This window comes from Pantanalinema sp. (assembly GCA_036704125.1).
Classification (GTDB): domain Bacteria; phylum Cyanobacteriota; class Sericytochromatia; order S15B-MN24; family UBA4093; genus JAGIBK01.
The window spans coordinates 1-55,559 of record DATNQI010000102.1 but is presented as its reverse complement, the minus strand read 5'-3'; the positions used below and the strand labels follow the sequence as shown (position 1 = coordinate 55,559).

Below are 55,559 nucleotides of genomic sequence, written 5' to 3'. Positions count from 1 at the left end.
GGCTACCAGGCCAAGACCGCCGCAAGCACCCACGAGGCCGTGAGCCTCTTCAAGCAGGAGGCGTTCGACGTCGTCGTGACCGACCTCAAGATGCCCGGGCTCGACGGCTTGCAGCTGCTCTCGCTGCTCAAGGAGCTCGACGCCGGCATCGAGGTGATCTTCCTGACAGGCCAAGGCACCATGGACGACGCCATTCTGGCCCTGCGCGGCGGGCGCGCCTTCGACTTCCTGCAGAAGCCCCTGCGGGACCTGCACAAGCTCAACGAGGTCATCGAGCAGGCCCTGGCGCGCCGCCGGCGCAAGGCACCGACCCTGCCGGCCCCGATCGTGCTCGAGGCGCTTACCGAGCGCGAGCGCGAGATCGTCACCTTGCTCGCCCGCGGGCTCGAAAACCGCGCGATCGCCGAGCGCCTCTGCCTCAGCGACAAGACCATCAAGAACCACCTCTCGCGCATCTACGACAAGCTGGAAGTGAACAACCGTACCCAGGCGGTCCTCCTCTGCCAGCAGCTCGGCGTGATCGGGTAAGCCCGCGCGCCGAGGCAGCCGGGACTTTCGTCCCTGGCCTTTTCCGATTGCGCTGCGCTAGACTTCCCTCGGACCGTCAGGAGCACCCCGAAGCTCCGGACATGGCAGGCGGGTAAGAGATGCCGAGCAACGATCCCAGCGCGTTCCACCTCCCGGCGACCGAGCCCGGCACGACTCCGGACCGCTTCCTGAACACGGTCTCGCACGGCCTGCGCTCGCCCCTCATGGCGATCAACGTCGCCGCCCAGCTGCTCTCGCTCGAGGCGACGGGCAGCCTCACCGATGCCCAGCGGCGCCACGTCGAGCGCATCCGCACCAGCTCGCTGGACATGCACGACCGGGTGAGCGACCTGCTCGAGCTCAGCCTCCACCACGCCCGGCGCGTCGTCCTTCACGTGAGGCCCCTCGACCTCGACGCCTGCGCCGCCGAGGCGATCGCGAGCATCCGGCCCCAGGCTTCGGCCCGGGGCGTCGAGGTGAGGCACGCCCCGAGCACCGGGCCCTCCGGGTGCATGGGGGACGCCGCCCGCATCACCCACCTGCTGCGCAACCTTCTGGCCAACGCGGTGCGCTTCACGCCGAGCGGCGGCCACGTGAGGGTCAGCACGGCCCCGGACGGGCCGTGGCTGCGCTGCCGGGTCGAGGACACCGGCTGCGGCATCGCGCCCGACGCGCTCGAGACCCTCTTCGAGCCCTTCTACCTGGGCAGGGAGGAATGCGGCGATCGCCTGGGGATCGGCCTCAACGTCTGCAAGGCCATTCTGGACCTTCACGGGGGCACCCTCTCGGTCGAGAGCCGGCTTGGGGCGGGCAGCGTCTTCAGCTTCACCCTCCCGCGCTCGTAGCCCTCACGACGAAAAGCCCGAAGGGACCGGCAGTACTGCCGGTCCCTTCGGGCTTTCGGGCCTTCCTCTAGAAGAGGCTGGCGACCGAGGTCTTGGCCCAGGCCATCAGGGGCTGCGCCCCCGGGACCAGGTACAGGAGGCTGGTGGCGCCGACGCCGGCCCACACGATCATCACGGCGCAGAAGACGCCCACGATCCGGACGGGCACCAGGCCGGTCATGTCGGACCAGTCCGCCCGGGGCTCCTTGAAGTACATCACCACGACCACCCGCAGGTAGTAGTAGACCGAGAGGATCGAGTTGATGATGCCGATCACGGCGAGCCAGGCGTAGCCCTGCTGGATGACGGCGCTGAACAGGAAGTACTTCCCGAAGAAGCCCGCCGTGGGCGGGATCCCGATCAGGCTCGCCATGCAGATGGCGATCACCAGCGAGAGGCCGGGGAACTTGGCGCCGAGGCCCGCGAGGTCCTCGATCTCGACCAGCTTCTCGCCCTGCTTGCTGACGAAGCCGATCGCCGCGAAGAGGGCGATATTCGTCAGGCAGTAGGCGACCAGGTAGTAGAGGATCGCGGCACCGGCGTAGGCGCCCTCCTGGTTCGACAGGGCGGTGAGGCCCATCATCATGTAGCCGGTGTGAGCGATGCTGGAGTAGGCCAGCATGCGCTTGATGTTGCCCTGGACGAAGGCCAGGATGTTGCCGGTGAACATGGTGACCACGGCCAGGGCCGCCACCACCTCCACCCACTCGGCCTTGACGGGCAGGAAGGCGACCGCCATGGTGCGGAGGATGAAGGCGAACGAGGCCGCCTTGACCGCGGTCGCCATGAAGCCGGTGATCGGCGCCGGAGCGCCCTCGTACACGTCGGGGGTCCAGGCGTGGAACGGAGCCGCCGCGACCTTGAAGCCGAAGCCGATGACGAGCATCGCGATGCCCGCGATGAAGAGCGGCAGCCTGGCGGGATCGGGGCTGGCCGCGAAGTCGCGCAGGGCGTCGAACTGGATCGAGCCCGCCGCACCGTAGGTCAAGGCGATGCCGTAGAGGATGATGCCCGAGGCGAAGGAGCCCAGCAGGAAGTACTTGAGCGACGACTCGTTGCTCTTCATGTCCATGCGGCGGGCGCCGACGAGGGCATAGATGGCGATCGACATGATCTCGATCGCGATGAAGACCGCGATCAGGTGGGTCGCCGCCGGCAGGATCAGCATCCCGCTCAGGCTGAGCATGAGCAGGGAGTAGACCTCGCTCTGGGCCATCTTCTCGCGAGGGAAGTAGGCCCACGCCGCCACCAGGGTGAGCGCGGCACAGCCGATCAGCAGCAGGGTGAAGAAGTGGCTGTAGGCGTCGAAGGTCACGACCCCGTGGAAGAGGACGCGCTTGAAGCCCGCCGGGCTCTGGACCAGGTCCACGCCCGAGACCATGGCGGCGAGCGCCAGGGCCGAGAGGGAAAGCCCGCCCAGCAGCGCGGGGGTCCGCAGGAAGGTGAGGCCCAGGCCCGTCACCATGACGATGATGATGGGCAGGATCGAGAGCCAGTGGATTTCCATGTTCATCATGCCTTAGTGCCCTCCGGCGTGGTGATCGCCTTCGGTCGCCGCAGGCTCCGCCGTGGCGGCCTTGACGGTCGCGTTGACGGGACCCAGCACGGCCTGGACCGAGGCGTCGATTCGCGAGAGCACCGGCTGGGGCACGAAGCCCGTGTAGACGATGACGAGCGCGATGGGAACGATGACGAGGGCCTCGCGCAGCGAGAGGTCCGCGAGCGGCTTGGCTTGCTTCGGCTCCTCGCCGAAGAAGGTCCGAGAGACCATCCACAGCATGTAGCAGGCGCCCCAGATGACCGAGGTGGTCGCGACCACGCCGATCACGTTGTGGCTGGCGTAGGTGCCCAGCAGGATCATGAACTCGCCGATGAAGCCGTTGAGGCCCGGCAGGCCGACCGAGGCCATCGTCACGAGGACGAAGACGGTGGTCAAGAAGGGCATCGCCTTGGCGATCCCGCCGAAGTCGGCGATCGAGGTGCCCTTGCGCTCGGCGAGCATGCCGACCAGCAGGAACAGGCCGCCGGTCGCCAGCGCGTGGGCCATGAACATGAACACCGCGCCGGTCCAGGCGTGCTGGTCCAGGGCGAAGACGCCGAGCAGGATCACCGCCATGTGCGAGACCGAGCTGTAGGCGAGCAGGCGCTTGATGTCGGTCTGGGCCAGCGCGATCCAGGCCGCGTAGATCAGACCGATGAGCGCGAGGCCCATCAGGTAGGGCTGGGCGCTCCTGGCGGCCTCGGGGAAGAGGGGCACCGCGAAGCGGATGAAGCCGTAGACGCCGATCTTGCCCATGATGCCGCTCACCAGGAAGGTGACCGGAGCGGGCGCCGCCACGTAGGTGTCGGGGGCCCAGGTGTGGAACGGGAAGAGGCCGCTCTTGATCGCGAAGGCGAGGGCGAAGGCCAGGAACGCCCAGACCATGGCAGACCCCGCCAGCGGGGTGGCCATCAGATCGGCGAGCTGGAAGCTCCAGGTGCCGGTCGTCGCCTGGTGCCGGACCGCGAGGTAGAGGATGGCCACGAACAGGAAAAGCGAACCGACTAAGGTGTAGACGACGAACTTGACCGTCGCCTTGACCCGGCCCTCACCGCCCCAGAGGCCGATGAGGAAGAACGCCGGGATGAGCATCAGCTCGAAGAAGACGTAGAAGAGGAACATGTCGAGCGCGGTGACCGCGCCGATCATGCCCGCCGAGAAGAGCAGCATCCAGGCATAGTAGCCCCTCACCCGGTCCTTGATCAGGTTCCAGGAGGCCAGCAGCGCCACCGGGGTGAGCACGGCCGTCAGGACGACCAGCACCAGGCTGATGCCGTCGATGCCGAGGTGGTAGGAGATGCCGGCGCTCGGCAGCCAGGGCGCGTTGACTTCGAACTGGTAGCCGGCCTTGGCCGGGTCGAAGGTGCCCAGGAGCGAGAGCGCCAGGGCCGCGTTAATGAGCGCGGCCACCATCGCGAATCCCTTGATCCCCTTTTCCGACGACGAAGGCATGAGCATGAGGCCCAGCGCCGCGACGACCGGCAGGAAGATCAGGATCGACAATACGTTCTGGTCCATTGATCAATCCTTAATGCAGCGTGTCGAACTTCAAGAGGTAGTACACGGCGATGAGGGCCGCCCCGACGAGCATCATCAGGGCGTAGGAGCGGATCAGGCCGTTCTGCAACGTCCGGACCGCGCCCGAGATCCCCGCGTAGAGCCGCGGCGTCTCGTTGACCGCCTTGTCGATGCCGTTCTCCTCGGCGCCCTTGTAGAGCAGCACCGACGCAATGAAGCGCAGGGGCTTGATGAGGACGGCCTCGATGAGCTCGTCGATGAAGTACTTGTTCTTGAGAACGTCCCACCAGGCGGTGCGGGTGGGCTCGGTGGCGGGGACGGCCTTGCCGTAGCGGGCATAGGCGACGCCGATGCCGATGGCGGCGACCAGGACCGAGAGGGCCATCATGCCGAGCTCGAAGCCGGCCGAGAAACCTTCGATCTCGGCATGCCCGACGACCGGCGCGAGCCACTCGCCGAACAGGTTGTGACCGCCCAGGACGTGGGGAACCCCGAGGAAGCCGACCACCACGGTGCCGATGCACAGCACCACCAGCGGCAGGGCCATGACCCAGGGGCTCTCGTGGGCATGCTCCACGCGGTGCTTGTCGCGGGGCGTTCCGAAGAACGCCAGGAACAGCATGCGGAACATGTAGTAGGCGGTGATCCCCGCGGTCAGCAGCAGCACGCCATAGATGACGTAGTGATGGTGGCCGAAGGCGTGCCAGAGGATCTCGTCCTTCGAGAAGAACCCGGCCAGGGGCGGGATGCCCGCGATGGCGAGCGTCGCGATGCCCATGGTCGCGAAGGTGATGGGCATCTTGGAACGAAGGCCGCCCATCTTCCAGAGGTCCTGCTCCTCGTGCATGGCGTGGATGACCGAGCCCGCGCCGAGGAACAGCAGTGCCTTGAAGAAGGCGTGGGTGAACACGTGGAACATGCCGGCGCCGTAGGCGCCGATGCCCACGCCGACGAACATGTAGCCGAGCTGCGAGACCGTCGAGTAGGCGAGCACGCGCTTGATGTCGGACTGGGTCAGGGCGATGGTGGCCGCGAACAGCGCCGTGAGGGCGCCGATCGAGGCCACGACCGTCTGGGCCAGCGGGCTCAGGCTGAAGATGAAGTTGCAGCGCGCGACCATGTAGACGCCCGCCGTGACCATCGTCGCGGCGTGGATCAGGGCCGAGACCGGGGTGGGGCCGGCCATCGCGTCAGCGAGCCACACGTGCAGGGGCACCTGGGCGCTCTTGCCCATGGCGCCGATGAACAGCAGCAGCGCCGCGGTGGTCGCCACCGTGACGGTCAGCGCCTCGCCCTTGGGCAGCGCCTCGAAGAAGGCCTTGAGGCCCACGAAGTCGAGGGTCGCCCCGCCGTGGTTCATGGTGTAGACGAACAGGAAGAAGATACCGAGCAGGAAGCCGAAGTCGCCCACGCGGTTGGTGATGAACGCCTTGTTGCCGGCGTTCGCCTTCTTGATGTCCGAGAACCAGAAGCCGATCAGGAGGTACGAGCAGACGCCCACGCCCTCCCAGCCCACGAACATGATCGGCAGGTTCTTGCCGAGCACCAGCACCAGCATCGAGAAGGTGAAGAGGTTCAGGTAGGTGAAGTAGCGCGAGAAGCCGCGGTCGTGGCTCATGTAGCCCACCGAGTACAGGTGGATGAGGGTCCCGATGAAGGTGACCGTCAGGATCATGACCGCCGAGAGCGGGTCGAGCATGAAGTCGATGCCCACGTCCAGCTGACCGGCCTGCATCCAGGTGGCCACGTGCTGGATCATGAGGCGGGACTCCTCGCCCATGCCCTTGAGCTCGAAGAAGAGCTTGAGGGCGACGAAGAAGGCCAAGAGCGGGGCGCCGACGGCGACCGCCGAGACGAGCCCCCTGGGGGCGCCGTGCTCGGACTTGGCGTAGAAGAGGGTCAACAGGCCGTTGAAGATCGCGCCGAGGAGCGGCAGCAGCGGCACCCAGAGTAGCAAGTTGGTGGTGTGTGATTCCATCGGGAAACCTCTACCGCTTCATGACGGAGAAGTCGTCGACGTTCAACGACTCCTTGTTCTTGAAGAGCAAAATGACGATCGCAAGCCCGATCGCGGCTTCGGCAGCGGCCACGGCCATGACGAGGAAGACGAAGACGTGGCCGTCGAGCTGGTTCATGAACCGGGCGAAGGCGACGAAGCTCAGGTTGACCGCGTTCAGCATCAGCTCGATCGACATGAAGACGATGAACAGGTTCTTGCGGCCGACCACGCCCGCGACGCCGGTGGCGAACATCAGGACGCTGGCGATCAGGAAGTGTTGCAGCGTAAGCATGGGGGCTCCTAAATCCGGCGTTTCGCCAAGAGCACGACGCCGACCATGGCGACCGTGAGCAGGATCGAGACCATCTCGAAGACGAAGACGTAGTTCTGGTAAAGGAACATGCCGACCAGCTCGATGGATCCGTAAGCCGGATCGTTGAGCGGGGGGAAGGCATCCTTCGGCAGCTTGTTGATGGCCGCCAGCACGAGCCCGACCACCGGCACCAGGCCCGCCACGGCCAGGCCCAGCTGCGGGAAGAAGGCCTCGTGGTAGTCGAGGTTCTCCTCGCGGACGTTGAGCAGCATGATGACGAAGACGATCAGCGCGACGATGGCCCCGGCGTAGACCAGGATCTGCAGGATCGCGATGAGCTGCGCCGACAAGAGGGCGTAGAGCCCCGAGAGGGCCATGAACGAGACGACCATCGAGAGGGCCGCGGGGAGGGGGTGGCGCCGGGTGATGGTGACGAAACCGCCGAGGACCATCACCGTGGCCAGGAGATAGAACAGGATGGTGGATAGCATGGAAGGGGGGGCTCCTACTTCGGTGCGGCTAGTCCGGCATGCCTTGCGGCTTGACGGCCATCAGCTCTTCTTTGGTGATGACGAAGTCCTTGCGATTGAAGTCGGTGAACGAGTAGATGCCCGAATCCATGCGGATGGCATCCACCGGGCACGCCTCGACGCACATCCCGCAGAAGACGCACTCCAGCAGGTCGATGTCGAAGCGCGCGGGGCGCTTCTCGACCGTGGGGTCCTCGGACTCCTCGGCCACGATGTGGATGCACTCGGCAGGGCATGCCGTGGCGCACATGTAGCACGCCACGCAGCGGACCGAGCCGTCCTCGCGCTTGGTCAGGCGGTGCTTGCCGCGGTAGCCCGCGGGGAACTGCTTCTGCTGCTCGGGGTACTCCACGATGGGGAGCTTCCGAGGGTTGAAGAGGCTCGACACCAGGTGCTTGAGCGTGAGACCCATGCCCTTGACGATGGCCAGGAGGTAGATCTCCTCCTTGATGTCCGACGTCGGGCGTTCGACCTTGAGCGACATTAGATCCCACCTCCAAGCTTGAAGTGATTCATCAGGAGAATCACCACGCCGGTGACGAAGATGTTGGCGAGCGCCAGGGGCAGGAGGGTCTTCCAGCCGAGGCTCATCAGCTGGTCATAGCGGAACCGGGGCACGGTCCAGCGGACCCAGACGAAGGTGCTGGCGATCAGGAACATCTTCACGAAGAACGAGGCGAACTGCGCGACCGCGGCGAAGGCCACCCCGCCCCAGACGGGAAGGGCGCTGATCGAGAGGGTCGCGACGAGGACTGCGGCGATGAGCACCGCCAGGGCGCTGACGAGCACGCCGAGGATCTTGCCCTCGTTGTCGCGCGCGTCGCCGAAGCGGCCCTTGTTGGCCTGGTAGAGCTTGAACAGGCCCACCGCCATCAGCGCCAGCACCGCGATGGTGCCGATCAGGCCGACGCGAATCATGGGCAGCGAAAGCTGCTGCAGCGCCTGGGTGCTGAAGAAGGGGACTTGCCACCCGCCGAAGAACAGCGTGGTCATGATGCTAGAGGCGACGACCATCGCCATGTACTCGGCGAAGAAGAACATACCGAACTTCATGGCGCTGTACTCGACGTGGAAGCCCGCGACGATCTCGGCCTCGGACTCGACCAGGTCGAAGGGGGTGCGGTTGGTCTCCGCGTACGAGGCGACCAGGAAGATGATGAAGGCGAGGGGCTGGATGAACACGCCCCAGTTGGGGATGCCGATCCAGGCCGGGCCGACGTGGAAGCCGAGGTCGAACAGGCCGAAGAAGCTCAGGGGACCGCCCTGCGCCAGGACGATCTTGTTCAGCTCCAGGGTCTGGTAGGCCATCAGGAGGCCGACGACCGAGAGGCCCATGGGGATCTCGTAGCTGATGATCTGCGCGCTGCCGCGCAGGGCGCCCAGCAGCGAGTACTTGTTGTTCGAGGCCCAGCCCGCCAGGATGATCCCGTAGACGCCGAGCGAGGCCACGCCGAAGAACCACAGCAAGCCGGCATTGATGGGCAGCAGCTGCATGGGGACCGAGACGTCGCCGAAGACGAGGGTGTCGGCGAAGGGCAGGACCGCTCCGGTGGAGAGGGCGACCGCCACCGAGATGGCGGGCGCCAGGTAGTAATAGAAGCGGTTGGCGTTGGTCGGGGTGAAGTTCTCCTTGGTGAAGAGCTTGATCGCGTCGGCCACGATGTAGACGAAGCCGGCCAGGCGGAAGCCGCCGATGTCGGCCCGGTTGGGGCCGGGGCGGTCCTGGATCCAGGCCGAGATCTTGCGCTCGAGCACGATCAGGACCGGAGCCATCACCAGGAGGACCAGGAGCAGGAACACCGCCTTGAGGGCGACGATGACGAAGTCGAGTAGCAGGTTCGAAGTCATGGTGAGTTGCGCCTACTTTCCAACCATCTCGGCGACGGGCAGCTGGTGCCCGGTCTCCGGGATGCCGTAGAAGGACATGCCGTTGAGCGCCTCGTAGGCCGCGCTCATGTCGGTCCAGATCTGCTCCACGTCGTCGTAGCCGAAGTCGGTGCCGAGCGCGCGCGCCAGCGAGGAGACGACCTCCCAGCTGGGGGCCGCGTCGCCCTGGGCGTCGTAAGCCTTCATGACCTTCTGGAGCACACCCTTGGCCTGCACGAAGGAGCCGAACTGCTCGGCGTGCGAGGCGATGGGCAGGGTGACTGACGCCATCTCGGCCCAGGGGGTGTGGTGCTTGGTCATGTAGACGGTGAAAGGAACGCTCTTGAAGAGCTGGGCCCACTCGGGACCGCCCTCGCCGACCAGGTCGTTGTCCATCGCGACCAGGACCTTGATCGAACCCGAGGCGACCGCGGCCTTGAGGGCCTCGGCGCTCTGATCGTAGCCCAGGAAGTCCAGGCCCTTGCGGTTGGGGGTCTTGTCGGCCTTGATCAGGAAGTCGTCGGCCTCGCCGTCGGGGGTGAGGGTCGCGCCGAACAGCTTCGAGGTCTTGAGGACCTCGGCGGCCAGGCGCTTGAGGACGAAGTTGGCCTCGAGGGTGGCGTGAGCCGAGCCCACCAGCGCGACCGAGTCGGCGCCGTGCTCGGCCACCGCGGCCTTGAGCTTGGCGATGACCGCGTCGAGCGCGATGCCGACGGGCACCTCCTCGCCGTCCACCAGGGCGGCGTAGAGGCGGTTGTCGTTGAGGGCCTTGTAGCTCAGGCGGCCCGCGTCGCACATCCAGTACTCGTTGACCTGGGCGTTGTGGCGGGGCTTGTAGCGGTAGGTCATGCCGGCGCGGTGGTCGATGTTGACCGAGCAGCCGTTGGAGCAGCCCACGCAGACCGACTTGGCGGTGTTGAGGAACCACACCCGCTGCTTGAAGCGGAAGTCCTTGGAGGTCAGGGCACCCACCGGGCACAGGTCCACGACGTTACCCGAGTAGGGGTTGTCGAGCTGCATGCCGGGGAAGGTCTCGATGCGGCTCTTGTCGCCGCGGCCCGCGATGACCAGCTCGCCGGTCTCGGTGACCGACTCGCAGAAGCGGACGCAGCGCGAGCACAGGATGCAGCGCTCCTGGTCGAGCACGACCAGGGGCCCCAGGTCGACGACCTTGTTCTTCTCGACCTTGGGGACCATGGAGCGGTTCTCGTACTGGCCGTACTCCATGTAGTAGTCCTGGAGCCGGCACTCGCCCGCCTGGTCGCAGATGGGGCAGTCGATGGGATGGTTGAGCAGCAGGAACTCCTGCACGCCCTTGCGCATCTTCTCGACGGCGGGGGTGTCGGTCTTGACGACCATCCCGTCCTTGACGAAGGTGTTGCAGGAGATCTGGGGGCCGCGGGCCCCCTCGATCTCGACCAGGCACATGCGGCAGTTGCCGTCGATGGGCAGGCCGGGGTGATAGCAGTAGTGGGGGATGGTGACCCCGACGTGTTCGGCGGCCTGGATCAGGTTGAGGCCATCCGGGACCTCGACCTGACGGCCGTTCAGCGTAATCGTCGCCATGATGCTCTCTTCCTAAACGGTGGCCACAGTGCCGACAGGCGACTGGGAGCGCTTGAACTTGGCCTCGAACTCGCCGCGGAACTTCTTGATGTAGGAGCGGGTCGGCATGGTGGCCGCCGCCGCGAGGGCGCAGATGGTCTTGCCCTCCATGTTGTCCGCGATGTCGAGAATGCTGTCGAGCTCTTCCTGGGTGCCCATGCCGGCGTTGATGCGCTGGACGATCTTGAAGAGCCAGTCGGTGCCCTCCCGGCACGGCGTGCACTGGCCGCAGGACTCGTGCGCGTAGAAGTGCAGGAGGTCCTCGAGCAGGTCCACCATGTCGGTCTGGTCGTCGATGACCATCATGCCGCCGGAGCCCGCCATGGAGCCGAGGGCCGCGATCGCCTCGGGGTCGAGGGTCACGCCCATGGCCTCGTCGGCGGTGAGGATCGGGCAGCTCGAGCCGCCGGGGATGACGGCCTTGAGGCCGCGGCCCTTCCAGACGCCGCCCAGGTGGTTCGCGAGGAAGTCCTTGAAGGGCAGGCCCATCTCGATCTCGTAGACGCCCGGCTTGTTGATGTGGCCCGAGACCGACATGAGGCGGGTGCCCTTGGCCTTCTCGGTGCCCATGCTGGCGTAGGTCGCCCCGCCGTGGGTGATGATCCAGGGCACGGTCGCGATGGTCTCGACGTTGTTGACCACCGTGGGGGACGCGAAGGCGCCGTGGGTCGCGGGGAAGGGGGGCTTCAGGCGGGGCTGGCCCTTCTTGCCCTCGAGGGACTCCAAGAGGGCGGTCTCCTCGCCGCAGATGTAGGCGCCGGCGCCGCGGTGGGTGTAGACGTCCAGCTTGTAGCCGGTGCCCATCACGTTGTCGCCCAGGTAGCCCTTCTCGTAGGCCTGCTTGATGGCGTCGTCGACGTTGAGGCGCTGCTGGTTGAACTCGCCGCGGATGTAGATGTAGGCGGTGTGCGCCCCGATGGCGAAGCTCGAGATGATGCAGCCCTCGATCAGCGAGTGCGGGTCGCGCTCGAGGATCTTGCGGTCCTTGAAGGTGCCGGGCTCGGACTCGTCCGAGTTGACGACCAGGTACTTGGGCTTGGGGTTGTCCTTGGGGATGAAGCTCCACTTCATTCCCGCGGGGAAGCCCGCGCCGCCGCGGCCGCGCAGCCCGGAGGTCTTGACCTCGTCGATCAGGGCGCTGGGCTCCATGGCGAGGGCCTTACGGGCCGCCTGGTAGCCGCCGTGCTGCTCGTAGACCGAGATGTCGCTGGCGTTGGGGATGTCGAAGTGACGGGAAACGACGGGTTGGAACGCCATTGACTAGCTCCTCCTGTTGCCGGCGGCGCAGAAGCTCGCAAGCTTGGTGCGGGTGCCCCAGGGCTGGCCCTTGAGCTCGTCGATCAGGGCGTCGAGCTTCTCGGGGGTCAGGTTCTCGACGAAGACGTCGTTGTCGACCTGCATCATGGGGCTGGTGTCGCACGAGCCGAGGCACTCGGCCGCGCGCACCGTGAACTTGCCGTCCGAGGTGGTCTCGCCGGGCAGGACCTCGAGCTTGTCGCAGAGCAGCTTGAGGGTCTCGCGGCCGCCCGTGAGGCAGCACGAGACCGACGTGCAGACCTCGAGCAGGTGCTCGCCGGGCTTCTTGGTCAGGTACATGGTGTAGAAGGTCGCCACGCCCAGCACGTGCGCGGGGGTCACGCCCACGCGCTCGGCGACGTACTTGAGGACCTCGGGCGGCAACCAGCCGTGCTGCTCCTGGGCGAGCCACAGGGTCGGCAGGGTGGCGGCCATCCGGTTCTCGGCGGGGAAGCGGGAGAGGATCTCCTCGAACTTCCGCTCGTTTTCTTCGGTGAACGCAAACATGTGATCTTCCTTATGGCGCGACTAGCGATCGAGCTCGCCGGCGATGATGTTGATGGAGCCGAGGGTGGCCATGGCATCCGCGATCATGGACCCCTCGATCATCTCGGGGAAGGCCGCGAAGTTCATGAAGCAGGGCGGACGCACCCGGACGCGGTAGGGGAAGCCCGAGCCGTCCGAGGTGATGTAGAAGCCCAGCTCGCCGTTGGCGGCCTCGATGGCGTCGTAGACCTCGCCCTCGGGCACCCGGACCCCCTCGAAGATCAGCTTGAAGTGGTTGATCAGGCCTTCGATGTTCTGGTAGGTGTCCGACTTGCCGGGCAGGGCGATCCGCTTGTCGTCCACGGTGATCGGGCCCTTGGGAAGGGTCTTGATCGCCTGGCGGATGATCCTGGCGCTCTGCTCGACCTCGTAGAAGCGCACGAGCACGCGGTCCCAGGTGTCGCCGGTGGTGCCGACGGGGACCTCGAAGTCGTACTGGTCGTAGCCCCAGTAGGGGGTGTCCCGGCGCAGGTCCCAGTCGACGCCCGAGGCGCGAAGGGTTGGGCCGGTGAAGCCGTAGGAGATCGCCATCTCGGGGCTGACGATGCAGACGTCCTTGGTGCGGTCGATGAAGATCTTGTTCTTGCGCACCAGCTTGCCGACCTGGTTGACGCCGTCCTCGCAGTCCTTCAGGACCGCGAGCACGTCCTCCTCGAAGCCGTGGTAGGCGTCGCGGTAGAGGCCGCCGATCCGGCCGTAGGAGTTGGTCAGGCGCGCGCCGCACAGCTTGTCCATGATGTCGTACACCTTCTCGCGCTGGTTGAAGGTGTACCAGAAGTTGGTCAGCGCCCCCATGTCGAGGATGTTGGTGCCGATCGCGATCAGGTGGTCGATGATGCGCATCAGCTCGCCGACGATGACCCGAAGCGCCGCGGCGCGCGGGGTGATCTCGATGTCGAGCATGCGCTCGGCCACCTTGCAGAAGGCGAAGTTGTTGAGCGCGGCCGAGCAGTAGTTCAGGCGGTCGGTGTAGGGGATGACCTGGTTCCAGGTGCGCTGCTCGACGGTCTTCTCGAAGCCGCGGTGCAGGTAGCCGATCTCGGCGACGGCCGCCTTGATGGTCTCACCGTCCAGGGCCACGAAGGTGCGCAGGGTGCCGTGCGCCGCCGGGTGCGAGGGACCGAGGTTGAGGAACATCAGCTCGGTGTGGAGCTCCTTGTAGAACTCCTGCTCGCTCTGGAGGTCGAGCGGGGTCTCGAGGATCTTGGAGGAGGGAATGGACATGTCTTCTTACCGTCCTGTCGTGAGACCCTTGGCTTCGAGACGCTTCTGCATCTCGTCCATGAGGGTATCGCTCTCGGTCAGCACCTGGCGCTTGCGGATCGGGTAGTCCTTGCGCAGCGGGTGCCCGACGAACTCGGCGTGGTTGAGGATGCGCTTGAGGTTGGGGTGGCCCTTGAACTTGAGGCCGTACTGGTCGAAGACCTCGCGCTCCATCCAGTTGGCGGCCTTCCACATGCCGCACAGGGTGTCGATCTCGGGGTCCTTGAGACCCGCGAAGACCTTGACCCGGACCCGGTGCTTGAACTTCAGCGAGAGGAAGTGGTAGGCGACCGCGAAGCGCTCGGGCTGGGGCTTGGGGTGGTTGAGGTAGTCCACCGCGCCGATGTCCACCAGCATGTTGTAGTCGAGCTCGGGATCGTCGCGCAGGAAGGCGGCGACGGCCACCAGGGCCTCCTTGCGGATGACGACGCAGTCGTCTGCGCGCCACGAGGAGACGGCGACGATCTCTTTCTTGAACTTCTCCTGGAGCTTGCTGAGGGTGATCGAGAGGGTCTGTTCCATCGTCTAAATCCCTTTCCTAGGGCTGCAGCAGGACCGGCTTGGGCCTGGCGATCGTCTCCTTGCTGACGACGCCCTCCTGGATCTTGATGATCGCATCGAGGACGGCCTCGGGACGCGGAGGGCAGCCCGCGACGTAAACGTCGACGGGGATCAGCTCGTCGATGCCCTGCACCGTGCAGTAGTTGTCGTAGAAGCCGCCCGAGCTGGCGCAGGCCCCCATCGAGATGACCCACTTGGGGTCGGGCATCTGGTCGTAGATCTGCTTGAGGACCGGAGCCTGCTTGTAGGTGATGGTGCCCGCGACGAGCAACAGGTCCGCCTGGCGGGGGCTGAAGCGAATGACCTCGGCGCCGAAGCGCGCGATGTCGAACACGGAGCTGACCGTCCCCATGAACTCGATCGCGCAGCACGCCGTGCCGAAGGTCATCGGCCACAGGCTGTACTTGCGCCCCCAGTTGAGAACCGCATCGAGGCGGGTGACGATGACGTCCTCGCCGAGCAGGGACTCTACTCCTCCCATTTGAGTGCTCCTCTCTTCAGGATGTAAACGAAGCCCGTGAACAGCACGGACAGGAAGATCAGCATCTCCACGAAGCCGAACAGGCCCAGCTTCTGGAAGTTGACCGCCCAGGGATAGAGGAAGACCGCTTCCACATCGAAGATGATGAAGAGGATGGCGATCAGGTAGAACTTGACCGAGAATCGCGAGCGGGGCGTGCCGATCACCGACTTGGGCGCGATGCCCGCCTCGTAGGTCTCGCCCTTGGCGACTGTCGTGACGCGCGCACGACCGAGCAGCGCGTGGATCGCGAGCATCGCAACCGGCACGATGATGGCCAGCGCGAGCACGACGGCGATCGCGAATGTAACGTTGAAGTCCAGCATAAGTTTCCAGTCCTTCGGGAGGCGGCAAAGTGTGCAGGCGCGTGAATCCATGGGGAGTCCACGCTTTGAGCTGCGGCCCATTCTAGCATAGATCCCAGATCGGCCCGACCAAGCAAGGTAAAAAGTTGGAAAAGTTATCCTTATGACTTTATTATGTCAATCACTGACCAAAGATAACCTTCCAACCCGATCTCGCGGGCGTACCCGAAAGCCCGATCACGTCCTTCGGGCCGGCATCGACCCCCTTGGCCTGGACCAGGACCAGGAAGCGATCGCCCATGGCCTCGCTCTGGTACAGCTTGCGGATCTCGAAGGCGGCGAAGTCGGCGCCGAGGGTCGTCTTGACGCCCTTGAGGATCTGTTTCTCGATCTCCCGGATGCCGAGGTGGGTGAGGAAGACCCCCTGCGGGACGACCCCCAGGGTCCTGAGCCCCGCCCCTTCGCCCGCGGCGATCAAGGAGGTGAAGTCGACGTCGCTGGTGAGGTCCTGCTCGCCCGGATGGGCGAGGGGATCCTCGCTCGCCATCTGCTTGAAGAAGCCGCGGATCGTCCCCTTCTTGCGGTGGGGGGCATAGACCCTCTCGGCCTCGCTGCCGTAGTCGACCGTGACGAGGAAGCCGCGCCCCAGCCAGGCGCCGAGCTCGTTCATCCAGTCCTGGGCATCGAGGTTGACCTCGGCCTGCTGGCCTTCTTGAAGCGTCACCCCCAGGCGCGAAAGGGTCTCGGCGAGGCGCGGGGTCGTCGGCTCGATCCCGACCTGACGCCAGCGCCCGTTCTTGCCGCGCATCACGCCGATCTCGGCGAAGCCCTGCGCAAGGCCGATCACGCGGTGGACGGGGAAGGCATCGAAGAGCTCGTTGCTGAAGACGATCCCGGTCCACTGGCCCGCGGGCGACAGGGCCTCCAGCGAGTCGACCCAGGTGAGCGCCTCTTTGTGAGGCGAGAGCAGCTCCTGCTGGCGCTCGCGCAGGGCGGGGCTGCGCTCGAGGATGGCGTAGCGGACGCGCTTCCAGCCGCCGCGCACGCCGGCGAGGGCCTCGAGGATCTGGTCGGCCAGCTGGCCGCTGCCCGCCCCCATCTCCAGCAGGCAGAGGTCATCGGGCCTGCCGAGGCGCTCCCACAGCTGCCGGAGCTGGCGCGCCAGGCACTGGCCGAACGCCGGGTGGATGGTGGGGCTGGTGTGGAAGTCGCCCCCCGCCCCGACCCTCATCTCTGGCCGGGTGTAGTAGCCCCCTTCCGGGTGGTAGAGCGCAAGCTCCATGAAGGTCCGGAAGGTCATGACCCCGTCCGCCGCAGCGGCTTCGAGGGCCGCCTCGAGGGCCTCTCGGCGCGTCATGGCCCTAGCGCAGCCAGCCGAGCGCGATGATCGTCTTCGCGTCGTCGATCTCGCCGCGCCTGATCATGGCGTGGACCTCGTCCACCGGCAAGGTGACGGTCTCGATGAACTCGTCGTCGTCGGGCTGGGCACCCGAGGCGCTCAGGCCGGTCGCCTTGTAGAGGGTGATGCGCTCGCTGCTGTAGCCGGGCGCCACGACGATCTCGGCCAGCTTCTCGATCTGGCCGGCCGAAAGCCCCGTCTCCTCGGCCAGCTCCCGGCGGCAGGTGGCCTCGGGCTCCTCGCCGAACTCGAGCTTGCCGGCGGGGATCTCGAGGGTGATCCGGTTGATCGGGTAGCGGAACTGCCGCACCAGCACCACCCGGCCGTCGTCGGTCAGGGGCACCACCGCGACCGCCCCCGGGTGCACCACGATCTCGCGGTTGGCGATCGCCCCGTCGGGCAGGGCAACGGTATCGACCCGGATGTTCAGGAGGTTTCCGCGGTAGACGCTCTCCTGCGTCAGGCCACGCTCGACCAGGTGTTGGAATTCATTTGCCACGGTGGATTCTCCGTTGGGTGAAAGGATGGCGCCGGAGCTATTCTAGCATGCCGCAAAGGCGCGCCGGGCCTCACGCTTCGAGGGAGGAAGACATCCTCGAGGCAGGTCGCTCCCAGCTCATGACGGATCGATACCCCAGAAAGCGGCGCGCCGAGAGGACATGGGCCTTCTGCTCATCGCTCAGGCGATCGCCCTTGATCCAGCGATCGAGCTTCTCGCGGTCGATCCGCTGGACCCGCTCGAGGATCCCGAGCGTCTCGAGGACGGCGCGGGTCTCCTCGGGGTGGAACTCGTGGTTCTCGTGGCGCAGGTGGCGCAGCACGTCGCCGCCCGGCAGGGCGATCGCGTCGCCCTGGGTCTCCTCGAAGTAGACCTCGAGGGTGCGCCGCAGCTCCTTGAACTCGGCCTGCATGAGGTCGATCAGGTGCCCCAGGTCGCGGTAGCGCAGGGCCACCTGGTCGATGCGGCCGAACTGGCCGCGCTGGTAGTCCCGCCGCTGGTCCTGCAAGTCGGCCAGGCGGTAGAAGACCGAGGCCAGCGCCCGCGCGTCCTCGAGGGCCCGGTGCAGGGGCCGGGGCGGCTCGCCGAAGAGCTCGAGCAGGCGCTCGAGGCTAAGGGCCTTCTCGCGCGGGAAGACCTCGCGCGCCATCGAAAGCGTGTCCACCGCCGGGTTCTCGAAAGGGAGGCCCAGCGTCTCGGCCGCGTGGTGGCGCAGGAAGTTCATGTCGAACTGCGCGTTGTGGGCGACCACCGGCGCGGCGCCCAGGAACTCCAGGAAAGCCGGCAGCACCTGGGCGAGCCGCGGGGCTCCGGCGACGAGCTCGGCCGAGATGCCGTGAATGGCGACGTTGGCCTCCCGCAGCGGGACCTCGGGGTCCACCAGGGCCTGGAACTCGCCGGTGACCACGCCGTCCTGCAAGCGGACCGCCCCGATCTCGAGGATGCGGTCCAGCTTGTAGTCGAGGCCGGTCGTCTCCAGGTCGACGACGACGAAGGTGCCGGGCCGCATCAAACCTTGGTCGTCCCCTTTGCCTTCGGCTTCGGGGTCGCCTTGGGCTTTGGCTGCGGCTTGGCGATCGCGCCGGGCTTGGCCGCGCTCGGGGTGACGGGCGAAAGCGCGGGCGGGGCCACGGGCGCCGTCGAGAGGCCCGCCTCCGAGCCCGGAGCGGCCTGCGCCCGAGGGCTCACGGCTGGCTGCTCGCCGAAGACGAAGTCCACCGGCGCGTGGCTCGCGGCGAAGGCCCAGGGCTCGCCCGAGACCCCGGCCAGGTCGTAGCCGGTGCCGTCCGCCACCTTGATGGAGGTGAGCGTCAGGCGGTACTTCTCGCCCTTCTTGAGCAGGGGGATCACGTCGGGATCGGGCAGGGCGACCCGGGTGCCGGTCGAGAAGCTCTCCCAGACGGTCTCGGGCTCGTCGCCCGCGGTCTCGACGCGCAGGCGGTAGACCGAGACGTCGTCGACCGCATCCCAGGAGACGAGGCCGGCGGGCTCCTCGAACGCATCCAGCTTGGGAGCGATCGGCGCCTTGGGAAGGGCGATCTCGAGCTTGAGGTCGCTGGCGTTCAGCTTGTGCTTGTGGGTGTAGACCACGTCGCCCTCGGCATCCGCGCCGCTAGCGATCAGCTGGTAGGTCTGCCCCTCGCCGAGGGCGGGCAGCGAGAAGCGGAAGTACCCTTCCTTGTCGGGGGTGCGGGTCAAGAGGGGCAGCGCGCCGGTGTCGGTCACCAGCTGCACCGACACCTGGCGGGGCTTGAGCTCCTTGACGCTCGAGGTCACCTTGCCCGAGAGGATCACGGGGTTGCTCACGGCGCGCAGGACGAGCTGGGGCGCGGGGGTCTTCTTGTCCTTGCCGATGGCGACGGGCACCTCGGCCTGGAGGGCCCAGGCCTTGATCTCGCCGGCGTCGCCCAGGTAGGCCGCGACGGGGGTGCGGCCGGCGCGCAGGTCCTTGAGCACGAAGGAGCCGTCGGACTTGGCCTCGGTCGAGTCGCCGATGGTCAGGCCGGGGATCACCCCCGCCACCACGTGCGCCCCCTCGGCGGGCTTCTCGGCCGCGGTCTTGACCGAGCCTGCGACCTCGTGGCCGGCGCTCAGCTTGTGGGGGGTCAGCTTCATGTTGAGCTGGGTGGGCCGGTTGCCGACGATGGTGAGCGCCTGGTAACCGGGCGCGTAGGCCGTGACCGCGTAGGTCCCGGGGGCCACGTCCTTGATCTCGAACTGGCCCTTGTCGTCCACCGAGACCTTCCTGGGGGCCCTGGGATCGCCGGGCTTGGGGGCGGGGCGCTTGGGGGCGGTGGCGCCCTGGCGGCCGGCGTTGGTGGGCGCCTGCGGGGTCGCCGTGGGGACGGGGCTGGGGGTGGGCTCGGGGGTCGCGGAGCCCGTCGCCGAGCCGCTCGCCACCGGCGAAGGAAGGCTATCGGTGGTCAGGGCCTGGATGACCACCACGGCCTTGGGGACCGAATCGCCGGTGCGCGCATCCTCGATGGCGCCCTTGACGGTGACCTTCTCGCTGCCGGCCTCGGGCCGCGAGGCGGTCGTCGCCCCGGTGGCCGCGGGGATCCCCGGGTTGGTCGAACCCGGGCTCGCGGGGTTGCTGCCGGAGCAGGCCGAGACGAGGAGCGTCCCGGCCAAGAGCAGGGGGAGCCAGCGGAAAGGTCCCATCGAATAGCCTCCAAAGCGCGGCGTCGTGGTGAGGGGAGGAAGCCTCGGAAGCGATCGCGCATGACCGTCCATCCGAGCGGATCCCGAACATTTTACCGGATCGCCGCCATGGGGGCAACGCTCTGGGCTAGCTTACGGCGGCGCGCTTGTTCTCCGAGAGGGCGTTGCCCGCGTGGCGGATGGGCTCCGGCATGCGGTAGCCCTGGCAGCACTCGCGCACCAGGCGCACGGCGCTCTCCCGGCTGATCCGGTTCCCGGCCGAGACGAACAGCGGAGCGACCCGGTTCTTGGAGCGGTAGACCGTCCCGATGATCTCGCCCTGCCAGACCAGCGACGAGGCGGAGCCGGCACTGACCTCGGGCTCCACGAAGGAGCCCACCGAGGTCGCCTTGGCGCAGCCCACGGTCGGCAAGCCCGTCACCACTCCCACGTGCGAGGCGACCCCCAGGCCCTTGGCGTGGGCGATGCCCGGCCCCTCGATCATGACCAGATCGGGCCGGCGCGAGAGGGTCTCGAGCGCCGCCACGACGGCGGGCGCCTCGCGGAAGGAGAGCAGCTCGGCGATGAAGGGGAACTTGGTCTGGTACTCGATCGTCCGCTTCTCCACCACCTGGAGGTCCGGGTAGGTGAGCAGGGCGACGCCGACGGTGAGGGTGTCGTTGAAGCGGCTGTGCGCGACCTCGACCCCCGCGATGAGCGTCAGCTCGGCGCAGTCGTCGTGGACCACCACCACCTGGCTGAGGGCGTGCTGCAGCTGCTGCGCCTCGTAGGGCGGCAGATCCCAGCGGTGCGACTGGTGTAGTTCGACGGACAACGCTTCACTCCTGGTGATGAGGGTTGGTACGAGCGCCGCGACGCCGCCCTGCAGGGCCCGAAACAGGCCCCCCGCGGGCGCGGGGCGTCGCAAGCTATCTTAACCCGCGGCCAGAAGGGCCGTTCGGTTTGTTAATAATACTTATATGGCCCTTGAATGGACGTCAGGCGGGCTGCTTCTTGCGGCCGGCGCGGACCTTCGGCACGCTCGCCGCGGGGACCGCCACCTCGAGGCCCTCGGCCAGGAGCTTCTTCAGGAAGCGCCCCGTGTGCGAGGCCTCGCAGGCCGCGATCGCCTCGGGCGGGCCCTCGGCCACGATGGTGCCGCCCCGGTCCCCGCCCTCGGGCCCCAGGTCGATCACGTGGTCGCTGGTCTTGATCACGTCCAGGTTGTGCTCGATGGTGAGCACCGTGTTGCCCGCCTCCACCAGGCGGTTCAGCACGCCCAGCAGCTTCTCGACGTCGTAGAAGTGCAGCCCCGTGGTGGGCTCGTCCAGCAGGTACAGGGTGCGCCCGGTGCTGCGGCGGCTCAGCTCGGTGGCGAGCTTGACCCGCTGCGCCTCGCCGCCCGAGAGGGTGGTCGCGGGCTGGCCGAGCTGGATGTAGTCGAGGCCCACGTCGGCGAGGGTCTGGAGCTTGGTGAGGGCCCGTGGGATGCTCCGGAAGAACTCGACGGCCTCGCCCACGGTCATGGCCAGGATCTCGGCGATGTTCTTGCCCTTGAAGCGCACCTCGAGCGTCTCGCGGTTGTAGCGCTTGCCCTTGCAGACCTCGCACGGCACGTAGACGTCGGGCAGGAAGTGCATCTCGATGACGTTCATGCCCTCGCCCTTGCACGCCTCGCACCGGCCGCCCTTGACGTTGAACGAGAAGCGCCCGTTCTTGTAGCCCCGGGCCTTGGCCTCGTTGGTGCTGGCGAAGACCTCGCGCACGATGTCGAAGAGGCCGGTGTAGGTCGCCGCGTTGGAACGCGGGGTGCGTCCGATGGGAGACTGGTCGATGACGATGGCCTTGTCGATGTGCTCCAGGCCCTCGACGGCCTTGAGGCCCTTCGGGAAGGGGCGCTTGGAGAGGGTGTGCTCGATGGCCCCCATCAGGACCTCGTTGATCAGAGTCGACTTGCCCGACCCCGACACGCCCGTCACCGAGACGAACTTGCCGAGCGGAATCTCGACGCTCACGTCTTGCAGGTTGTTGAGGTTCGCGCCCCTGAGGCGGATCGCCTTGCCGTTGCCCGGTCGACGAAACAGCGGCACCGTGATGGCGCGATCGCCTCTCAGGTACTGGGCCGTCAGGCTCTCCTCTACGGCCATGACCTCTTCGAGCGTGCCGCTCGCGACGATCCACCCGCCGTGCACCCCGGCGTTGGGGCCCACGTCCACCAAGTGATCCGCCGCGCGGATGGTGTCCTCGTCGTGCTCGACCACGATCAGGGTGTTGCCCAGGTTGCGCAGGCGCTCGAGGGTGCCGAGGAGGCGCTCGTTATCCCGCTGGTGCAGGCCGATCGAGGGCTCGTCCAGGATGTAGAGCACGCCCGTGAGGCCGGAGCCTATCTGGGTCGCGAGGCGGATGCGCTGGGCTTCACCCCCCGACAGGGTGTTGGCGGTGCGATCGAGGGTCAGGTAGTCGAGCCCCACGTCCAAGAGGAACTGCAGGCGCGCGTTGATCTCCTTGAGGATCTGCTGGGCGATGATCGCCTGGCGCTCGGTGAGGACGAGGCCCGCCACGAAGGCCTGGGCACGGCCGATCGACAGTGAGGTGACAGCTGCGATCGAGCGGTCGCCGACCGTGACGGCGAGGGCTTCGGGGCGCAGGCGCTTGCCCTGGCAGCCCTCGCAGGGCCGCATGGTCATGAACGCCTCGGTCTCCTCCTTGAACTTGTCGGAGGTCGACTCGGTGTAGCGCCGCTGGAGCTGGGGGATCACCCCCTCGTACCGCGTGGTGTAGCCCCACTCGCCCGGGCGGAACCACGACTCCTGGTCGATGTGGATCGCGTCGTCCGAGCCGTAGAGCACCACCTGCTGGGCCGTGGCGCTCAGGTCCTCCCAGGGGGTCTTGAGGTCGAAGCCCTGGGCCTTGGCAAGCGCCGAGAGCATTTGCTGGTAGTAGGGGTTTCCCGTGCGGTGCCAGGGGGCGATTGCGCCCTCGGCGAGACTCTTGTGAGGGTCGGGCACGATCCGGTGCGGGTCGAGCTCCTGCTTGGAGCCGAGGCCGAGACAGGTCTGGCAGGCGCCGAAGGGGCTGTTGAAGGAGAACAGGCGCGGGGCGACCTCGGAGAGCGACACGCCGCAATCCGAGCAGGCGAAGTGCTCGCTGAAGAGGACGTCGGTCTCGGCGGGCGTCTCGCGGGTGCCGAGATTCTGGACGATGGCGAGCCCCTCGCCCTTCTTGAGGGCGGTGGCCACGCTGTCGGCGAGGCGCGTCTGGATGTCGGCCTTGACGATCAGGCGGTCGATGACGATGGCGACGTCGTGCTTCTTCTGCTTGTCGAGGGCGATGTCCTCGGCCAGGTCCATGACCTCGCCGTCGATCCGGACGCGAACGAAGCCCTCCTTGCGGGCGGCCTCCAGCTCCTTCTTGAACTCGCCCTTGCGCCCTCGGGCGATGGGAGCGAGCACCTGGAAGCGGGTGCCCTCGGGCCAGGCGAGCACCTGGTCGACGATCTGCTCGACGGTCTGGGGGTTGATCGTCTGGCCGCACTTGTGGCAGTGGGGGGTGCCCACCCGCGCGAACAGCAGGCGCAGGTAGTCGTAGATCTCGGTGACGGTGCCGACCGTGGAGCGCGGGTTGTGGCTGGTCGACTTCTGGTCGATTGAGATGGCGGGGCTCAGGCCCTCGATGTAGTCCACGTCGGGCTTGTCCATCTGGCCGAGGAACTGGCGCGCGTAGGAGCTGAGGCTCTCCACGTAGCGGCGCTGGCCCTCGGCGAAGATGGTATCGAACGCGAGGCTGCTCTTGCCCGAGCCCGAGACCCCGGTGAAGACCACCAGGCGGTTACGGGGGACCGCCAGGTCGATGTTCTTGAGGTTGTGCTCGCGGGCGCCGCGGACTCGGAGGAAGGCCTGGGGGTGCTCGCTCATATGTTCGCTCATGCCCCCATCATACAGTCGACGCGCCCCTTGCGCCAGGCTCCGGTCGGGGAAAAACCCGCCCCGGGGGATCCTGGGGCTCACGGGTCTGCTGCGTCGCCACCCGGCGGCCAGGTGACGCGGTTGGATCCCTCGACCAGGACCGGATCCGGATCGGGCGGGTAGCGCTCGACCATCCATGACAACGACAGCTCCCATCCGGCCCCGCCCCGAGGTAAAATCGTAATTTACGCAAGGAGAATCACATGCGGCTCGACATCATGCTTTTCGCCGTCCTAAAGGAGGCCCAGAGGGCCGAGCGCATCTCGCTCGACCTTCCTGCCGGCAGCACCGTCGGGGATCTCAAGGCGGCCGTCGCCCGGGAGTTTCCGTCGCTCGCCGCCTACCTTCCCAGCGCGCGCGTGGCCTCCGCTTTGCGCTTCGCTCCCGATCACCACGTCATCGGCGAGAGCGAGCCGCTCGCCCTCATCCCCCCCGTGAGCGGAGGCTAACATGTACCTCGTCACCTCGGATCCCATCGACGTCCATCAGGCCGAGGCCTTGCTCGCCGACCCGAGGGCGGGGGCCATCGTCACCTTCTGCGGGGTCGTGCGCGACCACAACGAAGGGCGTGAGGTCCTGCACCTCGCCTACGAGGCCTACGCCGAGATGGCCCAGGCACAGCTCGAGGGCATCGGCCGAGAGATCCTCGAGCGATGGGATGCCAAGCGCGTGGTGCTGATCCACCGGGTCGGCCGGCTCGCGATCGGCGAGGTCGCGGTGCTCGTGGGCGTCAGCGCCCCTCACCGCGGCGCGGCGTTCGAGGCATGCCGTCATGGGATCGACACCATCAAGCGGGACGTCCCCATCTGGAAGAAGGAGTACTTCGTGGGGGGGGAGACCTGGGTAGAGGGCTGCTGCCACCAGGACTAGCCGCCCTCGACCCCCCTTCCATGCGCCCATAGCGCCATCACCGCCTCTCCCCGCCCCCCGGTGGGGCGGGGGCGGGGGCGGGGGGATCTCATCGCTCCAAGTCTCGTTTGATCGGGTCGAATTCCCGGAAATACGCGAGCAAGCCACCCGAGAGACTCATGGCCTGCTCGCATCCGGCCGCGCGCAGCAGCGCGACCGCCTGAAGGCCGAGCTCACCGCGCAGGCAGCAGACGACCACCTTGCGGTCGGGCGGAATCCCGGGCAGCGCCGCGCTCAGCCGCGCATGCGGCACATGGAAGGCGCCCTTCAAAGCCGGAACCGCCGTGAGGCTCTCCCTCACGGCGATCACGACGACGTCCTCGAGGGCCTCGTGAAGCTCCCGCGCCGAGATCTCGTCATCGACGGGGATCGCAGGCGATCGCGCCGTCCTCGACCAGCGTCGTGATGCTGGGGCACTCTCCGCACAGGGCGCAGGCCGGATCGGCGGGCCACGCCGAGCACGTTCACCATCCTCGCCCTACCCTTGGCGTCAAAGCGGGTCAGTCCTTCAATCTCTCACTCCTCCAAGTCTCGGCGCGCCCCAAGGGTGGCTGCTCGCCAAGGCCGATGGGTCCCCGGGCCTCACCCTCGCCCGGGCACGAGAGGAGGCGAGCGATGCGCCAGGCGCAGGCTGAGCGCGAGGCAGAGCGCGGAGGTCGCGGCCAGGGCCAGGAAGCCCAGGGTGTAGTGGCCCGTCAGCTCGAGCAGGAGCCCGAGCACCAAAGGCGGGAAGAAGCCCCCGAGCCCGCCGAAGGCGCCGACCAGGCCGGTGACGGCGCCGGTCTCGACGGGAAAGTACTGGGGCACCAGCTTGAAGACTGCCCCGTTGCCGAGCCCCGCCGCGCACGCGAAGGAGAGGGCCCCCACCGTGAAGCTGACCATGCCCGAGGGAACGAGCAGGAAGCCCGAGAGCACGCTCACCGCGTAGACCCCGGCAAGGATGCGCGCGCCCCCCAGCCGGTCCGCGAGGTAGCCTCCGATCGGTCGGCAAAGGGTCGCCAGCAGCACGAAGCCCGCCGCCCGCATGCCCGCGTCGGGCAGCGCGAGGCCGTAGCGGGACGTCAGGAGGGTGGGAAGGTAGACCCCCAGGGCGACGAAGCCGCCGAAGGTCACGAAGTAGAACAGGCTGAGCAGCCAGGCCATCGGCGAGCGTCCCAGGATCGCCAGGATCTCGGCCAAGGAGCGCGGCACCCCCGGGCGCGCGTCGCGGGCGAAGCCCCAGAAGACGATCCCCCAGGCGAGGCTCAGCCCCCCGAAGAGCCAGAGCACCGACCGCCAGGAGCCGAGCGCCTCGGCCAGGCGCGGGGCGAAGAAGACCGCCACGCTCTGGCCGACGTTGCCCGCCCCGAAGATCCCGAGGGCCGTGCCCTGCTGCTCGGGGGCGAACCACTTGCTGGTGAAGGCGACCCCCACCGCGAAGGTGGTGCCCGCCATCCCGAGGAAGAAGCCCCACAGGAGCAGGGCCGGATAGGAGGCGCTCAGGGCGAGGCCCGCCGCGGGGATCAGCGTGAAGACGAGCAGCGCGGCCATCACCGGGCGCCCCCCGAAGCGATCGGCGGCGATCCCCATCGGCAGACGCCCGATCGCCCCCAGCAGCACCGGGATCGCCACCATCAGGGCCACCTGGGACTGGCTGAGCCCGAACGCGGTGCGCAGCAGGGGGGCGAGGGCCCCGAGCATGCCCCAGACCGCGAAGCTCACGGCGAAGGCCACGGTGGCGAGGAAGAGCTGGATGTTCCGGTTCGACATGGGGGCTCCTAGTCCTGGATGTAGCTCACCAGCTTCAGGTTGATGAGGGCGAGAACGGCCGAGGTGATGGCGGCAGGCCAGAGGATACCGGCCTGGCCGCCGAGGTAGGCGTCGATCCCCGTGATCACGAGGAAGAGCTGGATGATCCACAGCAACAGGACGAACAGGAAGATCCCGTCGACCAGCCAGGTACGCGGGGCGCTCATGCCTCGCCTCCGCCCACGGCGTACACCTTGCCGTTCGCGACCTCGAGCTGGATCCGCGGCAGCGGCCGCTGCGGCGGCCCCGCGAGCACGTCGCCGCTGCGGACGTCGAAGAAGCCCTCGTGGCAGGGGCACTCCAGCTTGTCGCCGTGTGCGGCGTAGAAGACGCTGCAGCCGAGGTGGGTGCACTTCTGGGAGAAGGCGTCGAAGGTCCCGTCCTCATGGCGGATCAAGAGGGCGTAATGCCCCTTGGCCGGGTACTCGAAAGCCAGGCTGCTCTTGGGGGGAACGGCGTCGATGGCGGCGATCGCGCGCCGTGGCGGGGCGGCGTGGGGGCGTCCGATCCCCGCGCGCAGCGCCATGAAGGTGCTTCCCGCGGCCATGGTGACGCTGCCCAGCGCCAGGTAGCGCGTGAACTCGCGGCGCGAGAGGTAGGAGGTCCGGCTCCAGTCCACGCTGAAGTCGGTCTTCCAGTGGGGATCCTCGGGCTTGCGGGTCATGCCGGGCCTCCGTTGCTCGGTGGCTCCACGTGGGAGAAGGGGTCGACGGAATCGTAGGTGTCGGGTTCGAAGCGCGGATCCGGGGTGTCCGCGAGGGCGACGTCTTGGACGTCCAGGCGATCGTGGGCCTCGTCGAGCACCATGAAGACCCGGGTGCGAACAATCTGGGCTCCGAAGCGGAACTCGTTCACCGGACGCCCCGAGCGCCGGGTCTCGAACTCCTCGCGGGTGCCGAAGAACAGGGCGTCCGATGGGCAGACGGTCGCGCACATGGGCTTGAGGCCCACCGACGTGCGGTCGTAGCACATGTCGCACTTCAGCATCTGGTCGAACTCGGGGTAGTAGCGCGGGACCCCGAAGGGGCAGGCGTTGACGCAGTTGGCGCAGCCGATGCAGCGCTCCTTGAGGCTCGACTGGACCACCCCGTCCTCGGTCCGCTTGATGGCGTCGGCGGGGCAGACCTGGGCGCATGTCGGGTTCTCGCAGTGCATGCACACCATGGGCACCGTCTGGGTCGAGGTGCCGCGATCCATGTACTCCAGGTGGATCATGGACCGGCCCCGGTGGGTGGCGCACTCGGAGCACCCCTGGAGGCACGCCTTGCAGCCGATGCAGCGGATGGGGTCGACGAAGAACTGGAGCTCCATCAGCGCGACGCCTCCTTGCGGCGATCGGCCAGGCCGAGCTCGAGCTGGATCGGCTCCTGGCGGTAGGCGTCGGCCTCGGCGCGCTCACCCCGCGCGACCTCCTCGGGCGTCGCGGGCTGAACGCGGCAGGCCGAGACCTTGTACTCGGGGATCTTGGAGACGGGATCGAGGGCGCGGTTGGTCAGAACATTTGCCGAGAGGTCGCCGGCCCAGTGGTAGGGGATGAAGACCGTGTCGGGTCGGATGGTCTTGACCACCTGGGCCCGCAGGGTGAGGCGGCCGCGGCGGGTCAACGTCGTCACCCACTGGCCGTCCTGGATCCCCAGGGCCTCGGCCAGGCGCGGGTGGAGCTCCAGGCGCGGGAAGGGGTACTGGTCGACCAAGGGCCCGATGCGCCGGGTCTGGGTGCCCGAGAGGTACTGGCTGATGACCCGGCCCGTCGTGAGCCAGAGGGGGTAGGCGTCATCCACGACCTCGGCGGGCGCTCGCCAGTTCACGACGTTGAAGCGGGCCCGGCCGTCGGGGTGGTAGAAGCGCCCCCCCTCGTAGAGCCGGGGGGTGCCCGGGTGCGCCGTGTCCAGCGCCCTCCAGTCCGGGGTCCGCTCGCCCTCCTCGGTGGTCTGGGGGCAGGGCCAGAAGATGCCCTGGTTCTCGACCACCTTGGCCCAGGTGATGCCCGAGTAGTCGGCGGTGCCCCCGCGCGAGGCCAGCCGCAGCTCGTTGAAGATCTGCTCGGCGTTCTCGTAGCGGAAGTACCTCCCCCGGCCGAGGCGCTCGGCGATGTCCAGGAGGATCTCCCAGTCGCGCCGGGCCTCCCCCGGCGGGGTCACGGCGGCGTTGATCTTGATCACCCGCCCCTCGGCCGAGGTCGCGGTGCCCTCGTCCTCCTCGTGGAGGCTGCCGGGGAGGACCACGTCGGCGTGCTGGGCCGTCTCGGACAGGAAGAAGTCGATGACCGTGTAGTGCTCGAGGCGATCGAGGGCCTCGCGGGTGAAGGTCGCGTCCGGCAGGCTCACCAGGGGGTTGAAGCAGATGCTGAGCAGCCCCTTGATCTCGCCCCGGTGGATGGCCTCCATGATCTCCTGGGCGGAGAGGCCCTTGCCCGGGATCTCCGCCTCGTCCACCCCCCAGACCCCGGCCACGTAGGCCCGGTGCTCGGGGTTGGTGATGTCGCGGTTGCCGGGGAGCTGGTCGCACTTGTGGCCGTGCTCGCGGCCGCCCTGGCCGTTGCCCTGGCCCGTGATGGTGCTGTGGCCGCAGCCCTCGCGCCCGATCTTGCCGGTGGCGAGCGCCAGGTTGGCGCAGGCCAGGACGTTGTCGACGCCCTTGCTCTGGTGCTCTAGCCCGCGCGCGTGAAGGATCATGGCCGTCTCGGCCTCGGCGTACCAGTGGGCGGCCTGCTCGATCTTGGCGGCGGGGACCCCGCAAAGCTCGGCCGCCCACTCGGGGGTGGCGTCCTTCACGCTCTCGGCGACCGCCTCGAAGCCCGAGGTGTGGTCCCGGATGAAGGCCGGGTCGGTGAGGCCGTCCCGGATCACCACGTGCAGCATGGCCATCAAGAGCGCGCTGTCGGATCCCGGGCGCAGGGGCAGGTAGAGGTCCGCGGTGCGGGCCCCCGGCACCATCCGGGGGTCCGCGACGATCAGCTTGGCGCCGGCGTCGCGGGCGCTCCAGATGTAGCGGGTGGTGATGGGGGCGCACTCGGCGACGTTGGAGCCTATCACGAAGATCGCCTTGGCCTTGGGGATGTCCGCCCAGGAGTTGCTCGCACGGTCGATCCCGTAGGCCTTCTTGTTGCCCGCCCCGGCCGAGACCATGCACAGGCGGCCGTTGTAGTCGAGGTTGGCGGTCTGGAGGGCCAAGCGAGCAAACTTGCCCACCAGGTAGCTCTTCTCGTTGTTGAGGCTCACCCCCGAGAGCATGGCGAAGGCGTCCTTGCCGTGGCGCTCCTGGATCTCCTTGATCTTGGCGACGGTCTCGCAGAGGGCCTCGTCCCACGAGATGCGCGCGAACCCTTCCGGCGTGCGCTTCATGGGAGTGAGCAGGCGATCCGGGTGGGAGCCCTGGAGGTATCGCTTGATCCCCTTCGGGCAGAGCTTGCCCTCGTTGAACGGGAAGTCCCGGGGCTCGAAGCCGACGACCTGGTTGTCCAGGACCTTGAGGGTGATCCCGCACTGCTGCCCGCAGAAGCAGCAGTGGGTATCGACCAGCTTGTCGGGGACCGCGTCGGTCCTGAAGCCCCCCGGCGGGGAGTACTTGAGGGTGGGGCCAAAGCGATCCTTCAGGCGCTCCGGGTCCTGGGGCAACTGAGCCATGGCGTTTACTCCCTCACACGAATCGCTTTCCGACGGTCTGGAACTGGTTGAGGGTCACGAGCTTGCGCCGGCAGGACGGGCAAACGTCCTGCCAGTTGCCGCCGCCCTCCTCGGCGTAGTCGAAGCCCAGCTCGGGCAGGAGGCGCTTGAGGTCGTCGCGCTGCATCACCGAGAGGTAGGGCTCCCGGCAGCGCGCGCAGCGCGCCTGCTCGCCCTCGGCCCCCGCCGCCTTGTAGAACCAGACGCCGAGGTTGGCGATGCGCTGGAAGATGTGGAAGAACTTGCCGAAGGGCAAGAACAGCAGCCACAGCATGACCGTCACCGCGTGGGTGGTGGTGATCCAGTAGTAGAACTTGCCGGCCATCCCCATGTTGGAGACGGTCAGCATCAGCCCCGTCACGCTCACGGCGAAGAGCAGCACCAGGGGGATGAAGTCGTTGTCGAGGCGCTGGGTCGAGAGCTCGGCCTCGTCCTTGAGGTGGCGCGGCAGGGCGATCGCGATCCCCGCGAGCACGAGCACCGCGGCGATGTCGAGAAGGTGGAAGATCACCCAGCCGACGAGCGATCGGGCCGCGAAGCCGAAGAGGGGCATGCGCGCGCCGAACAGGACCGGCATGTAGACGCTGGGGTCCGACACGGCGCTCTCGAAGCGGAGCCAGCCGAAGGTGAGCGGGAAGGTCACCAGGATCGCAAGCACGCACCCCCAGAAGATCAGCTGGTGCGCGAGCCAGCGCTGGTGGGATCGGCGGCGGATGAAGGTCTGAGCGACGAGCTTGTCGAAGGTCAGCCGGACGAAGAGGCCCATGTTGCGCAGGCGCTTGCCGGGGGCCCAGAAGAGCTGCCAGCCCCGCACCCAGTAGAGCCGGGTGGGGGGGCGCTGGAGCCAGACCACGTACCGGTAGACGATCCCGAAGAGGGCGAAGAGGGTGCTGAAGAGGTAGCCCGCAAGCGCGCCGTCGAAACCCCGGAGCCCCTGGGAGCCGAGGTAGACCAGGGCGCTCAGGACCGCGGAGAAGACGAGGCCCGCCAGGACTCCGCGTCCATCCAGGGTCGCGCTCATGAAGGGAACGGGGATGGCCCCGGCGGAAGCTGGGTTTCGCTCGGACATGACCCCTCCGGTATGACGCGATTCGGAAATGACTACGATGTGTACATGACGTAAAACTAGCAACAAGCAAGCATGACGTCAACCGTGTACGCTACGGACATGAAATCATCCAACTCCCATCCATGCCGATCGTGGCGGCATCATTTCCGCGCGACGCGCAGAGGAGGTCCTGTGATCCCGGTCGAAGAGGCTCGCCGCCTCATCCTGAGCACCGTTTCCCCCATGCCGGGCGTCCGAACGCCCCTGCTCCAGGCGCTCGGCCGGGTGCTGGCCGAGCCGGTCGACTCTCCCCACGCGCACCCCCCCTTCGACAACTCCGCCATGGACGGCTACGCCGTTCGCGCCGAGGACCTGGCGCTCGCCTCGCCCCACGCCCCGGTGCGGCTCAGCGTGCGCTCCGAGGTCGCGGCCGGCTGGACCGAGCCCCCGGAGCTCGCCCCCGTCACGGCCTGCCGGATCATGACCGGCGCGATCATGCCGAGCGGGGCCGACGCCGTGGTCAAGGTCGAGGAGACCCGGGAATCGGACGGCCACGTCACCTTCGCGCGCGGCGCCCGCGTCGGCCAGAACGTGCGCCTCCGGGGCGAGGACCTCACGGCCGGGGCGCGCGTGCTGGAGCCGGGCACCCTCCTGAACGCGGCCCGGATCGGCCTGCTCGCGGGGGTGGGGCGATCCCACGTGGAGGTCCACCCCGCCGTGCGGGTCGCCATCGTCGCCACCGGCGACGAGCTGGTGGAGCCCGGCTCCGAGCTCGCCCCGGGCCAGATCTACGGCAGCAACGCCTACGCCCTGGCCGGAATGGTCCTCGAGGCCGGGGCCGTCCCCGTCCTCATGGGAATCGCCCGGGACGACCGGCAGGCGACGCTGGAGCTCGTCGAGCGGGCCCTGTCGTGCGACGTGGTGATCACCTCGGGGGGCGTCTCCGTGGGGGCCTTCGACCACGTGGGCGAGACCTTTTCGCGCCTCGGTTCGGTCCACTTCGACCGGGTCGCCCAGCAACCCGGGAAGCCCTTCACCTACGCCACCCTCGCGGGGAAGCCCGCCTTCGGGCTGCCCGGCAACCCCGTCTCGGCCATGGTCGCCTTCGAGTACTACGTCCGCCCCGCCCTGCTCAGGATGATGGCTCACCCCCGCCCGGACCGCCCCACGGTGCGCTCGGTGCTGACCGAGCGCTGCTCCAAGTCGCCGGGCAGGACCGCCTTCCTGCGGGCCGTCGTCCGGCGCGAGGCCGACGGTTACCGGGCCACCCTGACCGGCCCCCAGGGCTCGGGCCGCATGACCTCCATGGCCGCGGCCAACGCCCTGCTGGTCATCCCCGCGGAAAGCGCGGCGGCCGAGGCGGGCGAAGCGTTCGAGACCCTGCTGCTGGGCGACTGAAAACCCCACGAGGAACCGTCACAGGTTGACGTGCTGCTGGCGGATGACGCGCTCGGCAAAAAGCGGGATGGAGCTGGGCTTGGCCCGGGCGGCCAGGAGGTCGAGCACCGCGCCCTCGACCTCGCGGCAGCGCGCGTCCCAGCGGCTCACCTGGGCCTCCTGGCGGCGGTCGAAGTCGCTGCCGCGCGGGGCGAGCCGGACATGAGGCACCTCGGTGCGCAGGGCGCGCAGGTGCGCCTTGCTCGAGACCAGGGCGAGGTCGGCTGCCGCGAGCACGGCGCGCTCGCCGCGCGTCAGGCGAGCCTCGGCGTCCGGGCAGTGGGCCACGACCAGCGCCTCGTCGCACGCCCCGATCAAGGAGGCGGCGTCCGGGTGAGCGGGGTCGAGCCAGAGGATGGGGGTCTTGAAGTCGAGGGTCCGGGCGATCGCCTGGACCCCGCGGCGCAGGCGCCAGCCCGAGAGGCCGCGAGGCGCCGGCGCGCGAAAGGGCGGGGTCCAGCAGTAGAGGTGGCTCGCCAGGCGCCTGGGACGGCCGCCGCTGGTCCAGCGCGCCACCCACTTGGCCCGGTAGCGGGCGTCGCCGAGGCGCGCGCAGGCCTGCAAGAGCGAGCACGGGCCGTCGATGAAGAGCACCCGGTTCATCTCGGCCAGAAGGCCCACGAGCGGTGCCCGTTCGGCCGCCCGTGGATCGTCCCAGTCGACCGCCGACAGGCAAATGATGTCGTGACCCGACAGCCGCATGGCCCAACCCTCCCGCTGCGTCGCCCCGCTCCGATTCCAGGATAGGGAAGGCTCGCGCCCGGCACTTCGTCCGCAACGGAGAATGGTTTGGGGGGATCGGTGCGGGGCTACGAGGGTCGCCCCACCAGGCGCTGGCGCGCCTCCAGGTGCACCATGAGCAGGGTCACGTCCGCGGGAGTCACCCCCCCCACGCGCGAGGCCTGAGCCAGGGTGCGGGGCTGGACCCGCGAGAGCTTGTCCTGGGCCTCGCGCGACAGGCCGATGATGGCCAGGTAGTCGAGATCCGCGGGCAGGGCCCGGTCCTCGAGGCGCTTGAGCTTCGCGATCTGCGCGATCTGGCGCTCGATGTAGCCCGCGTACTTGGTCTGGATACCCAGCTGCTCGACGACCTCGCGGGGCACCTCCTCGCTCGCACGCCCCGCGATCTCCCAGACCAGCCCCGCCGGCACCGGCGGCCTGCGGAGGAGCTCCTCGAGGGTGACGCTGCGCTCCAGGCGCTCCCCGCAGGCCGCCATCAAGCGCACGTTGAGGTCCTCGGTGGGCAAGAGCCGGGTCTGGCGCAGCCAGGCGCGCTCGCGCGCGATCGCCTCCTGCTTGGCGGTGAAGACGGCCCAGCGCCTCTCGTCCACCAGACCCAGCTCGCGGCCCAGCGGGGTGAGGCGCTCGTCGGCGTTGTCCTGCCTGAGGGTGAGCCGGTACTCGGATCGGCTCGTCAGCATGCGGTAGGGGTCGTTGATCTCCTTGGTCACCAGGTCATCCACCAGGGTCCCGATGTAGGACTCCGAGCGGGGGAAGACCACGAGCTCCTTGCCCTGGGCGTAGCGGGCGGCGTTGATGCCCGCCACCAGGCCCTGGGCCGCGGCCTCCTCGTAGCCCGAGGTGCCGTTGATCTGGCCCGCGGTGAAGAGGCCCGGCGAAAGCTTGCACTGGAGGGTCGGGTGCAGCTGGACGGCGGGGATGTAGTCGTACTCGACCGCGTAGCCCGGCTTGAGCATCTCGACCGCCTCGAGGCCGGGCATGGTGCGCAGCATCGCGAGCTGGACCTCGGCGGGCAGGCTCGTCGACATGCCCTGCACGTACCACTGGACGGTGTCGGCCCCTTCGGGCTCGAGGAAGACCGGATGGGTCTCCTTGTCGGGGAAGCGGACGACCTTGTCCTCGATGCTCGGGCAGTAGCGAGGCCCCACCCCCTCGATCATCCCGGTGAACATGGGCGACTGGTCGAGCGCGGCCGTGATCACCGCGTGGGTGGCGGGGATGGTGTGGGTCAGGTAGCAGGGGTGCTGGGGGGTGGGCTCTTCGGGGGGCACGAAGGAGAAGTGAAGATCGGGCGTCCCCCCCGGCGCGAGGGCCATGCGCTCGAACGAGAGGGTCCGGCCGTCCACCCTGGGCGGGGTGCCGGTCTTGAGGCGGCCGGTGCGCAGGCCCAGGGCGTGAAGGCTCGCGGTCAGGGCGTTGGCGGGGGCCTCGCCGGCGCGGCCGCCCGGATCGCTCGAGAGGCCGGTGAAGAGCTTGCCACGCAGGAAGGTGCCCGTGGTCAGCACCACCGCGCGAGCCAGGAGGCGCTCGCCCTCTTCGCTCACGAGCTCCACGCCCCCGTCCGGGGTGGGGACAAGCTCCGCGATCAGCCCCTCGAGGACCGTGAGGTTGGGGGTCGAGAGGACGACCTCCTGCATGGCCTCGGCGTAGCGCTTCTTGTCCGACTGGGCGCGCAGGGCCTGGACGGCCGGCCCCTTTGAGGCGTTGAGGACCTTGATCTGCATGGCGGTTCGGTCGGTGACGCGGGCCATCTCGCCGCCCAGCGCGTCGATCTCGCGGACCAGGTTGCCCTTGGCGGGGCCGCCGATGGCGGGGTTGCACGGCATGGTGGCGATGGTGTCGCGGCTGGACGTCGCCATCAGCGTGCGACAGCCGAGCCTGGCCGCGGCGATGGCGGCCTCGCAGCCCGCATGGCCGCCGCCGATGACGATCACGTCCCACTGCATCGCTCGTGCCCCCCTTGTGCCTCGCTTCGCCCGAAGAGGCCCATGGTAGCTGGAATCGAGGAATTCCAAAAGAGGCACGAGCGGCGTTGGCCAGATGAACGTCGCCGCGCCGCGCGATCCCCGCTAGGATCGGCCCCGGCAAAGGAGGCGACGATGAAGCGAACCGACCTGATCATCCTGGCGCTCTGCATCGTGGCCGGGCTCATGGGAGCGGGCCTCGGCAAGGCCCGCTCCGGGCTCGGGGGGGCCCCGCCCCCCGGGATCGCGCCGCTGCACGGCGCTTCGCGTTGACAAGCCCCTTGCCATGGCGTACAGTCACAAGAGGCAAATCAGACCTTTTTTGTCCGATTTACCCGGGCCCCGCGCCCCACTGCGTCATGCGAAGGTTTGGCACCGCGATGAAACTGACCAAAGCGACCGAATACGGAATCCTGACCCTGCTCTACCTGGCCAAGCAGCCTGAAGGGCAGCTCAGCGACACCGCGCGCATCGCCGAAGTCGAGCGCATCCCCTCCTCCTTTCTGGGCAAGCTGGTCCCCCTGCTCGTCAAGGCGGGCCTGGTGCGATCGCACCGCGGCTCCCACGGGGGGATCGCCCTGGGGCGACCGGCCGACACCATCACCCTGCGCCAGGTCGTCGAAGCCACCGAGGGCGAGATCGCGGTCAACGACTGCACCGCCTCGACCCCTCACGACTGCTTCCGCACCAGCTGCGCCGTCCAGGCCGCCCTTCTCGCCGCCCAGCAGCAGTTCATGGCGGCCCTCGAGGCCTACACCCTCGAGGGGCTGGCGCGCAGGGACGGCATCCGGCACGCCTCGTTCGATTTCGACCTGACCCCGACCCCATAGGAAGCCACGGGCATGATCTACCTGGACAACCACGCCACCACCCCCATGGACCCCCGGGTCCTCGCGGCCATGCTGCCCTACTTCACCGAGCACTACGGCAATGCCGCGAGCCGCAACCACCCCTTCGGCTGGGCCGCTGAGCAGGCCGTCGAGAAGGCCCGCGAGCAGATCGCCCTGCTGATCGGCGCCCTGGACGACCGGGGCCATGCCAGCGGCAAGGAGATCGTCCTGACCTCCGGGGCCACCGAGTCGATCAACCTCGCCATCAAGGGCGTCGCCGAGATGTACGCCGAGAAGGGCAAGCACCTGATCACCACCCGAGTCGAGCACAAGGCGACCCTCGACACCTGCGAGTACCTGGTGCGCCAGGGGTACGAGGTCACCTATCTCGAGGTCGATCGCTTCGGCCTGGTCGACCCGGCCGCGCTCGAGGCGGCCATCCGGCCCGACACCATCCTCGTCAGTCTCCTTCACGCCAACAACGAGATCGGCACCGTCCAGGACCTCGCGGCCCTCGGCGAAATCACCCGCGCCAAGGGGGTGCTCCTGCACGTGGACGCCGCCCAGAGCGCGGGCAAGGTCCCCGTGGACGTCAACGCCATGAAGGTCGATCTCCTCTCTCTGTCGGGCCACAAGCTCTACGGCCCCAAGGGGGTCGGCGCCCTCTACGTCCGCCGCAAGGGGCCGCGCGTTCGCCTCAGCGCCCAGACCCACGGCGGCGGCCACGAGCGCGGCATGCGCTCGGGCACCCTCAACGTGCCCGGGATCGTCGGCCTCGGCAAGGCCTGCGAGCTCGCTCGCCTCGAGCGGGCCGAGGAGAGCCTCAGGGTGGCCGAGCTGCGCGACCTGCTCCAGGGCACCATCACCGAGGCCCTCGACCAGGTCTTCCTCAACGGCCATCCGACCATGCGCCTGCCCGGCAACCTCAACCTCAGCTTCGCCTTCGTCGAGGGCGAGAGCCTCATGATGGGAATGAAGGGGATCGCCGTCTCGTCGGGCTCGGCCTGCACCTCGGCGTCGCTCGAGCCGTCGCACGTCCTTCGGGCCATCGGGGTCACGAGCGACCTGGCGCACACCTCGCTGCGCTTCGGGCTCGGCCGCTTCACCACCGAGGACGAGATCCGCCGGACCGCCGAGATCGTCATCAACCAGGTCCGGCGCCTGCGGGAGCTCTCGCCGCTCTACGAGATGTACAAGGAAGGCGTGGACCTCAAGCAGGTCCAGTGGCAGGCGCACTAGCAGGAGAAGCCCCATGACCTACAGCGACAACCTCATGCGCCACTACGAGAACCCCAGCAACGTGGGCTCCTTTGCCAAGGACGAAGCGGGCGTCGGCACGGGGATCGTCGGTGCGCCCGAGTGCGGCGACGTGATGAAGCTCCAGATCAAGGTCAACGACCAGACGAACGTGATCGAGGACGCCAAGTTCAAGACCTTCGGCTGCGGCTCGGCCATCGCGAGCTCGTCGCTGGCCACCGAGTGGCTCAAGGGGAAGACCCTGGACGAGGCGCTGACCATCAAGAACACGGCGATCGTCGAGGAGCTGGCGCTGCCCCCCGTCAAGATTCATTGCTCGGTTCTCGCCGAGGACGCGATCCGCATGGCGATCAGCGACTACCACCAGAAGCGGCGCGCCGCTTCGAGCACGGAGGCTTAGAGATGACGACCGAGACCACCCCCCAGGCCACCCTGATCACCCTGACCCCCAAGGCGATCGCCCACGTCAAGAGCCTGCTCGATCGTCAGGGCAAGCCCGACGGCTACCTGCGCGTCGGGGCCACCGGCGGCGGCTGCTCGGGCCTGAGCTACAAGCTCGACATGGCCGATGCGCCCGACACCGACGACCGGGTGATGGAGTTCGACGGCCTCAAGGTCGTCATGGACCCCAAGAGCTCCCTGTTCCTGAGCGGCCTCGAGCTCGACTACAACGACGACCTCATGAACGCGGGCTTCACCTTCCGAAACCCCAACGCCGTCCACACCTGCGGCTGCGGCAACTCCTTCGGCGTCTGATTCCCCCCTCTCTTTCCCCCCGCCCCCCGGTGGGGCGGGGTCGGGGGTGGGGGGATCTCACCGTTCCGAGTCCCTGGCCCCAGGCACACCACACATGACCACCCAAGCCCACTACGCCGTCTTCGACCTCCCCGAGCGCCTCGTTCTCGACGGCGCCGACCTCGAGGCGCGCTATCATGCGCTTGCTCGCCGCTTCCACCCGGATCGCTTCATGGCCCGGAGCCAAGCCGAGCGCGACGACGCCAGCGACCAGATGGAGCGGGTCAACGCGGCCTACCGCACCCTGCGCGACCCGATCGAGCGCCTGCGTTACGTGCTCGCGCGGCACGGGGTCAAGGCCGACATCCGCCAAGGCGTGCCCGTCGAGGTGGCCGAGGCCTACTTCGAGCTCCAAGAGACCTTCGGCGACCCGGCGACCGCGACGGGCCAGGCCCGCTCGGAGCTGTCGGGTTCGGCGCGCGTCCTGCGCGACAGGATCAAGACGAGCGTTGAGGAGGCGGCTTCTCGCATGACGGCGCTCGGCGCCGATTGGGACGCCGCTCCCCGGCCGGAGACGCTCGAAGCGCTAGCCCTCACCCTCGACCGGCACACCTACCTGCTGTCGATGCTGCGCGACATCGATGGCAAGCTAAGCAACCTCAGCTAGATCCCCCACCCCCGCCCCAGCAGGGCGGGGAGAAGCACCCCGTCCGCCAGCGGGCAGGAGAGCAAATGAGCAAGATCATCGGCATCGACCTCGGCACCACCAACAGCCTCGTGGCCGTCGTCCGCGAAGGGCAGCCCGTGGTGCTGCCGGACTCGGACGGGCACTTGCTCATTCCCTCTGCCGTCGCAGTCGCCGAGAGCGGCCGCCTGCTGGTAGGCCGCGAGGCCAGGGCGATCGCCGATCCCCTGCGCGCGGCCACCTCGTTCAAGCGCCTGATGGGCCGGGGCCTCGCCGACCTCGCCGAGGACACCAGCCTGCTTGCTTACGACGCCTCGGGCAGCAGCGACGCGATCATCCGCCTGACGCTCGGCGGCAAGCGCTTCACCCCGGTGGAGCTCTCGAGCCTCGTGCTGCGCAGGCTCAAGGCGATCGCCGAGGCCAACGACCAGGGTCCCATCAAGCAGGCGGTGCTCACCGTGCCCGCCTACTTCAACGACGCCCAGCGCCAGGCCACCCTGATGGCGGGCAAGCTCGCCGGGCTCGAGGTGCTGCGGCTGGTCAACGAGCCCACCGCCGCCTGCCTCGCCTACGGCCTGGACCGCCGGCGCCAGGGGCGCGTGGCGGTCTACGACCTGGGAGGCGGGACCTTCGACGTCTCGATCCTCGCGCTCAAGGACGGCGTCTTCGAGGTGCTCTCCACCTGCGGCGACACCCGGCTCGGCGGCGACGACTGCGACGCGGCGCTCGCCTCGTGGCTCGCCGAGCGCATCAAGGCCGAGCGCCCCGCGCTCGCCCTGGCCGACCCGACCCTTCAGGCCGCCCTGCGCCGAGCGGCCGAGGCGACGAAGCACGCCCTCTCCTTCGAGCCGGCCACCCTCGCGACGATCGAGCACCCCGCGATCGGCGCGAGCGTCACCATCCCGGTCGCGCGCGAGCAGTTCGAGGCGATCATCGCCCCCTTCCTGGCGCGCACCCTCGCCATCTGCCGGCAAGCCCTCGCCGACGCGGGCCTCTCTTCCGAGGCCATCGACGACGTGGTGCTGGTCGGCGGCTCCACCCGGATCCCGCTGGTCAAGCGCCTGGTCGCGGAGTTCTTCGGCCGGACGCCCAACGACGCCCTCGACCCCGACCAGGTGGTCGCTCTCGGGGCCGCGGTTCAGGCGGACGTGCTCGCCGGCGAGCGCGACGACGTCCTGCTCCTCGACGTGATCCCGCTCTCCCTGGGCATCGAGACCCTCGGCGGGGCGGTCAGCCGCCTCATCGAGCGCAACGCCACCCTGCCCGCGTCGTCCTTCGAGGTCTACACCACCTCGGTGGACAACCAGACCGCCGTCATCGTGCACGTGGTGCAGGGCGAGCGGGAGCTGGTGCAGGCCTGCCGCAGCCTCGCGCGCTTCCATGTCGCCGTCGAACCGGGCCCTGCCGGGATGGCCCGCGTCGAAGTCAAGTTCGCCGTCGACGCGAGCGGCGTCCTGCAGGTGACGGCGAGGGACCTGCGCAGCGGCGCGGCCCAGTCGGTCGCGATCAGCGCCACCTTCGGCCTCGGCGAGGCCGAGATCGAGCACCTCCTGCGCGAATCCGCCCTGCACGCGGCCGAGGACGCCGAGGCCCGCGCCCTGATCGAGGCGCGGGTGGAGGGCGAGGGGATCCTCCAGGCCGCCGACAAGGCCCGGCACCACCCGGCCGCCGAAGCCCTCGACGCGGCCGAGCGCGAGGCCCTCGAGACGGCGGTCGCGGGCTTGCGCACGGCGCTTTCCGGCGTTCAGCCCCAGGTCATCAAGGACGCCGCCGAGGCCCTGAACGAGGCCTCCCACCGGCTCGCGGAGCTCATCCTGGGCACGGCCCTGCGGGCCGCGGCGGGCGACGCCACCGACAACATCGCAACAATGCCCATTTCGCAGTAGGTGATCGACAGTGCCGAAGATCACTTACTTGCCTGACAACATCACCGTCGAGGTGGCCCCCGGCCAGAACGTGCTGCAAGCCGCGCTCGACCATGGCATCCACCTGGACCACGCCTGTGGCGGCTTCTGCGCCTGCTCAAGCTGCCACATCCACGTGGAGTCGGGGATGGATCACACCTCCGAGCAGGAGGACGCCGAGGCCGACCAGGTGGAGATGGCCCAGGGCATCGGCCTCAAGAGCCGGCTCGCGTGCCAGACCAAGGTCTTCGGCGACATCGTCGTGCGACTGCCGCCCCAGAAGGGGCTCGGCTAGAACCAGGAGAGCTCACCATGCCCGCAACCCCCTTCAAGCCCTCCGAGACCCGCCTCGGCGCCGCCTTCGGCGCGAGCGGCGACTGGGAACTGCCCGTTCGCTTCTTGCCCGTCCTCGAGGAGGTGGGCCGCGGTCGCTCGCTCGGCGGCATCGTGGACCGCTCCGACTGGGGCAAGCTGTGGCTTGCGGGCAAGGATGCGGCCGACTTCCTTCACAACTACACCACCCACGACGTCAAGGCCCTCGCCCCCGGCAAGGGGATCCAGACCGCCGTCACCACCTGGAAGGGCACCATGGTGGACCACGTCTTCGTCATGCGGCGCGAGGACGGCCTGTGGGTCCTCACCCACCCCGGCCGGAGCCGGGCCGTGAAGGACGCCCTCGAGAAGTACCTGCTCGGGGTGGACGTGACCCTCGAGGACCGCACCGAGGGGTACGGGCTGCTCTACGTCTTTGGCCAGCTTTCGCGCCCGGTGATGGCGAAGGCGACCGGCCTTCAGCCCTCCTGGCCGCAGCACGCGCCCGTCCCCGTGCGCATCGGCGGCGCCGAGGCCCTCGTCGCCTCGACCTGGGGGGCCTTCGGAGAGGGGTACCACGTCCTGGTGACCAACGACGCCGCCACGACGGTCTACGACGCGCTAGTGCGTGAGGCCGACGCCAAGGGCATGCTGCCCATCGGCTCCGAGGCCTGGGAGCGGCTGCGGATCGAGCAAGGGATTCCCGCCTTCGGCCACGAGATCACCGAGGCCGTCAACCCGTGGGAGGCCCGCCTCGCCGACTCGGTGAGCATGGCCAAGGGCTGCTACCTGGGCCAGGAGGTCATCGCTCGCCTCGCCAACTACGACAAGGTGCAGCGCTACCTGGTCGGCCTGCGCTTCGAGGGCGATCGCCTCCCGGAGCAGGGAGCCGAAATCCACGTGGACGACAAGAAGGTCGGCGTCGTGACGAGCGCATGCGCGGAGCTGGGGCTCGGCTTCGTGAAGGGGGCATACGTCGCGCCCGGCACCCGGGTCGTCGTCAAGACGGGCGACAAGAGCACGCCCGCCATGGTCGAAGCCCGCCCCTTCTGGAGCGGGCTAGTGAACGAAGGCATCGGGCCGCGCTACTAGCCAGCGGCTCAGCTGAGGGTGAAGCGCTCCTGCTTGCCGACGGGCGGCGCGTTCTTGCTCCAGACCTCCGTGAGATCCGGGCTTCGGCGCAGGTCGTCGTTCGTCGCCATGGGCTTGAGGCCGTACAGGCCGCGGTGCGCCTCGACTTGCGGCGGACGGGGCCCCTGCTTGATGGCGGAGAAGGCAAGCTCGCTGCAGTAGAAGGCGTCGTCCTTGCCGGTGCGGAAGAGGTAGTCGTAATCCTTGCCGACCTGCGCCTTGGCGAAGTCGATGGCGGCCTGGGCGTTCGCGGGGTCGGGATTCTTGGGCCGCAGGATCGCGACCCGCTGCCGGTCCACTCGCTCGAGATAAGCCTCGATCTTTTCCTGGACGACGCCGTTCTTCTGGCCCTGCGGCGCGCGCGCCGCCAGCGCATGGACGATTTCGCCGCCGCCGAGGTACACGCTCGCGTGGACGAAGCTGGTCGCATCCCCCCAGAGGATCAGATCGCCGGGCTTCGCGCGATCGAGAATCTCCTCGAGCTCGACTTTTCCGAAACGCGCGACCTCGCCGGTCGTATCGGGCGCGACGTTGTTCATGTGCTTGAACATGAACTGCACGGGCTTGGTCGCCGCGTGGTTCAGGCCTGACCAGAACTTATCGCCGTAGCCCTCGGGTTCTTGCGTGTGCGAGGCGGCCTTCGAGCTGAGCGCGAGGGAATCTGGCTTGAGTGCCCCCTTCGCCGTGGGCTGAGGCGCCTGGGCTGCGGCCTTTCGCTGAACGGGCGGCTCGATGCGCCCCGCGCCTGAAACCTTGTTCGCCATGTGGCCCCCTCCTCGCAACTCCGTACCCCAGCAGTTGTCGCGGAGAAAGTCGCGGGCTTTCTTATTTCCAGACCAAGGCCAGGCAAAGCTATCACTAAGAAAGCCCCGCCGACGACGAAAAGGCAACACGACCACGGGATCGGGGCGCGCCCCGATCCGCCCCATCAGGGCAACGCACGGTTATTTCCAATAGCAATCGGGCATAATCCAACCGTCAATGGGCTATTTGACCTTGAAACCGCCTATCCGCGCCATTTCGCAACCTTGGAGTATGCCTTGAACACCATCCAAAAGCTCGCCTTCCATGTCATCTCCGTCGTGACGCTGGTCGTCCTGTTCCAGCTGGCCTTCGGCTTCCACATGAGCGCAGGCACCGCCGTGTTCCTGCTGATCCTGCTCGTCATCGATCTGGCGGGCGACTTCTGGACCCTCCTCGGCATCCGCCGGGACATCAATCAGGCCATGACCGAGATGAAGGCCATCAGCGCGGGGGATCTGTCCATCACGATCAAGGTCACGGGCCAGGGCGAGACGGCCGAGATGCAACGGACCATGCAGGAGATGTTGCTGAGCCTCCGGCGCCTCGTCGGGCAGGTGAACGGTGCCGCCTCCTCGGTAGCCGAGGGCACCACCCACATCCTGAGCGACTCGCAGCGGATGTCGGGCCTCTCCCAGGCCCAGATCCAGGCGGTCGGGGCCGGGACCCGCAAGATCGCCGAGATGGTGGAGTCGATCGAGGGCGTCGCCGATCGCGCCGAATCGCTGGTCGAGCGGGTGGTGGAGGCCAGCTCCTCGATCGAGCAGATGGCGGGCTCGATCCAGCAGGTCGCAGGCAGCGCCGGCGAGCTCGCGGCGGCCGTGGACCAGACCTCGGCCAGCATCGAGGAGATGGCGGCGAGCGTCCACGAGGTCGCCGTCAATGCCACCGAGGCCAATCGCATCGCCGAGCGCTCGGCCGTCGCCGCCGAGGGGGGGAAGGCCGCGGTCGCGCAGACCATCGGCGGCATGAAGCAGATCAGCCGGGCGATGACCGAGGTGGGCGGGGCGATCGCTGGGCTGGGCAAGAGCTCGGCCGAGATCGGCGCCATCGTCGAGACGATCGAGGACATCGCCGACCAGACCAACCTGCTGGCCCTCAACGCGGCCATCGAGGCCGCGCGCGCAGGCGATGCCGGCCGCGGCTTCGCGGTGGTGGCCGACGAGGTGCGCAAGCTGGCCGAGCGCAGCGGCAAGGCCACCCAGGAGATCGCCCAGCTCATCCAGGGGATCCAGCGCGAGATCGCCCAGGCCGTGCAATCCGGCCAGGCCGGGACGAAGGCCATCGAGAACGGCACGCACCTGGCGCAGACCGCGGGCGACTCGCTTGCGGCCATCGTCGAGACCGTCGGCGAGGTCTGCCGGCTGATGGGCCAGATCGCGCAGGCCACCCAGGAGCAGAACCGGGCCGCCGACCAGATCCACTCTGCGATCGGCAGCATGAACATGCTGACCCAGCAGGTCTCCACGGCGACCCGCGAGCAGTCGCTCGGAGCCGACCGGATGGTGCAGGTGGTGGGGATCATCCAGCAGACCAGCCGCGAGGTCTCGGCGGCGACCGCCAGCCAGCGGCAGGGAGCCGAGCTCGTCGCCAAGGAGATGGGCAGCATCCACCTCTCGGCCGTGGACGTGGCCCAGGCCACCTCGCTCATCCAGAAGACCGGCGCCGACCTGCTGATCCAGGAGCAGCAGCTGATGGAGGCCATCGCCGGCTTCAAGGGGGAGGCCGCGACGGTGCGGTTCGCGCAGGCCCTTCCCTCGGCCTGAGAGCCGTCCGCAAGCGTCGGTCGTGCTAAACTGGGCGGTATGCGGATTGAACGAAACCAGGACGAAATCGTAAGGCACGCTCGGATCGCGAACAACGTCTGGACCCGCTTTCTCGGGCTGCAATTCAGCAAGGAATTGCCCGAGGGGCACGGGCTCCTCATCACCCCCTGCAACTCCGTCCACATGTTCTTCATGAACTACCCCATCGACGTGGTATTCTTGACCAAAGACCTGGTCGTGGAGCGCCTTTTACCGGATCTTAAGCCCTGGCGCGTCTCGCCGGTGGTGTTGAAGGCGCATCAAACCCTCGAACTGCCCGCCGGGACCATCGCGAAGTTCGATCTCAAGGTGGGCGATCGCTTGGAAATGAAGGAGTAGCGGTGATTCGCGGCAATCGGATCGGGGCGCTTGCGATCGCGCTCGGCCTCGCGGCCGCACCCGCGTGGGCCGCGTCGTTCACGGACCTGCCGGAAGGCAGCCCCCGCGCCACCCTCGCGACCCTGCTCTCGGATCGCGGCATCCTGAGCGGCATCGGCGAGACCGAGTTCGGCGGGGAGACCCCCATCACCCGCTACGAGCTGGCGGCGATCCTCAACGCCCTTCTGGACCCGCGCGACGTGCCCTTCAACGTGGTGGCGTGGTCCGACATCCCGCCCGGCCACCCGGCCATGCCCTCGGTCAGCCGCGTGACGAGCCTCAGCCTTCTTGCTGGCGAGGGCGGGCGCTTCGTCGGCCTGCGCCGCGTCAACCGCCTGGAGTTCGCCGCGGCGCTCGATCGCCTGCTCTCCTACCGCTCGGTCACGGCACCGCCGCATCGCAAGGGCCCGGCCCGCAGCTTCTCGGACGTGCCGGTTTCGGGCGAATCGGGGCAGCTGCTCGACCGCGCCGCCAACTTCTGGCAGTTCGTCGACGCGCCCAGGCGCGTGCGCTTCCGGCCGTTCGAGCCCATCACCCGCATCGAGGCGCTCGACATGCTCGCGCGCGCGGTCATGCTCCTGGACCCGACCCTGCAGGAGGCCATCAAGGCGGCCCTCGCCGCTGACGCCCCCGCCCCGTCGCCGACGCCCGTCCCGACCCCGCACCCGACGCGCTCGCCCGTCCCCACCCGGACGCCCGCTCCCGCGTGGACGCCAGCCCCCGTGCGCACCCCGGCCCCGCTCACGACCCCGACCCCGGCGGCGACCCCGCGGCCCGTCTCGACTCCCACACCGGCTCGCACGCCGGCCCCGGTGCTCACGCCCGCGCCCGATCCGACACCGAGCGTCGTCTCCCCTTCCCCCGAGCCGGAGCCCACGCCGCGGGTGCCCTTCTGGCTGCGCGAGGATCCGGCGTACAAGGCGCCGACCCCGGCGCCGACGGCGCGGCCCCAGCCCGCCCCGGAACCGACCGCCCCGGCCCCGACGCCCCAGCCCACCCCTGCTCCGAGCGCCAGGCCCGCGAGCGGCGGCCTCAAGACGGGCACGGCCCCGGCCCCCGCGTCGACCCTCAAGGAGCTGCTGGTGCCCAAGGCCCGGCTCGGCTTCGACCCGGTCCTGTTCTACCAGGGCAGCGGTCTCCAGGCCCTCTTCCCGGGCTTCCTCAACCTGGACGCCTCGGCCGAGTACTGGCGCGAGGCCTTCGGAGGCGCGCTCGCGCTCGGGACCATCTACCCCATCCCCGTCGCGAGCCCCCAGAGCGACTACTTCGACTTCCACCTGCACGGCGAGGGCTACTACAAGCTGCCCTTCCGGGGGGACGACTGGCAAGCTGCCGTGGGCGCGAGCGTCATGACGCGCATGCTCAATGGCCAGGCCAACGCCTCGTTCGACGCCAACACCATGGCCCTGGGCCTCGGCCCCGCGCTCCGAATCGCCTACCGCGCCATGCCCGCGCTGGGGGTGCACGGCGGTGTCCAGCTCTATCCGCTCATGTTCCACTCCTACAAGGAGGCGAGCGCCCTCGGGGTGCTCGGCGCCTGGCAAGTCGGCGCCGAGTACGACCTGCTGAGGCTGGGCGACGGGACGCTCAAGGCCCACGCCTACTACCACGGCACCCTGGGCGCCACCTTCGACTCGGCCGGCATGCAGACGGCGCACATGCTCTCGATCGGAGCAGGAGGAAGCTTCTAGATGCCGCTGGTCTATCTCCTGACGGGGGCCATCCTCGCCCTCTACTCGCTGGGCAGCATGTTCCCCGGCGTCGCGGGCAACATGCTCGCCGATCAGATCCGCAAGCAGTACGGTCCCTTCTCGAAGCTCGAGGTCCAGGTCGTCACCGACCCTCCCATCCGCGCGATGAGCGGCCAGGTGGACGCCCTGAGGATCCGAGCCGAGGGCTTCGCCGTCGAGGGGGTCCCCATCTCGACGGCGACCATCGAGACCGACCCCTTCCACGTGGACGCCGGCGCCGCGCTCTTCGGCAAGACGCCGACCCTCGCCCAGCCCCTCGAGGCCACCGTCTCGGCCGTCCTCACCGAGGACGGCCTCAACGCGATCCTGAACTCGAGCATGGTCACCAGCCGCCTCAAGGGCATCCAGACCCAGTTCAGCGTCATCCCTGGCATGGCCGTCACCCGCACCGTGGACATCCTGCCGGGCCGGCTGCGCCTGACCCAGGGCCGGCTTTCGGTGGACGGCACCGTGGACATGGGCGGCGGGGCACGGGTGCCCTTCGCCCTCAGCGCCATCCCGAAGCTGGTGGGCGACAGCCAGCTCGCCTTCGGCGACATCCAGGCCAGCGTGTTCGGCAGCCCCATCCCCCCCACCATGCTGGGAGAAGCGGCCAATCACCCCATCGACCTGGCGCGCTTCCAGGCTCCCGGCACGACCTATCGCTTCCTGGGGCTCGGGGTGGTGCCCGGCAGGCTGTGGGTGGACGCGCGGATCGGGATCAGCAAGCTTGGAGGCAAGTAGCATGACCGACGCCATCGCCCTGGAAGGCCTGACCAAGCGCTTCGGCGAGACGGCCGGGGTGTTCGGCCTCGACCTGCACGTGGCGCCGGGACAGATCTTCGGCTTCCTCGGCCCCAACGGGGCCGGCAAGACCACCACCATCCGGCTGCTGCTCTCCTACCTCAGGCCCGACGCCGGAAGCGCCCGCGTCTTCGGCCTCGACTCCCGGCGCGACGCGGTGGCGCTGCGGCGGCGCATCGGCTACCTGCCGGCCGAGTTCAACCTCTACGAGCACATGACCGGGAGCGACCTGCTGGCCTATCTTTCCCGCTACCGCCCGCCGGGATCCCTCGAGCGCGCCCGCGCGCTCGCCGGCCGCCTCGGCATCAAGCTCGACGGCAGGATCCGCCACTACTCCAAGGGAATGAAGCAGAAAGTAGCCCTCATCCAGGCGATGATGCACGACCCGGACCTGCTGATCCTGGACGAGCCCTCCGACGGCTTCGACCCCCTCATCCAGCAGGAGTTCCACCACCTGCTCGGCGAGGCGCGCGAGCGGGGCAAGACGGTCCTCCTCTCGTCGCACATCCTCTCGGAGGTCGAGCAGCTCTGCGATCGCGTGGCCATCATCCGGGGCGGGAAGCTGCTCGCCGTCGAGGGGGTCGCCGACCTCCAGGCCCGCAAAGTCCGCCTGCTCAACCTGACGTTCGACGCGCCGCTCGACGCGCGCGAGGTGGGCCTGCCGAACGCGACCTTCCGCTCCCAGCAGGGGCGGCACGCGAGCTTCGCCTACGCCGGCGAGGCCCGCGAGCTGCTCGTCGCGCTCGCGGCGCTGCCCGTCGCCGACTTCACCCTGGAACCCGCCCGCCTTGAGGAGGTCTTCCTCGGCTACTACGAGAACCCCCGCCCGTGAACCTCGACCTGATCCGCCACGAAGCCGGGAGCGCCTGGCGCCTCCTCCTCATCCTCGCGCTGGGGCTGCTGCTCTTCGGCGTGCTGATGAGCGCCGTCTTCCCGGCCATGCACGACTCCATGTCCGCCATGCTGCGCATGGTGCCGAGCTTCCTGCAGCCCATGGTGCGCTCGCGCGCAGGCCTCGACACCTTCGAGGGGTTCGCCGGGATCGCCTTCACCCACCCGGTGCTCCTGGCGCTGTTCGCCGCCTGGTCCATCGCCCGAGGCGCGCAGGCGATCGCCGGCGAGATCGAGGCCGGCACGCTCGGATGGATCCTGAGCTACCCGCTCGATCGCGCCGCCTTCGTCCTCTCGAAGGCCCTCGTGCTGCTCTCGGGCGCGATGGCGCTCTCGATCGCCTTCATCGCCGGGCTGCTGGGCGCCGCGGAGGCCCTCGGCATCGCGCACGCGGGAATCCGGCCCTACCTGCTCGCGGGCCTCGAGACCTTCGCGCTCTACGGGGCCATCGGCGCGATCACCCTGTGCTGCTCGGCCATGACCTCCGAGAAGGGCAAGGCCGTGCTCGTCGGCACGGGGATCATGCTCGGGGGCTTCTTGCTGAACTACGTCGCGGAGCTGTGGGCGCCCGCCAAGGCGGTGCGCTTCCTCTCGCTCTTCGCCTACTACGACCCCAAGGCCCTGCTCGGCGGCGGCGCGCTCGTGCCTTCACACCTGGGGGTGCTGCTGGGGGTCACGCTCGTGGCGATCGCCGGGGCCGTCCTCGCGTTCCGCCGGCGGGACCTGTCGATCTAGGAAGGCTTCGGGATCCCGGTCAGAGGCCCGGCTCGAACTGGGCGATGAGCTCCAGCACGTCGCGGCGCTTGAAGGGCTTGGTGAGGTAGCCGTCGGCGCCGGAGACGAGCCCCTCCTCCTGGTCGGCGCCGCTCGCGCGCGCCGACTGGCAGATGACGATCCCCGTGAAGGCGGGATCGGCCTTGATCCGGCGGATGGCCTCGAGACCGTCAAAGTCGCCGGGCATCAGCACGTCCATGAAGACCATGTCGGGGTTGAGCCGCAGGGCCGCCTCGACCCCCGAGGGTCCATCCGAGGCGATGGTCACCTGGTGCCCCTCCCGCGTGAGCAGGAGGCTCAGGATCTCGGCGTTGGTCGGCTCATCGTCGACCACGAGTATTTTCATCGGACGCATGACCTCGATTCTACCATGGCATGACCCGGCAAGACCCGATGCAGCGCGAGATCAGGGCTTCCGGTCGAAGGCCTTGGCTGCTTGCTGGATCGCCGTGATGACGCGCGGCCCGGGCCGCGAGACGTCGTCGGCCGGCAGGGCGACCAGGCGCGCTCGCTTGAGGCGGGCCCTCAGCCGCTCGGCGGCGGGCCGCAGGTTGTCAGGGAAGGCGATCACGTCCGGATCGCTCGCGATCAGGGCCTCTTGGGCGAAGGGCGCGTAGCCGGGGGCCGTCACGACGTTGCGCCCCCCCGAGCGCCGCACCAGGTCGTCCAGGAAGGTCCTGGGCCCGGCGGACATGAGCGGGCGATCCCACACCATGTAGAAGACCTTGGGGTGCGCCCGGCTGGGCGCGATTGCCGCGAGCTGCCGGCGGTACTTCTCGGCGAAGCGCTTGCCCTGGGGCCCGACGATCTCGCCGAGGCCCTCGGCGTTGACGGCCACCGACTCGAGGTCGTCGCTCGGCAAGAGCACGAACGGGACACGGAGCATGCGCCCCAGCTGGGCGTAGACCGGCGCCTTGCTCGGAATCCCGAGCACCAGGTCCGGCGAAAGGGCGAGCACCCGCTCCACGCTCAGGTTCTCGGCCGACCCCACCCGGGCCTTGCGCCGCGCCTGGGCGGGGTAGTCGCAGGCGTCGGTCACCCCCACCACCCGATCGCCCCAGCCGATGGCGTAGAGCAGCTCGGTGTTGGAGGGGGCGAGCGACACGATGCGACGGTAGGGCCCCGCAGGGACCCGGTGGCCGTCGAAATCGAGGAGCGCGGCCTGGGCGGGCGCCGCCAGCGCCAAGAGGACCAGAAGACAGAGCAGAATCGGCACGCGACCTCCAATCAGGCAAGCAAGACTCGCTTCCGAGCAGGATCATACCCGGCCCCGCGGGGCCCCGTGGCCTTCCTTTCGAGGCTTGATGGAAATTTAACCTGAGCTGAACCATCCCTGCCCCGACCGGGGGCGATAACACCTCTTGAACGGAGGAGACACGGGGATGAAGCGCTTTCACTTGCTGCTGTTGCTGACGATGCTCGCCGCGGGATGCGGCCGCGCCCCCATGGGCGTCGCTCTCGGCGACACCGGCACCTTCGGCCCCGCCCCGGCCCCGGTCGCGACCCCCACGCCGCGCCTGGCGAGCCTCCCGAGCGAGCCCTTCACCAAGAAGCTGGCCGGCAAGAAGACCGCCCCCGGCGACCCGGTGAACGTGGTCATGGTGGGCAGCGAAGCCGCCGTCCACGGCGCCATCCTCAAGGCCGGCTGGATCGTGGCCGAGCCCATCACCTTCCAGACCTCGCTGCGGATGGCCAACGCCTACGCCTTCAACCTCCCCTACGCCAACTCGCCCATGAGCCCGCTTCACCTCTACGACCGCGAGCAGGACGTGGGCTACCAGAAGAACAGCGCCGACGTGCGCAAGCGCGACCACTTCCGCATCTGGAAGACTCCCGTCCTGGATCCCAGCGGCCGCCAGACCTGGGCGATCGCGGCCACCAAGGACGTCAAGGTTCGCCTCATCGACGGCCCGACTCACGTCATCGACCCCAAGATCGACGAGGAGCGCGCCTACGTCGCCACGACCCTCCTCGAGACCCAGCTGGTGACGGAACGCTACGAGATCCCCGGCATCGGCCGCCCCTTCCAGGGAAAGAACGGCGAGGGAGATCCCTACGAGACCGACGGCATGGCCCACGTGCTGGTCGTGGCCGAGAGCGCGGCGCTCGCCGCGCGCTGACCTTTCGGACCGGCGGGGCACGCCGCGAGGGGCGCTTGGCTCGAGCGCCGAGCGAGCAAAAACGAGGGAACCCACCCGGCTGAATCGCGCCGGGTGGGTTCCCTCGTTTTGCTATAATCGGGGACGAACTTCACGATAACCCGACGGCCATCAGCCCCGATCTCTCTTCGCCCGTCCAAGCTCGAGAGGAGGTCTCCATGCGCCCGAAAGTCGGCGATCGCGTCCTCATCGCCTCGCGGCCCTACGCGGCCGATCGCCAAAGCTCCGAGGGGATCGTCGCCCAGGTTCTCACCAAGTCCTCCACCCACCCGCGCGGGATCAAGGTCCGCCTGACAAGCGGCGAGATCGGCCGGGTCCGCACCGTGCTCGCCTCCTGGGGCTGAGCGCGCATCGGTCCCTTCCGAACGACGAACGGCCCGGCGCCTTCGAGGTGCCGGGCCGTTCGTCGTTCGGAAGGCTAGCGGGCGGCCAGCTCGGCGCTCACCCGGACCTTGGAGCGCCCGTACAGCTCGGCGAGCTCGCGCATCGACGCGCCCAGCGCGGACGAGGCGTCGGCGGAGGTCATGCGCCACGCCCAGTTGTCGGCGGCCTGGCCGGGCACGTTCATCCGGGCCTCGGAGCCCAGCCCGAGCCAGTCCTGCATGGGGATCACGGCGAGATCCGCCACCGAGGCGAACGCCATGCGGATCAGGGCCCGCGAGACGCCCTCGGCCTCGGATCCGACGTAGGCCCGGAAGAACGCGCGCTCCTCTTCGGCCGCCTGGGCGAAGAAGCCCTCGGTCGTGTCGTTGTCGTGGGTGCCCGTGTAGACGACGCAGTGGGACGAGCGGTAGTTGTGGGGCAGGTAGGCGTTCTGGGCGTCCGAACCGAAGGCGAACTGCAGGATCTTCATGCCGGGCAACCCGGCTCCATCGCGCAGCGCCTCGACCTCGGGGGTGATGAGGCCGAGGTCCTCGGCGATGATGGGCAGCTCGCCCATCTCGCGCCTGAGGGCGTCGAAGAAGGCGCGATCCGGCCCCTTGACCCAGCGTCCCTTGACGGCCGTCGTCTCGCCGGCGGGGATCTCCCAGTAGGCCTCGAACCCCCGGAAGTGATCGACCCGGATCACGTCGTAGAGGGTCAGCGCCATCTTGAGGCGCTCGATCCACCAGGCGTAGCCGGTCCTGGCGAGCGCATCCCAGCGGTAAAGGGGGTTGCCCCAGAGCTGGCCGGTCTCGCTGAAGTAGTCGGGCGGGACCCCCGCCACCACCGTGGGGTGGCCCTTGGAATCGAAGTGGAACAGCTCGGGGTGCGACCAGGCGTCCGCGCTGTCGTAGGCGACGAAGATCGGCAGATCCCCGATGATCGCAACCGAGCGCGCCTCGGCGTGACGCTTGAGGTCGGTGTACTGGCTGAAGAAGAGGTACTGGAGGAAGGCGTGGTAGCGCACCTGGGGCTCCAGGCGGCGGTGGTACGCGGTGACGGCCTCGGGGTGGCGATCGCGCAGCGGCTGATCCCAGCTCGACCATGAGGCGCCGTCGAAGTGGTCCTTGAGGGCCATGAACAGGGCGAAGTCGGCAAGCCAGGCCATGCTGCCGTGGCAGAAGCCCTCGAAGCGCTGCCGGTCCTCGGCGCCGGCAGTCGCCTCGAAGCGGGCGAAGGCCGCGCGCAGCTTCTCGGTCTTGTAGGGGATCACCCAGCCGTAGTCGACCTTTTCCTCGGGGAAGGCCGGCGCGTCGGAAAGGTCGTCGGCCGCGAGCCACCCCTCCTGCACCAGGCGCTCCAGGTCGATCAGCATGGGGTTGCCGGCGAAGGCCGAGAGGGCCTGGTAGGGCGAGTCGCCGTAGCTGGTGGGGCCGAGGGGCAGGACCTGCCAGTAGCGCTGGCCGCTCTCGGCGAGGTAGTCGACGAAGCGGTGCGCCTCGTCGCCAAGGGTGCCGAGGCCGAAGCGACCGGGCAGCGAGGTGGGGTGCAGCAGGACGCCGCTGGAACGTGGAAACTTCAAGGAATCCTCCCCCGTCGAGTCGTGGTGAGAGCCCTTCGAGTGTACTGGATAAAAGCGTCCAACGGTAGTTCGCCGAAGGCATGCTATAATGGAATTCTTAATCCCGTGTCTAAGCTAGCTTAGCGTTCAAGGGAGCGTCTTCCGGGTGCCCTGGCACGGCGTTCCCGGGACCGACGGCGCCGGCGGTTCCGGCGCTTCGCGAAGAGGAGGGTACGATGGCGATGCTACTGGGAGCCAAGTGGTCGGCTACCGCGCGCCGGAAGGTCAACGAGGCGGTGGACCTCGGGCTGATCCCCGGTGCGGCGGAATACACGATGGTCGACAGCATCGAGGGCGCCTGCGCCGTGATGGCCTACGAGCGCTCCACCGGCCGCAGCAGCAAGTCCGGATCCACGTCCTTCTTCACCGTCGAGTGGGACACCGAGGACGCCGAACCCCGCGTCGCGCCCCTCAACTCCCTGGTGCGCAAGCCGGCCGTGCCCTAGGCGCTCCGAGCGTTCGAAAGCCCCCTCTGCGCGGCGCGCAGAGGGGGCTTTGGCTTGGGCGAGATTCCCCGTTGACGCCTCGGGAGGCGCTCGCTACAATGAAAAAGTTAATTCTCGTTTAAGAAAGGGTTATCAAATGCGCAAGTGGTCCATGGGGCTGGTTCTCGGCGCGTTCGCGCTCTCGCTGGTCGGCTGCGGCCTCGCCCCGCAGGGCACCGCCCGCGTCGCCACCGGGACTGCCTCGTCGGCGAGGGCCCTGGACAGCGACCACGACGTGACCCACGCCAAGCTCAACGCCATCGTGAAGGGCGTCCTTTCGAGCCAGATGAGCCAGCTGCTTTCGAGCGTGGACGGCAACCGCGACGGCGCGATCGCCCAGGGCGAGTACGCAGCCAACCGCCCCGCCGACGTGGTCTCGACCTTCATGAGCCAGTTCGACGGCAACAAGGACGGCAAGGTCACCCCCGCCGAGCACGCCGCCGCCCTCCAGGGGACCAGCGCCGTCGAGGCCTACCATCACCTGCTCGAGGAGCGCATGGGCAAGGCGATCGCGCCCTACACCGCCGACAAGGACTTCGACTTCATGGAGCTGCGCGAGTACCTGACCAAGGACCTGGGGCTCACGGGCGACTTCCCCTTCGTCTCGCGCCTCTTCGCCAAGATCGACCTGAACGAGGACGAGAAGCTCCTCTCGGCCAAGGGTGAGGGTCCCGCCTTCCTGCTCCTCTTCGCCCGGCCCCAGCTCGAGGGCGTCCTGGGCCTGAGCGTCAGCCCGATCGAAGAGTAACCGACCAAAAGCCCCCTTCGACTTGCGAAGCCCCCCTCCCTCCCGTACCATCATGCGGGGGAGGGGGGTTTTTCCCTTGCCCGCATTCAACGAAAGGGGCACCCATGGGCGTCAAGCTACTCGAGAACCACGGCCTCACCTTCGACGATGTGCTCATCGTCCCCAAGCGCTCGTCGGTGTACTCGCGCAAGGAGGTCTCCCTCGAGACGCGGCTGGTCGGCGACCTGACGATCCAGCTGCCCATCATCAGCGCCAACATGGACACGGTCACCGAGCTTTCCATGGCCTGCGCCATGCACGCGCTGGGGGGCCTCGGGGTCATCCACCGCTTCATCCCCGATGCCCATGAGCACGCCCGCATGGTGTCCGCGACGCCCGGGCACCGGCTGCTCGCCATCGGCGTCAAGGACAGCGACCTCGAGAAGATCCCCCTGGTCGAGGGGCTCGCAGGCGTCTTGATCGACGTGGCGCACGGTCACAGCGATCGCGTCATGGAGACGATCCAGGCGGTGCGCGAGCGCCATCCCGGTCTTTGGGTGATCGCGGGCAACGTGGCGACCCCCGAGGGCGCCTGGGACCTGCTCGAGGCGGGCGCCCACGCCATCAAGGTGGGGGTCGGCCCGGGTGCCGTCTGCACCACCCGCATCGTCACGGGCTGCGGGGTGCCCCAGCTCTCGGCCATCATCAAGTGCAGGGCCGCCATGGACCGCTGGTACGACGTGGAGAAGCGCAAGGCCCGCCCCCGGGTGACTCACGCCCCCACCCTCATCGCCGACGGCGGCATCCGCAACTCGGGCGACATCGTCAAGGCGCTGGT

The 55,559-nt window shown here is 68.5% G+C and carries 58 protein-coding genes (1 of these 58 running past the window's edge); 25 read left to right on the top strand and 33 right to left on the bottom strand.

The window, feature by feature from the left end; translation table 11 throughout:
- Positions 1-528, top strand: the 3' portion of a protein-coding gene (locus V6D00_16505; protein ID HEY9900783.1) for a response regulator transcription factor. It extends 54 nt beyond the left edge of the window; 528 of the gene's 582 nt are visible here — the last part of the coding sequence; its start codon lies off the left edge, out of view; the stop codon is at positions 526-528.
- Between the two features lie 119 nt (positions 529-647).
- Positions 648-1,373 (top strand): HAMP domain-containing sensor histidine kinase, encoded by a 726-nt coding sequence (locus V6D00_16500; protein ID HEY9900782.1) that lies wholly within the window; start codon positions 648-650, stop codon positions 1,371-1,373.
- A 67-nt stretch (positions 1,374-1,440) separates the two neighbouring features.
- Here V6D00_16500 and V6D00_16495 read toward each other — a convergent pair whose 3' ends face one another.
- The 20 genes from V6D00_16495 to uvrA all read right to left on the bottom strand — a co-directional run bounded on the left by V6D00_16495 (position 1,441) and on the right by uvrA (position 23,738).
- Positions 1,441-2,928 (bottom strand): NADH-quinone oxidoreductase subunit N, encoded by a 1,488-nt coding sequence (locus V6D00_16495; protein HEY9900781.1) that lies wholly within the window; start codon positions 2,926-2,928, stop codon positions 1,441-1,443.
- 3 nt (positions 2,929-2,931) lie between these two features.
- Complete coding sequence (locus V6D00_16490; protein ID HEY9900780.1) at positions 2,932-4,470, bottom strand: NADH-quinone oxidoreductase subunit M; 1,539 nt, start codon at positions 4,468-4,470, stop codon at positions 2,932-2,934.
- 10 nt (positions 4,471-4,480) lie between these two features.
- On the bottom strand, positions 4,481-6,448 hold the full coding sequence (nuoL, locus tag V6D00_16485) for an NADH-quinone oxidoreductase subunit L (protein ID HEY9900779.1): 1,968 nt from the start codon (positions 6,446-6,448) through the stop codon (positions 4,481-4,483).
- Positions 6,449-6,458: 10 nt separating this feature from the next.
- Positions 6,459-6,761, bottom strand: coding sequence for an NADH-quinone oxidoreductase subunit NuoK (nuoK, locus tag V6D00_16480; GenBank protein ID HEY9900778.1), 303 nt, complete (start codon positions 6,759-6,761; stop codon positions 6,459-6,461).
- Positions 6,762-6,769: 8 nt separating this feature from the next.
- Entirely contained in the window at positions 6,770-7,273 is a 504-nt protein-coding gene (locus V6D00_16475; protein HEY9900777.1) for an NADH-quinone oxidoreductase subunit J, read from the bottom strand.
- 28 nt (positions 7,274-7,301) lie between these two features.
- Positions 7,302-7,796, bottom strand: coding sequence for an NADH-quinone oxidoreductase subunit I (locus V6D00_16470; protein HEY9900776.1), 495 nt, complete (start codon positions 7,794-7,796; stop codon positions 7,302-7,304).
- Complete coding sequence (locus tag V6D00_16465) at positions 7,796-9,160, bottom strand: complex I subunit 1 family protein (protein HEY9900775.1); 1,365 nt, start codon at positions 9,158-9,160, stop codon at positions 7,796-7,798. The genes V6D00_16470 and V6D00_16465 overlap by 1 nt, the downstream gene beginning before the upstream one ends.
- Before the next feature lie 12 nt (positions 9,161-9,172).
- Positions 9,173-10,744 carry a 2Fe-2S iron-sulfur cluster-binding protein gene (locus V6D00_16460; GenBank protein ID HEY9900774.1) on the bottom strand — a complete coding sequence of 524 codons (1,572 nt, stop codon included), beginning with the start codon at positions 10,742-10,744 and terminating at the stop codon, positions 9,173-9,175.
- 12 nt (positions 10,745-10,756) lie between these two features.
- Positions 10,757-12,040: an NADH-quinone oxidoreductase subunit NuoF gene (gene nuoF, locus V6D00_16455; GenBank protein ID HEY9900773.1), complete on the bottom strand. Its 1,284-nt coding sequence runs from the start codon at positions 12,038-12,040 to the stop codon at positions 10,757-10,759.
- 3 nt (positions 12,041-12,043) lie between these two features.
- Positions 12,044-12,586, bottom strand: a complete 543-nt coding sequence (locus tag V6D00_16450; protein ID HEY9900772.1) for an NAD(P)H-dependent oxidoreductase subunit E — start codon at positions 12,584-12,586, stop codon at positions 12,044-12,046.
- A gap of 21 nt (positions 12,587-12,607) precedes the next feature.
- Entirely contained in the window at positions 12,608-13,849 is a 1,242-nt protein-coding gene (nuoD, locus tag V6D00_16445) for an NADH dehydrogenase (quinone) subunit D (GenBank protein HEY9900771.1), read from the bottom strand.
- A 6-nt stretch (positions 13,850-13,855) separates the two neighbouring features.
- Positions 13,856-14,410, bottom strand: coding sequence for an NADH-quinone oxidoreductase subunit C (locus V6D00_16440; GenBank protein HEY9900770.1), 555 nt, complete (start codon positions 14,408-14,410; stop codon positions 13,856-13,858).
- Positions 14,411-14,426: 16 nt separating this feature from the next.
- The gene (locus tag V6D00_16435) at positions 14,427-14,930 is read right to left on the bottom strand and encodes an NADH-quinone oxidoreductase subunit B family protein (protein HEY9900769.1); all 504 of its coding nucleotides are present in this window, start codon (positions 14,928-14,930) and stop codon (positions 14,427-14,429) included.
- Positions 14,918-15,346 carry an NADH-quinone oxidoreductase subunit A gene (gene ndhC, locus V6D00_16430; GenBank protein ID HEY9900768.1) on the bottom strand — a complete coding sequence of 143 codons (429 nt, stop codon included), beginning with the start codon at positions 15,344-15,346 and terminating at the stop codon, positions 14,918-14,920. Before ndhC ends, V6D00_16435 begins: the two co-directional genes overlap by 13 nt.
- Positions 15,347-15,455: 109 nt before the next feature.
- Positions 15,456-16,631: an SAM-dependent methyltransferase gene (locus V6D00_16425; protein HEY9900767.1), complete on the bottom strand. Its 1,176-nt coding sequence runs from the start codon at positions 16,629-16,631 to the stop codon at positions 15,456-15,458.
- A 4-nt stretch (positions 16,632-16,635) separates the two neighbouring features.
- Positions 16,636-17,172, bottom strand: a complete 537-nt coding sequence (locus V6D00_16420; GenBank protein ID HEY9900766.1) for an NUDIX hydrolase — start codon at positions 17,170-17,172, stop codon at positions 16,636-16,638.
- 70 nt (positions 17,173-17,242) lie between these two features.
- Complete coding sequence (locus tag V6D00_16415; protein HEY9900765.1) at positions 17,243-18,181, bottom strand: 3'-5' exonuclease; 939 nt, start codon at positions 18,179-18,181, stop codon at positions 17,243-17,245.
- On the bottom strand, positions 18,181-19,833 hold the full coding sequence (locus tag V6D00_16410; protein HEY9900764.1) for a hypothetical protein: 1,653 nt from the start codon (positions 19,831-19,833) through the stop codon (positions 18,181-18,183). Before V6D00_16410 ends, V6D00_16415 begins: the two co-directional genes overlap by 1 nt.
- Before the next feature lie 127 nt (positions 19,834-19,960).
- Positions 19,961-20,647 (bottom strand): endonuclease V, encoded by a 687-nt coding sequence (locus V6D00_16405; GenBank protein ID HEY9900763.1) that lies wholly within the window; start codon positions 20,645-20,647, stop codon positions 19,961-19,963.
- A gap of 163 nt (positions 20,648-20,810) precedes the next feature.
- Positions 20,811-23,738, bottom strand: coding sequence for an excinuclease ABC subunit UvrA (gene uvrA, locus V6D00_16400; protein ID HEY9900762.1), 2,928 nt, complete (start codon positions 23,736-23,738; stop codon positions 20,811-20,813).
- A 242-nt stretch (positions 23,739-23,980) separates the two neighbouring features.
- Here uvrA and V6D00_16395 point away from each other — a divergent pair, with 242 nt between their 5' ends.
- Complete coding sequence (locus V6D00_16395; GenBank protein HEY9900761.1) at positions 23,981-24,226, top strand: MoaD/ThiS family protein; 246 nt, start codon at positions 23,981-23,983, stop codon at positions 24,224-24,226.
- A gap of 1 nt (position 24,227) precedes the next feature.
- Positions 24,228-24,647, top strand: a complete 420-nt coding sequence (locus V6D00_16390; GenBank protein ID HEY9900760.1) for a molybdenum cofactor biosynthesis protein MoaE — start codon at positions 24,228-24,230, stop codon at positions 24,645-24,647.
- Between the two features lie 88 nt (positions 24,648-24,735).
- On the opposite strand, the gene V6D00_16385 is transcribed toward V6D00_16390, so the two are convergent.
- The 7 genes from V6D00_16385 to V6D00_16355 all read right to left on the bottom strand — a co-directional run bounded on the left by V6D00_16385 (position 24,736) and on the right by V6D00_16355 (position 31,208).
- Complete coding sequence (locus tag V6D00_16385; GenBank protein HEY9900759.1) at positions 24,736-25,038, bottom strand: rhodanese-like domain-containing protein; 303 nt, start codon at positions 25,036-25,038, stop codon at positions 24,736-24,738.
- A gap of 230 nt (positions 25,039-25,268) precedes the next feature.
- Positions 25,269-26,435: an MFS transporter gene (locus V6D00_16380; GenBank protein HEY9900758.1), complete on the bottom strand. Its 1,167-nt coding sequence runs from the start codon at positions 26,433-26,435 to the stop codon at positions 25,269-25,271.
- 8 nt (positions 26,436-26,443) lie between these two features.
- The gene (locus V6D00_16375; protein ID HEY9900757.1) at positions 26,444-26,641 is read right to left on the bottom strand and encodes a DUF6755 family protein; all 198 of its coding nucleotides are present in this window, start codon (positions 26,639-26,641) and stop codon (positions 26,444-26,446) included.
- On the bottom strand, positions 26,638-27,138 hold the full coding sequence (locus tag V6D00_16370) for a ubiquinol-cytochrome c reductase iron-sulfur subunit (GenBank protein ID HEY9900756.1): 501 nt from the start codon (positions 27,136-27,138) through the stop codon (positions 26,638-26,640). The genes V6D00_16375 and V6D00_16370 overlap by 4 nt, the downstream gene beginning before the upstream one ends.
- Positions 27,135-27,785: a 4Fe-4S dicluster domain-containing protein gene (locus V6D00_16365; GenBank protein HEY9900755.1), complete on the bottom strand. Its 651-nt coding sequence runs from the start codon at positions 27,783-27,785 to the stop codon at positions 27,135-27,137. The genes V6D00_16370 and V6D00_16365 overlap by 4 nt, the downstream gene beginning before the upstream one ends.
- Positions 27,785-30,100 (bottom strand): molybdopterin oxidoreductase family protein, encoded by a 2,316-nt coding sequence (locus tag V6D00_16360; GenBank protein HEY9900754.1) that lies wholly within the window; start codon positions 30,098-30,100, stop codon positions 27,785-27,787. The genes V6D00_16365 and V6D00_16360 overlap by 1 nt, the downstream gene beginning before the upstream one ends.
- 13 nt (positions 30,101-30,113) lie before the next feature.
- Positions 30,114-31,208: a hypothetical protein gene (locus V6D00_16355; protein HEY9900753.1), complete on the bottom strand. Its 1,095-nt coding sequence runs from the start codon at positions 31,206-31,208 to the stop codon at positions 30,114-30,116.
- Between the two features lie 171 nt (positions 31,209-31,379).
- Here V6D00_16355 and glp point away from each other — a divergent pair, with 171 nt between their 5' ends.
- Positions 31,380-32,585, top strand: a complete 1,206-nt coding sequence (gene glp, locus V6D00_16350) for a gephyrin-like molybdotransferase Glp (GenBank protein ID HEY9900752.1) — start codon at positions 31,380-31,382, stop codon at positions 32,583-32,585.
- 18 nt (positions 32,586-32,603) lie between these two features.
- Here glp and V6D00_16345 read toward each other — a convergent pair whose 3' ends face one another.
- Both V6D00_16345 and mnmG read right to left on the bottom strand, forming a co-directional pair.
- Positions 32,604-33,326, bottom strand: coding sequence for a hypothetical protein (locus V6D00_16345; protein HEY9900751.1), 723 nt, complete (start codon positions 33,324-33,326; stop codon positions 32,604-32,606).
- 107 nt (positions 33,327-33,433) lie between these two features.
- A complete protein-coding gene (gene mnmG / locus V6D00_16340; protein HEY9900750.1) occupies positions 33,434-35,311 on the bottom strand; it encodes a tRNA uridine-5-carboxymethylaminomethyl(34) synthesis enzyme MnmG in 1,878 nt (625 codons plus the stop codon).
- A 153-nt stretch (positions 35,312-35,464) separates the two neighbouring features.
- Between mnmG and V6D00_16335 the strand changes: the two genes are divergently transcribed.
- The 9 genes from V6D00_16335 to V6D00_16295 all read left to right on the top strand — a co-directional run bounded on the left by V6D00_16335 (position 35,465) and on the right by V6D00_16295 (position 42,144).
- Positions 35,465-35,602, top strand: coding sequence for a hypothetical protein (locus V6D00_16335; protein ID HEY9900749.1), 138 nt, complete (start codon positions 35,465-35,467; stop codon positions 35,600-35,602).
- A gap of 107 nt (positions 35,603-35,709) precedes the next feature.
- Entirely contained in the window at positions 35,710-36,159 is a 450-nt protein-coding gene (locus tag V6D00_16330) for an Rrf2 family transcriptional regulator (GenBank protein ID HEY9900748.1), read from the top strand.
- Positions 36,160-36,171: 12 nt separating this feature from the next.
- Complete coding sequence (locus V6D00_16325) at positions 36,172-37,398, top strand: IscS subfamily cysteine desulfurase (protein ID HEY9900747.1); 1,227 nt, start codon at positions 36,172-36,174, stop codon at positions 37,396-37,398.
- A 13-nt stretch (positions 37,399-37,411) separates the two neighbouring features.
- Positions 37,412-37,816 carry a Fe-S cluster assembly scaffold IscU gene (iscU, locus tag V6D00_16320; GenBank protein HEY9900746.1) on the top strand — a complete coding sequence of 135 codons (405 nt, stop codon included), beginning with the start codon at positions 37,412-37,414 and terminating at the stop codon, positions 37,814-37,816.
- 2 nt (positions 37,817-37,818) lie between these two features.
- Positions 37,819-38,172, top strand: coding sequence for an iron-sulfur cluster assembly accessory protein (locus tag V6D00_16315; GenBank protein ID HEY9900745.1), 354 nt, complete (start codon positions 37,819-37,821; stop codon positions 38,170-38,172).
- 94 nt (positions 38,173-38,266) lie between these two features.
- A complete protein-coding gene (hscB, locus tag V6D00_16310) occupies positions 38,267-38,818 on the top strand; it encodes a Fe-S protein assembly co-chaperone HscB (GenBank protein HEY9900744.1) in 552 nt (183 codons plus the stop codon).
- A complete protein-coding gene (hscA, locus tag V6D00_16305) occupies positions 38,701-40,722 on the top strand; it encodes a Fe-S protein assembly chaperone HscA (GenBank protein HEY9900743.1) in 2,022 nt (673 codons plus the stop codon). The genes hscB and hscA overlap by 118 nt, the downstream gene beginning before the upstream one ends.
- A gap of 10 nt (positions 40,723-40,732) precedes the next feature.
- A complete protein-coding gene (locus tag V6D00_16300) occupies positions 40,733-41,035 on the top strand; it encodes a 2Fe-2S iron-sulfur cluster-binding protein (GenBank protein ID HEY9900742.1) in 303 nt (100 codons plus the stop codon).
- 17 nt (positions 41,036-41,052) lie between these two features.
- Positions 41,053-42,144, top strand: a complete 1,092-nt coding sequence (locus V6D00_16295; protein HEY9900741.1) for a glycine cleavage T C-terminal barrel domain-containing protein — start codon at positions 41,053-41,055, stop codon at positions 42,142-42,144.
- 8 nt (positions 42,145-42,152) lie between these two features.
- Here the strand turns inward: V6D00_16295 and V6D00_16290 are convergent, their stop codons facing one another.
- A complete protein-coding gene (locus tag V6D00_16290; GenBank protein ID HEY9900740.1) occupies positions 42,153-42,947 on the bottom strand; it encodes a YiiX/YebB-like N1pC/P60 family cysteine hydrolase in 795 nt (264 codons plus the stop codon).
- A gap of 276 nt (positions 42,948-43,223) precedes the next feature.
- On the opposite strand from V6D00_16290, the gene V6D00_16285 reads away from it, so the two are divergent.
- From V6D00_16285 to V6D00_16260, 6 genes are read left to right on the top strand one after another with little or no spacing between them, the layout of a single operon-like run.
- On the top strand, positions 43,224-44,750 hold the full coding sequence (locus V6D00_16285; GenBank protein HEY9900739.1) for a methyl-accepting chemotaxis protein: 1,527 nt from the start codon (positions 43,224-43,226) through the stop codon (positions 44,748-44,750).
- 39 nt (positions 44,751-44,789) lie between these two features.
- Positions 44,790-45,128, top strand: coding sequence for a DUF192 domain-containing protein (locus tag V6D00_16280; protein HEY9900738.1), 339 nt, complete (start codon positions 44,790-44,792; stop codon positions 45,126-45,128).
- A 2-nt stretch (positions 45,129-45,130) separates the two neighbouring features.
- The gene (locus V6D00_16275; protein HEY9900737.1) at positions 45,131-46,858 is read left to right on the top strand and encodes an S-layer homology domain-containing protein; all 1,728 of its coding nucleotides are present in this window, start codon (positions 45,131-45,133) and stop codon (positions 46,856-46,858) included.
- Entirely contained in the window at positions 46,859-47,641 is a 783-nt protein-coding gene (locus V6D00_16270; GenBank protein HEY9900736.1) for a DUF2993 domain-containing protein, read from the top strand.
- Position 47,642: 1 nt separating this feature from the next.
- Complete coding sequence (locus V6D00_16265) at positions 47,643-48,533, top strand: ABC transporter ATP-binding protein (protein HEY9900735.1); 891 nt, start codon at positions 47,643-47,645, stop codon at positions 48,531-48,533.
- Positions 48,530-49,327, top strand: coding sequence for an ABC transporter permease subunit (locus tag V6D00_16260; GenBank protein ID HEY9900734.1), 798 nt, complete (start codon positions 48,530-48,532; stop codon positions 49,325-49,327). The genes V6D00_16265 and V6D00_16260 overlap by 4 nt, the downstream gene beginning before the upstream one ends.
- A 19-nt stretch (positions 49,328-49,346) precedes the next feature.
- Here V6D00_16260 and V6D00_16255 read toward each other — a convergent pair whose 3' ends face one another.
- The gene (locus V6D00_16255; protein ID HEY9900733.1) at positions 49,347-49,721 is read right to left on the bottom strand and encodes a response regulator; all 375 of its coding nucleotides are present in this window, start codon (positions 49,719-49,721) and stop codon (positions 49,347-49,349) included.
- A 51-nt stretch (positions 49,722-49,772) separates the two neighbouring features.
- The gene (locus V6D00_16250; protein HEY9900732.1) at positions 49,773-50,582 is read right to left on the bottom strand and encodes a helical backbone metal receptor; all 810 of its coding nucleotides are present in this window, start codon (positions 50,580-50,582) and stop codon (positions 49,773-49,775) included.
- A gap of 166 nt (positions 50,583-50,748) precedes the next feature.
- Here V6D00_16250 and V6D00_16245 point away from each other — a divergent pair, with 166 nt between their 5' ends.
- Complete coding sequence (locus V6D00_16245) at positions 50,749-51,486, top strand: LssY C-terminal domain-containing protein (GenBank protein HEY9900731.1); 738 nt, start codon at positions 50,749-50,751, stop codon at positions 51,484-51,486.
- 197 nt (positions 51,487-51,683) lie between these two features.
- Positions 51,684-51,869 (top strand): DUF2196 domain-containing protein, encoded by a 186-nt coding sequence (locus tag V6D00_16240; protein ID HEY9900730.1) that lies wholly within the window; start codon positions 51,684-51,686, stop codon positions 51,867-51,869.
- A gap of 74 nt (positions 51,870-51,943) precedes the next feature.
- On the opposite strand, the gene malQ is transcribed toward V6D00_16240, so the two are convergent.
- A complete protein-coding gene (malQ, locus tag V6D00_16235) occupies positions 51,944-53,470 on the bottom strand; it encodes a 4-alpha-glucanotransferase (protein HEY9900729.1) in 1,527 nt (508 codons plus the stop codon).
- Between the two features lie 215 nt (positions 53,471-53,685).
- On the opposite strand from malQ, the gene V6D00_16230 reads away from it, so the two are divergent.
- From V6D00_16230 to V6D00_16220, 3 genes are all read left to right on the top strand, one after another.
- Positions 53,686-53,955 carry a hypothetical protein gene (locus tag V6D00_16230; GenBank protein HEY9900728.1) on the top strand — a complete coding sequence of 90 codons (270 nt, stop codon included), beginning with the start codon at positions 53,686-53,688 and terminating at the stop codon, positions 53,953-53,955.
- A 136-nt stretch (positions 53,956-54,091) separates the two neighbouring features.
- Positions 54,092-54,742 carry a hypothetical protein gene (locus tag V6D00_16225; protein HEY9900727.1) on the top strand — a complete coding sequence of 217 codons (651 nt, stop codon included), beginning with the start codon at positions 54,092-54,094 and terminating at the stop codon, positions 54,740-54,742.
- Between the two features lie 104 nt (positions 54,743-54,846).
- The coding region (locus V6D00_16220; GenBank protein HEY9900726.1) for a guanosine monophosphate reductase at positions 54,847-55,559 on the top strand (713 nt) is incomplete at its 3' end.

Excerpts from the sequence above, each read along its gene's own strand:
- V6D00_16500 (HEY9900782.1), top strand. The coding sequence starts at position 648 with ATGCCGAGCAACGATCCCAGCGCGTTCCACCTCCCGGCGACCGAGCCC.
- V6D00_16495 (HEY9900781.1), bottom strand. The coding sequence starts at position 2,928 with ATGATGAACATGGAAATCCACTGGCTCTCGATCCTGCCCATCATCATC.
- V6D00_16490 (HEY9900780.1), bottom strand. The coding sequence starts at position 4,470 with ATGGACCAGAACGTATTGTCGATCCTGATCTTCCTGCCGGTCGTCGCG.
- nuoL (HEY9900779.1), bottom strand. The coding sequence starts at position 6,448 with ATGGAATCACACACCACCAACTTGCTACTCTGGGTGCCGCTGCTGCCG.
- nuoK (HEY9900778.1), bottom strand. The coding sequence starts at position 6,761 with ATGCTTACGCTGCAACACTTCCTGATCGCCAGCGTCCTGATGTTCGCC.
- V6D00_16475 (HEY9900777.1), bottom strand. The coding sequence starts at position 7,273 with ATGCTATCCACCATCCTGTTCTATCTCCTGGCCACGGTGATGGTCCTC.
- V6D00_16470 (HEY9900776.1), bottom strand. The coding sequence starts at position 7,796 with ATGTCGCTCAAGGTCGAACGCCCGACGTCGGACATCAAGGAGGAGATC.
- V6D00_16465 (HEY9900775.1), bottom strand. The coding sequence starts at position 9,160 with ATGACTTCGAACCTGCTACTCGACTTCGTCATCGTCGCCCTCAAGGCG.
- V6D00_16460 (HEY9900774.1), bottom strand. The coding sequence starts at position 10,744 with ATGGCGACGATTACGCTGAACGGCCGTCAGGTCGAGGTCCCGGATGGC.
- nuoF (HEY9900773.1), bottom strand. The coding sequence starts at position 12,040 with ATGGCGTTCCAACCCGTCGTTTCCCGTCACTTCGACATCCCCAACGCC.
- V6D00_16450 (HEY9900772.1), bottom strand. The coding sequence starts at position 12,586 with ATGTTTGCGTTCACCGAAGAAAACGAGCGGAAGTTCGAGGAGATCCTC.
- nuoD (HEY9900771.1), bottom strand. The coding sequence starts at position 13,849 with ATGTCCATTCCCTCCTCCAAGATCCTCGAGACCCCGCTCGACCTCCAG.
- V6D00_16440 (HEY9900770.1), bottom strand. The coding sequence starts at position 14,410 with ATGGAACAGACCCTCTCGATCACCCTCAGCAAGCTCCAGGAGAAGTTC.
- V6D00_16435 (HEY9900769.1), bottom strand. The coding sequence starts at position 14,930 with ATGGGAGGAGTAGAGTCCCTGCTCGGCGAGGACGTCATCGTCACCCGC.
- ndhC (HEY9900768.1), bottom strand. The coding sequence starts at position 15,346 with ATGGATTCACGCGCCTGCACACTTTGCCGCCTCCCGAAGGACTGGAAA.
- V6D00_16425 (HEY9900767.1), bottom strand. The coding sequence starts at position 16,631 with ATGACGCGCCGAGAGGCCCTCGAGGCGGCCCTCGAAGCCGCTGCGGCG.
- V6D00_16415 (HEY9900765.1), bottom strand. The coding sequence starts at position 18,181 with ATGCGGCCCGGCACCTTCGTCGTCGTCGACCTGGAGACGACCGGCCTC.
- V6D00_16410 (HEY9900764.1), bottom strand. The coding sequence starts at position 19,833 with ATGGGACCTTTCCGCTGGCTCCCCCTGCTCTTGGCCGGGACGCTCCTC.
- uvrA (HEY9900762.1), bottom strand. The coding sequence starts at position 23,738 with ATGAGCGAACATATGAGCGAGCACCCCCAGGCCTTCCTCCGAGTCCGC.
- V6D00_16395 (HEY9900761.1), top strand. The coding sequence starts at position 23,981 with ATGCGGCTCGACATCATGCTTTTCGCCGTCCTAAAGGAGGCCCAGAGG.
- V6D00_16390 (HEY9900760.1), top strand. The coding sequence starts at position 24,228 with ATGTACCTCGTCACCTCGGATCCCATCGACGTCCATCAGGCCGAGGCC.
- V6D00_16380 (HEY9900758.1), bottom strand. The coding sequence starts at position 26,435 with ATGTCGAACCGGAACATCCAGCTCTTCCTCGCCACCGTGGCCTTCGCC.
- V6D00_16375 (HEY9900757.1), bottom strand. The coding sequence starts at position 26,641 with ATGAGCGCCCCGCGTACCTGGCTGGTCGACGGGATCTTCCTGTTCGTC.
- V6D00_16370 (HEY9900756.1), bottom strand. The coding sequence starts at position 27,138 with ATGACCCGCAAGCCCGAGGATCCCCACTGGAAGACCGACTTCAGCGTG.
- V6D00_16365 (HEY9900755.1), bottom strand. The coding sequence starts at position 27,785 with ATGGAGCTCCAGTTCTTCGTCGACCCCATCCGCTGCATCGGCTGCAAG.
- V6D00_16360 (HEY9900754.1), bottom strand. The coding sequence starts at position 30,100 with ATGGCTCAGTTGCCCCAGGACCCGGAGCGCCTGAAGGATCGCTTTGGC.
- V6D00_16355 (HEY9900753.1), bottom strand. The coding sequence starts at position 31,208 with ATGTCCGAGCGAAACCCAGCTTCCGCCGGGGCCATCCCCGTTCCCTTC.
- V6D00_16345 (HEY9900751.1), bottom strand. The coding sequence starts at position 33,326 with ATGCGGCTGTCGGGTCACGACATCATTTGCCTGTCGGCGGTCGACTGG.
- mnmG (HEY9900750.1), bottom strand. The coding sequence starts at position 35,311 with ATGCAGTGGGACGTGATCGTCATCGGCGGCGGCCATGCGGGCTGCGAG.
- V6D00_16335 (HEY9900749.1), top strand. The coding sequence starts at position 35,465 with ATGAAGCGAACCGACCTGATCATCCTGGCGCTCTGCATCGTGGCCGGG.
- V6D00_16330 (HEY9900748.1), top strand. The coding sequence starts at position 35,710 with ATGAAACTGACCAAAGCGACCGAATACGGAATCCTGACCCTGCTCTAC.
- V6D00_16325 (HEY9900747.1), top strand. The coding sequence starts at position 36,172 with ATGATCTACCTGGACAACCACGCCACCACCCCCATGGACCCCCGGGTC.
- iscU (HEY9900746.1), top strand. The coding sequence starts at position 37,412 with ATGACCTACAGCGACAACCTCATGCGCCACTACGAGAACCCCAGCAAC.
- V6D00_16315 (HEY9900745.1), top strand. The coding sequence starts at position 37,819 with ATGACGACCGAGACCACCCCCCAGGCCACCCTGATCACCCTGACCCCC.
- hscB (HEY9900744.1), top strand. The coding sequence starts at position 38,267 with ATGACCACCCAAGCCCACTACGCCGTCTTCGACCTCCCCGAGCGCCTC.
- V6D00_16295 (HEY9900741.1), top strand. The coding sequence starts at position 41,053 with ATGCCCGCAACCCCCTTCAAGCCCTCCGAGACCCGCCTCGGCGCCGCC.
- V6D00_16290 (HEY9900740.1), bottom strand. The coding sequence starts at position 42,947 with ATGGCGAACAAGGTTTCAGGCGCGGGGCGCATCGAGCCGCCCGTTCAG.
- V6D00_16280 (HEY9900738.1), top strand. The coding sequence starts at position 44,790 with ATGCGGATTGAACGAAACCAGGACGAAATCGTAAGGCACGCTCGGATC.
- V6D00_16270 (HEY9900736.1), top strand. The coding sequence starts at position 46,859 with ATGCCGCTGGTCTATCTCCTGACGGGGGCCATCCTCGCCCTCTACTCG.
- V6D00_16265 (HEY9900735.1), top strand. The coding sequence starts at position 47,643 with ATGACCGACGCCATCGCCCTGGAAGGCCTGACCAAGCGCTTCGGCGAG.
- V6D00_16255 (HEY9900733.1), bottom strand. The coding sequence starts at position 49,721 with ATGCGTCCGATGAAAATACTCGTGGTCGACGATGAGCCGACCAACGCC.
- V6D00_16245 (HEY9900731.1), top strand. The coding sequence starts at position 50,749 with ATGAAGCGCTTTCACTTGCTGCTGTTGCTGACGATGCTCGCCGCGGGA.
- V6D00_16240 (HEY9900730.1), top strand. The coding sequence starts at position 51,684 with ATGCGCCCGAAAGTCGGCGATCGCGTCCTCATCGCCTCGCGGCCCTAC.
- V6D00_16230 (HEY9900728.1), top strand. The coding sequence starts at position 53,686 with ATGGCGATGCTACTGGGAGCCAAGTGGTCGGCTACCGCGCGCCGGAAG.
- V6D00_16225 (HEY9900727.1), top strand. The coding sequence starts at position 54,092 with ATGCGCAAGTGGTCCATGGGGCTGGTTCTCGGCGCGTTCGCGCTCTCG.